Below are 57,004 nucleotides of genomic sequence, written 5' to 3' on the forward strand. Positions count from 1 at the left end.
CGGCGCACCACTTCGTCGCGGGTCTTGCTGTTGCCCACCACGTTGACGCGGCGCACGTAGACGCGGCGGCCCGGGTCGACCATCAGCGTCAGCGCGACTTCACGCTTCTGCTGGTCGATGTTCGGCTGCGGATTGATGGTGGTGAAGGCGTAGCCGTAGGTGCCGAGCAGGTCGGTGATGGCCTTGGTGCTGGCGGTCAGCTTTTCGGACGAGAAGATGTCGCCCTTCTTCAGCTGCAGCAGCTTTTCCATTTCCTCCTGCTTGCCGAGCAGCTCGCCGGCCAGGCGGATGTCGGACACCTTGTACTGCTCGCCTTCCTTGATGTTCAGCGTCAGGTAGATGTCCTTCTTGTCCGGCGTGATCGACACCTGGGTCGATTCGATCGCGAACTCCAGGTAGCCGCGGTTCAGGTAGAACGAGCGCAGCGCTTCCAGGTCGGCGGTCAGCTTCTGCTTCGAGTACAGGTCGTTCTTGGTGTACCACGACAGCCAGTTCGGCGTGGACAGCTGCATCTCGTCGCGCAGCGTGCCTTCCTTGAAGGCCTTGTTGCCGACGATATTGATCTGGCGGATCTTGGCGACCGGCCCCTCTTCGACGTTGAACACCACCGAGACGCGGTTGCGGTCCACCGGCGTGATCGTGGTCTGCACGTCGGCGGCATAGTAGCCGCGCGCGACGTACTGGCGCTTGAGCTCTTGCTCGGCCTTGTCGATCAGTGCCTTGTCGTAGTAACGGGCTTCAGCCACGCCGACCGCGCGCAACGAACGGCGCAGCGTGTCCTTGTCGAATTCCTTGATGCCGACGAACTCGAGCTGCGAGATGGCCGGGCGCTCCTCGACCTGCACCACCAGCACGCCGTCTTCGGCGCGGATCTGCACGTCCTTGAAGAAGCCGGTATTGTAGAGGGCACGGATGGCATCGGCGCCCTTGTCGTCGGTGAAGGTTTCACCGACGCGCACAGGAAGGTAGCCAAACACGGTACCCGGCTCGACGCGTTGCAGGCCCTCAACGCGGATGTCCCTGACGACGAACGGATCGGCAGCCCAGCCCGCCGGGCTCCAGGCTGCAATAACGGCACTCGCCAGCAAGCCCAGCGAAATGCGCTTATGTCTGATCAATGTTGATCCCCTCTTTGATTCCATCCAGGATTGCGCTCCGATGCCTCGTTGGACTGCGCGTGACAATGGCGTCCCCGGCGACGGTGTCCGACGACACGACCGCCCCTCTTGCCGACACACGTTTCTAGCCGTTCGCCAGAAACATTCGGCTGACGTCATTGAACAAAGCGAGCGAAGTCAGGAGCAAGATGCAGGCGATGCCAACCTTCTGCAGCATTGCCTGCCAGTGGTCTGGGACGGGCCGGCCAGTCAAAAATTCCACGCAATAATACAGCAAATGCCCCCCGTCCAGAACCGGAATAGGTAACAAATTCAGTACCCCGAGGCTGACGCTGACCAGCGCCAGGAAGCTGATAAACGCCTGCAGGCCGAGGTTTGCGGCACGTCCCGCGTAATCCGCCACGGTCAGCGGACCGCTCAGGTTCTGCAGCGATGCCTGCCCCACCAGCATCTTGCCGAGCAGCTTCAGCGACAGCGCGCTGGTGTCCCAGACCTGGCCCACCGCGCGCGCCAGCGCCTGGTCCGGCCGGTAGCGCACGGTTTCCATTTCCACCGCCTGGCTGAGCGCCGCGCCGAGCTTGCCCGAGGGCGCGGGCGCATTCTTGCTTGGATCCGCGCTTGCCGTCTTCTCGCCATCGCGCGCCGGGGCGCTGTCCAGCGTCACCGGCACGTCCAGGCGCTTGCCGTCGCGCTCGATGCCCAGCGTCACGGTCTGGCCAGGCTGGCTGCGCACCGCCTTGATCAGCGCGCTGGCCTGCGTCAGCGGAGTGCCCTGCCAGGCCACCACGCGGTCGCCCTTCTTCAGGCCGGCGCGCTCGGCGGCGGAACCGGGCAGCACCTCGGTGATCGTCACCGGCCCGCCCTTCAGGTTCAGGCCGAGCGTGGCAAGCGGGTCCTGCTCGGGATTGCCGCCGGTATTGGGCAGGCGCGCCAGCGTGACGTCGCGCTCGGCGCCGTCGGGGCTGCGCACGCGCAGCACGGCGCGCGCATCGCCGAAGCCCTCGGCAAACACGGCCATGCGCAGGTCATTCCAGGAACGCACTGGTTCGGTATGGCCGTTGGCGGTCAGCGACAGCACCCGGTCGCCCTCACGCACGCCGGCCTGCGCCGCCGTGGTGCCGGCCGCGGGCGCGGCCACGATGGGCGCGGGCTCGCGCATGCCGCCGGCGAACAGCGCAAAGTACAGCACGATCGCCAGCAGGAAATTGGCCAGCGGCCCGGCCGCCACGATGATGAAGCGCTTGCCCACCGGCTGGCGGTTGAAGGCGCGCGGCAGGTCGATCGGATCGATGGGTGAGTCGCGCCCGGGATCGAACTCACGCTCGTCCAGCATCCTGACGTAGCCGCCCAGCGGGATCGCCGCCACCGTCCATTCGGTGCGGTCGCGGCTCTTCGAGATCCAGCGCAGCAGCGGCCGCCCGAAGCCGATGGAAAAGCGCAGCACCTTCACGCCGCAGGCACGGGCGGCGAGGTAGTGCCCCATTTCGTGCACATAGATCAGCACGCACAGGGCGACGATGAAAGCGAGTACGGTTTGCATGGCGTCGGGACGTCAGTAACGAGGGCTGGGCGGGCGCGCCGGGTCCGAGGGGGACCCGTGCCGCCGCACCCGCTATTGTCGCAGATGCGGCAGGCCAGCCCGCCGGATCAGCGGTTGGCAGCCAGCGGCGCCACGGTCGAGCGCGCCGCCTCGCGGGCGAGCCGGTCGGCGTCGAGCACTGCTTCGAGCGTATCTGCAGGGCCTTGAGGTGCAGCCTCAAGCACCTGCCTAACGATGCCCGCAATGTCCGTGAAGCGCACTTTGCCGCCAAGGAATGCCTCGACCGCCACTTCATTGGCAGCATTGAGCACCGCCGGCGCCACCCCGCCGGCACGCAGTGCGTCGAAGGCCAGGCCGAGGCACGGGAAGCGCTGCAGGTCCGGCTTTTCGAAATTCAGCCCTCCCGCCCGGGTCAGATCCAGCGGCGTCACGCCCGCGTCGATGCGCTCGGGATAGGCCAGGCCGTAGGCAATCGGCGTGCGCATGTCCGGGTTGCCGAGCTGCGCCAGCACCGAGCCGTCGTGATAGGCCACCATCGAATGCACGATGCTCTGCGGGTGGATCAGTACCTCGATGCGCTCGGCGGGCGCGCCGAACAGCCAGTGCGCCTCGATTACTTCGAGGCCCTTGTTCATCATGGTGGCGGAGTCGACCGAGATCTTGCGGCCCATGACCCAGTTGGGGTGGGCGCAGGCCTGGTCGGGCGAGATATCGTGCAGCGTGGCCGGGTCGCGCGTGCGGAACGGCCCGCCCGACGCGGTCAGCAGCACCCTGGCCACGCCGCGGCCGTAGCGCGGGTCGTCGGCCGGCAGGCACTGGAAGATGGCGTTGTGCTCGCTGTCGATCGGCAGCAGCGTGGCGCCGTGCTCGCGCACAGCATCCATGAAGATGCGGCCCGACATCACCAGCGCTTCCTTGTTGGCCAGCAGCACGCGCTTGGCAGCGCGCGCGGCGGCAAGCGTCGGGCGCAGGCCGGCGGCGCCGACGATCGCGGCCATCACGGCATCGGTCTGCGCGTCGGCGGCCACCGATTCCAGCTCGGCCTCGCCGTAGCTGACTTCGGTGCCGACACCGGCCTCGCGCAGCAGCACCTGCAGTTCGGCGGCCGCCTCGGCGGTCCCGACCACGGCGCGGGCCGGGCGGAATGCGATGCACTGGTCGGCCAGCTTGCGCACCTGACGGTGGGCGGTCAGCGCATGCACCGTGTAGCGGTCGGGGTGGCGCCTGATCACGTCCAGCGTGCTTTCGCCGATGGAACCGGTGGCGCCCAGGATGGTAATGCGCTGCATATCAGACCGCTTCAGAGAAGGCTTCAAAGAAAAATCAGCATCAGTGCCGCCAGCGGGAACACCGGCAGCAAGGCATCGATCCGGTCCAGCACGCCGCCGTGGCCGGGCAGCAGCCGGCTGCTGTCCTTCTTGCCGACCTGGCGCTTGAGCAGCGACTCAAACAGGTCGCCGACCACGCTCGCCGCGACCAGCAGCGTGGTCAGCACGGCCACATAGACAAGGCCGCCGCGGTCGCCCATCGCCGAGAACCACGTCGGCGCAAAGGCATGCGTGGCGGCCAGCGCCAGCCCGATCAGCAGTGCCAGCAGCCACCCGCCGATGGCGCCCTCCCAGGACTTGCCCGGGCTGATGCCGGGCGCGAGCTTGCGCCGGCCGATGGCCTTGCCGGTGAAATACGCACCGATATCCGCCGCCCACACCAGCACGGCCGCGGTCAGCAGCACGCCGATGCCGGCGCCGCGCAGGATCATGGTGGCATGGGCGAACGCGGGCAGCATCACCAGCCCGAGCACGGCGCCCAGCGCGGTGAAGGCCGGGGTCGCGGTGCGCACGCCGCGCGCCAGCAGAACCACGGCCACGCCCCAGCAGATCACGGCGGCTTCCAGCAGCCAGGTGGTGGCGTGGCGCAGCGGCAGGTCATGCCAGGTGATGGCCGCGATCAGGCAGGCCAGCGCATAGACATAGGGCCACGGCCCGCGCAGCCCGATCAGGCGGCCGAATTCCCAGCCGGCCAGCAGCACGATCAAGCCCACCAGCCCCGCAAGCCCCGCAGGCGGCGCCAGGAACAGGATCGGCAGGATCAGCAGCAACAGGCACAGGGCGGTGATGACGCGGGTGAGGAGCATGCGCTGCGGTCCCGGTGAAAGGTTGGAGTGGGCTCAGGCCGTGCCCGACAATCCCGGGGCGACCAGCTGCGCGCTGGTGCGGCCAAAACGGCGTTCGCGCTGGCGGTACGAGGCAAAGGCCTTGTCCAGTTCCGCGGCGTCGAAATCCGGCCAGTACACGTCGGTGAAATACAGTTCGGAATACGCGAGCTGCCACAACAGGAAGTTGCTGATGCGCTGTTCGCCGCCGGTGCGGATAAACAGGTCCGGCTCCGGCGCATAGGCCATGGCCAGGTGCGGCGCCAGCATGGATTCCTCGATCGCTTCCGGATCGAGCATGGGCGAGCGCGCCAGCATCTTGCGCATGGCCTGCAGCAGGTCCCAGCGCCCGCCATAGTTGGCGGCGATGGTCACGGTCAGGCCGGTATTGCCGGCGGTGCGCGCCTCGGCGTCCTTGATCAGCTGCTGGATGCGGGGGCTGAAGCGGCCCAGGTCGCCCACCACCCGCAGCCGGATGTTGTTGGCGTGCATCTTGACCACTTCGCGCCGCAGCGCCGTCATGAACAACCGCATCAGGAACGAGACTTCGTCCGCGGGGCGGCGCCAGTTCTCGGAGCTGAACGCGAACAGCGTCAGGTACTGCACGCCCCGGGCGGCGCTGGCTTCCACCACCGCGCGCACCGCGTCCAGCCCCCGGGTGTGCCCGGCAACGCGCGGCAGGTGCCGCTGGGTCGCCCAGCGACCGTTGCCGTCCATGATGATGGCAACGTGGCGGGGCACATAGGAGGTATCGGGTACGTCGAGCGTTGAACTGATGTGCTGCATGATGGCAGACGGTCTCTGACTGCCCCGGCAGGTGCCGGGACGGGCGTCAGACCGTCATGATCTCCTTCTCTTTCTCGGCGACCATCTTGTCGATCTCGGCCACGTACTTGTCGGTCAGCTTCTGCACTTCTTCCTGGCCGCGACGCTCGTCGTCCTCGGAAATGGTCTTGTCCTTGACCAGCTTCTTGAACTGCTCGTTGGCATCGCGGCGCAGGTTGCGCACGGCCACCTTGGCGCCTTCGGCCTCGCTCTTGACGACCTTGGTCAGCTCCTTGCGGCGCTCTTCGGTCAGTGCGGGCATCGGCACGCGGATCACTTCGCCCATGGTAGCCGGGTTCAGGCCCAGGTCGCAGTCACGGATGGCCTTCTCGACCGCGCCCACCATCTTCTTTTCCCAGGGCTGCACCGTGATAGTGCGAGCATCGGCCAGGCCGACGCTCGCGACCTGGCTGATCGGCACCATTGAGCCGTAGTAATCAACCTGAACGTGGTCGAGCAGGCCGGTGTGGGCACGGCCGGTGCGGATCTTGGCCAGATCGGCCTTGAAGGCCTCGATCGACCGCTGCATTTTCTGCTCGGCGCTCTTCTTTGTGTCGGCGACGCTCATTTTTACCTCCGGAAATCAAACAACCATGATCCCGCGGCCGGGACCGGAAAATGATTCATTCTACTCTTTGCCCGGCCGCGTACCACCATTGTGACGCGACCCGGCAGGGCTCAGACGTGCACCAGCGTACCTTCGTCCTCGCCCAGGATGATGCGCTTGAGCGCGCCCGGCTTGACGATCGAGAACACCCGGATCGGCAGCTTCTGGTCGCGGCACAGCGCGAAGGCGGTGGCGTCCATCACTTGCAGGTTGCGCGAGATGGCCTCGTCGAAGCTGATGGTGGTGTAGCGCGTGGCGCTCGGGTCCTTCTTGGGGTCGGCGGTGTAGACGCCGTCCACCTTGGTCGCCTTGAGCACGACCTCGGCACCGATTTCCGAGCCGCGCAGCGCGGCGGCGGTGTCGGTGGTGAAGAACGGGTTGCCGGTGCCGGCGGCGAAGATCACTACCTTGCCCTCTTCGAGCTGGCGGATCGCGCGCGGGCGGATATAGGGCTCGACCACCTGGTCCATGCGCAGCGCGGACTGCACGCGGCCTTCGATATTGGCGTGGCGCATCGCGTCCTGCAGCGCCAGCGCGTTCATCATGGTGGCCAGCATGCCCATGTAGTCGGCCGTGGCGCGGTCCATGCCGGCCGCACCGCCCGCGACACCGCGGAAGATGTTGCCGCCGCCGATCACCACCGCGACCTGCACGCCGAGCTTAACGATCTCGGCAATGTCGTTCACCATCGCTTCGATGGTGGAGCGGTTGATGCCGAAGGCATCGTCGCCCATCAGGGCTTCACCGGACAGTTTCAGAAGGACGCGCTTGTAGGCTGGCATGTTCACCTCGGACAGGAGCAAGTCGCTCGGTTGAGACGTTCTTGAGACGTATGTATTTGGCACCGGCGGCGCGGATCGGCGCGCCGCCAGCGGAAGAAAGCCGGTTTTCGAGGTGGCCCGTCCCGATGCAAACCAGGAAGGCAACCGCGAAAACTGACTGCTGCACTGCAACGCAGCCCGCGGGCGACGCTGCACTGCACACTACTTATGCAGAGGGGCACCTTGCGGCGCCCCTGCGGCATTATAGGCGCATGGACCACCCGCACCGGGCAGTCCACGGCGCCCCGGACATCAGCCCTTCTGGGCAGCAGCCACCTGGGCGGCCACTTCGGCAGCGAAGTCGTCCTGCTTCTTCTCGATGCCTTCGCCCACGACGTAGAGGGTAAAGCCCTTCACGGTCGTGTTGGCAGCCTTGAGCATCTGCTCGACGGTCTGCTTGTCGTTCTTCACGAACGGCTGGTTGAACAGCGACACTTCCTTCAGGTACTTCTGCACCGAACCCTCAACCATCTTGGCGACGATTTCGGCCGGCTTGCCCGATTCAGCAGCCTTCTGCTCGGCGATGCTGCGCTCCTTGGCGATCAGGTCGGCGGGGACCTGGTCAGCCGACAGCGATACCGGCTTCATGGCGGCCACGTGCATGGCCACGTCCTTGGCGGCGGCTTCGTCGCCGTCGAACTCGACCATCACGCCGATACGGGTGCCGTGCAGGTACGAAACCAGCTTGCCGCCGTTGGCGTAACGGACAAAGCGGCGGATCGTCAGGTTCTCGCCGATCTTGCCGATCAGGGCCGTGCGGGTGGCTTCAACGCTCACGCCGTCGAGTTCCAGCGCCGACAGGGCAGCCACGTCGGCCGGGTTCTGCTTGGCGATCAGTTCGGCAACCTTGGCCGAGAACGCCAGGAAGTCGTCGTTCTTGGAGACGAAATCGGTCTCGCAGTTCAGTTCGACCAGCACGCCGGTGGTGCCGTCGATGAACGAAGCGACCACGCCTTCGGCGGTCACGCGCGAGGCGGCCTTGCTGGCCTTGTTTCCCAGCTTGACGCGCAGCAGCTCTTCAGCCTTGTTCAGGTCGCCGTCGGCCTCGGTCAGGGCCTTCTTGCACTCCATCATCGGCGCGTCGGTCTTCGCGCGCAGTTCTGCAACCATGCTTGCGGTAATTGCCGCCATTTGTCACTCCTTGAATGGTTCGCGCCGGCTGCCGGCAGTCGCCCGCGGCACCCGGTCGGTGGGTCTACAGCACACCCGCGGCAGATACTGCCTGCGGCGGATGACAACAATTCAAATTTAAAAAAAGGGGGCGCCGGATGTGCCCCCTTCTTCTTGCCCTGCTGCCGGAGTACCCCGGCTTTTCGACCCGCGCGCGGCCCGTCGTTACGGGCGGCAAGCTTTGCTTGTCTGTCTGATGACGATGCGCGCTAGCGGTTCCTTTCCGGCAACGGGGCGGCGGGCAATCAGCCTTCCTGCACTTCGACGAATTCGTCGTCGCCGCGGGCGGCCTCGACCACTTCCTGCACCGCGTTGGCACGGCCTTCCAGGATCGCGTCAGCCACGCCGCGCACGTACAGGGCCACGGCCTTGCTCGAGTCGTCGTTGCCCGGGATCACGTAGTCGATGCCTTCCGGCGAGTGGTTGGTATCAACCACGCCAATCACGGGCACGCCCAGCTTGTTGGCTTCGGTCACGGCAATCTTGTGGTAGCCGACGTCGACCACGAAGATCGCGTCAGGCACGCCGCCCATGTCCTTGATGCCGCCGATCGACTTTTCCAGCTTGAGCATCTCGCGCTCGAACATCAGCGCTTCCTTCTTGCTCATGGTGTCCAGCGCGCCGGCTTCCTTGGCGGCTTCCATGTCCTTCAGGCGCTTGATCGAGATCTTGACCGTCTTGAAGTTGGTCAGCATGCCGCCGAGCCAGCGGGCATCGACGTAAGGCATGCCGGCGCGGCCAGCTTCTTCAGCCAGGATTTCGCGCGACTGGCGCTTGGTGCCCACGAAAAGAATGGTGCCGCGATTGGCTGCCAGCTGACGCACGTACTTCATTGCGTCCTGGAACATCGGCAGCGTCTTTTCGAGGTTGATGATGTGGATCTTGTTGCGATGGCCGAAGATGAAGGGGGCCATCTTCGGGTTCCAGAAGCGGGTCTGGTGGCCGAAGTGGCAACCGGCTTCCAGCATTTCGCGCATGGTAACGGACATGTGATTCTCCAAAGGGTTAGGTCTGAAGCCCGCCCCGACATTCCTGAAAAGGAACACCCCGGATAGGCGGGCCAGCGATTTCAAAACTGCGCAGCACGATGCTGCAAAATACTGACCTGGCGGTTGCAATGCCGCACCGCAACCAGATCAGCCCGCTATTGTAGCAACAAAAACGCACCCTGCTCAAGCCGCCCAAAACTCTGCCGCCTCGTGGCGATGCGCAAAACCTGCGGGAAAGCAGCCCGTTCACAAGCTGCGATCTGGCCCCGATGGTGCGATAATCCCACATTGATCTTTCGATTCCGGCGCGGCCAGTGGCCTCGCCTTCACTTTTTTGGCGACGCAGCATGAGCATTCACCTGAACTCCGCCGAAGACATCGCCCAGATGCGCGTGGCTTGCCGCCTTGCCTCCGAAGTCCTCGATTACATCACGCCCTTCGTCCAGCCGGGCGTCACCACCGGCGAGCTGGACCGCCTGTGCCACGCCTATATGCGTGACGTGCAAGGCACCGTGCCGGCACCGCTGAACTACGCGCCCCCGGGCTACCCGCCCTTCCCCGGCGCGATCTGCACCTCGGTCAACGATGTGATCTGCCACGGCATTCCGGGCGAGCGCGTGCTCAAGGCCGGCGACGCCATCAACCTGGATATCACCGTCATCACCAAGGAAGGCTACTACGGCGACACCAGCCGCATGTTCATCGTCGGCGAGGGTTCGATCCTGGCCAAGCGCCTGGCGCAGGTGACCTACGAGTGCATGTGGAAGGGCATCGCCCAGGTGCGCAATGGCGCACGCCTCGGCGATATCGGCCATGCCATCCAGGTGCACGCCGAAGCCGCCGGCTACAGCGTGGTGCGCGAGTACTGCGGCCACGGCATCGGCAAGAACTTCCATGAAGACCCGCAGATCCTGCACTACGGCCGCCCGGGCACCGGCACCGAGATCAAGGCCGGTATGATCTTCACGGTCGAGCCGATGATCAACGCCGGCAAGCGCGATATCCGCACCATGCCCGACCAGTGGACGGTGAAGACCCGCGACCGCAGCCTGTCGGCGCAGTGGGAGCACACCGTACTGGTGACGGAGACCGGCTACGAGGTGCTGACAGTCTCGGCCGGCACCCCGGCGCCGCCAGCCTTCATCACCGAATCCGTCGCGGCCTGAGGTCGCATCCGAGCCAGGGCGCCTGACGGCGCCCTTCTTTTTCCAGCCGTGCCCACGACCCATCCCGCCATCCCCATGGACACCACGCCGGAACTGCTGCTGGCCACGCGCGTGCGCGACCAGCTCAAAGCCGACAAGCAGGCACTGTTTGCCGACTTCAACCTCACCGCCAACGTCGGCGCGCTGATCACGCGGCTGCGCCGCGCCGTCGACGCCGCGCTGGTGGAGGCGTGGCGCGGGCTGGAGATGCCCGCCGGCGCAGCGCTGGTGGCGGTGGGCGGCTACGGCCGCGGCGAGCTGTTCCCGTACTCGGACGTCGACGTGCTGCTGTTGCTGCCGGGCGAGCCCGACCAGGACACCGCCTGCCGGCTGGAGCGTTTCATCGGCCTGTGCTGGGACCTCGGGCTGGAAATCGGCTCTTCGGTGCGCACGGTGGACGACTGCATCCGCGAATCGCGCCAGGACGTCACCATCCAGACCTCGCTGCTGGAAGCGCGGCTGGTGACCGGCAATCGCAAGCTGTTTGAGTCGCTGCGCACGCGCTACCAGGCCGACCTGGATCCCGCCGCGTTCTTCCAGGCCAAGCTGCTGGAAATGCGCCAGCGCCACGCCAAGTACCAGGACACGCCCTACTCGCTCGAGCCCAACTGCAAGGAAAGCCCCGGCGGCCTGCGCGACCTGCAGGTGATCCTGTGGATGACCAAGGCCGCGGGCCTGGGCGACAGCTGGAAGGAGCTGTTCGAGAGGGACCTGCTAACGCGCCGTGAAGCGCAGGAACTCGCGCGCAACGAGCGGCTGCTCAAGACCATCCGCGCGCGCCTGCACCTGGTGGCGGGCCGGCGCCAGGACGTGCTGGTGTTCGACCTGCAGACTGCGCTGGCGGAATCCTTCGGCTACCGCCAGAACGCCAACAAGCGCGCCAGCGAACAGCTGATGCGCCGCTTTTACTGGGCGGCCAAGGCGGTCACGCAGCTCAACAGCGTACTGCTGCTCAATATCGAAGCGATGCTGTTCCCGAGCGAGTCGCAGGTCACGCGCGTGCTCAACGAACGCTTTGTCGAGCGCCAGGGCATGCTGGAGATCACCAGCGACGACGTCTACGAGCGCGACCCGCACGCGATCCTGGAAACCTTCCTGCTGTATGAGCGCACGCCCGGCGTGAAAGGCCTGTCACCGCGCACGCTGCGTGGGCTGTACAACGCGCGCACCGTAATGACCGCGAGCTGGCGCAGGGATCCGGAGAACCGGCGCCTGTTCCTGGCCATCGTGCAGGAGCCGCAAGGCATCACCCATGCGCTGCGGCTGATGAACCAGACCAGCGTGCTGGGCCGCTACCTGATCAACTTCCGGCGCATCGTCGGCCAGATGCAGCACGACCTGTTCCACGTCTACACCGTGGACCAGCACATCCTGATGGTGGTGCGCAACATGCGCCGCTTCGCCATCGTCGAGCACACGCACGAGTTCCCGTTCTGCAGCCAGCTGATGGCGAGCTTCGACAAGCCGTGGGTGCTGTCGGTGGCGGCGCTGTTCCACGACATCGCAAAGGGCCGCGGCGGCGACCACTCCAAACTCGGCACGCTCGATGCGCGCCGCTTCTGCAAGCAGCACGGCATCGCCCGCGAAGACGCCGACCTGATCAGCTGGCTGGTCGAGCATCACCTGACCATGAGCCACGTGGCACAGAAGCAGGACCTGACCGATCCGGAAGTGGTGCACGCCTTTGCGCGCGTGGTCGGCAGCGAACGCTACCTGACCGCGCTCTACCTGCTGACCGTGGCCGACATCCGAGGCACCAGCCCCAAGGTGTGGAACGCCTGGAAGGGCAAGCTGCTGGAAGACCTGTACCGCATCACGCTGCGCGTGCTGGGCGGCGCCAGGGTCGATTCGCATTCGCTGTGGTCGCAGCGCAAGGAAGAAACCATCTCGGAGCTGCGCCTGAAGGCGTTCGACCCGGAGCTCGGCAAGAAGCTGTGGGCGCAACTCGACGTGGCCTTCTTCCTGCGCCATGATTCGCGCGATATCGCCTGGCTGACGCGCCATCTGTACGACAAGGTCGACAGCCCCACGCCGGTGGTCAAGGCGCGCATCTCCCCGGCCGGCGAAGGCCTGCAGGTGGCGGTCTACGTCAAGGACCAGCCCGACCTGTTCGCGCGCATCTGCGGCTATTTCGAGCGCAAGGCGTTCTCGATCCAGGACGCCAAGATCCACACCACGCGCCACGAGTACGCGCTCGATACCTTCCAGGTCACCGATCCCGGCATGGCCGGCGATGGGGGCAACTACCGCGACATCATCGCGCTGGTCGAGCACGAACTGTGCGAACGACTGCGCCAGCCGGGCCCGCTGCCCGACCCCACGCAGGGACGGCTGTCGCGCCAGTCGCGCAGCTTCCCGATCAAGCCGCGCGTGGACCTGCGCCCGGACGAGCGCGGCCAGTATTACCTGCTGTCGCTGTCCGCCAACGACCGCACCGGCCTGCTGTACGCCATCGCCCGCGTACTGGCACGGCATCGCGTGTCCGTGCATACGGCACGCATCAACACCCTGGGCGAACGCGTCGAAGACGTGTTCCTGGTCGACGGCAGCCGTCTTGCTGCCGACAACCGATTGCAGATTCAGCTTGAACAGGACTTGCTCGCCGCCCTCGCCATCTGAGGCGGGCGGGCAGCATCAACGATATGACCGACAGCAATTCGCCGAAGCGCAAGACGCTAGGCATCAAGGCCGCAGGCGACACCGGCACGGCCGCGCGCAAGAGCGGCACGCGCCCCGTGCGCGTGTCCGACCTGAACCGCAAGCGCGTACAGTCCGTGGCCGAGGGCATCAAGCGCGCCCAGCAGCGCACCGGCGGCAAGTCCAGCGGGCGCCCGGCACAGGGCGAATCGCAGGCCGGTGCCGGCGAGCCGCGCAAGCCGCGCGCGCCGCGCCTTGCTGACGGCGAACGGCAGGCGCGGCCGCGCCGCGCTGGCGATGACGAGAACCGTGCGCGCCGCTATGGCGACGATCGCGGCGAACCCCGCCCGCGCCGCTTCGAAGGTGGTGAATCGCGTCCGCCGCGCCGCTTTGGCGACGACGAGAATCGCCCACGCCGCTACGGCGACGATCGGGGCGAAGCGCGCCCGCGCCGCTTTGAAAGTGGTGAGTCGCGTCCGCCGCGCCGCGTTGAAGGCGGTGAGTCGCGTCCGCCGCGCCGCTTTGAAGGCGGTGAGTCGCGCCCGCCGCGCCGTTTCGGCGACGACGAAAACCGTCCGCGCCGCTACGGCGACGATCGTGGCGAAGCACGACCGCGCCGCTTCGAGGGCGGGGATTCGCGTCCGCCGCGCCGCTTTGGCGACGACGAGAACCGTCCGCGCCGTGCTGGCGACGATCGTGGCGAAGCGCGCCCGCGCCGCTTCGAGGGCGGGGAATCGCGCCCGCCGCGCCGTTTCGGCGACGACGAGAACCGTCCGCGCCGCGCTGGCGACGACCGGGGAGAGGCACGACCGCCGCGCCGCTTCGAAAGTGGCGATGCGCGTCCTCCACGCCGTTTTGAAGGTGGCGACGCGCGTCCTCCGCGCCGCTTTGAAGGTGCCGATTCGCGTCCGCGTCGCTTCGGTGATGACGACAACCGCCCGCGCCGCACTGGCGACGACCGGGGCGAGGCCCGCCCGCCGCGCCGCTTTGAAGGCGGCGATGCGCGCCCGCGCCGCTACGGCGACGACGACAACCGCGCCCGCCGCCCTGCCCCCACCGGCGAGCGCCGCAGCGAAGGCACGGCCCCCGCGCGGCGCTTCAGCGATGCCGCCGACCGCATCCGCACCGCCGGCACGCCTCGCCCGCAGGCCCCGGCACCGCGCGCGGAAAAGCCCGCGACCATCCGCGACGAATCCGTCCACGACGATGGCCTGGTACGCCTGTCCAAGCGCATGTCGGAACTGGGCCTGTGCTCGCGCCGCGAAGCCGACGAATGGATCCCGCGTGGCTGGGTGCTGGTCGACGGCAAGCCGGTGACCGAACTGGGCAGCCGCATCCGTCCAGACGCCGAGATCGAGATCATGCAGGAAGCCCGCTCCGAACAGGGCGAGCGCGTCACGGTACTGCTGAACAAGCCGGTGGGCTATGTCTCCGGCCAGGCCGAGGATGGCTACGAGCCAGCTGCGGTGTTGTTCACCGCCGAGAACCAGTGGGAAGGCGATCCTACGCGCAAACGCTTTGCCCCGTGGCAGCGCAAAAGCCTGGCGCCGGCGGGCCGTCTCGATATCGACTCGACCGGGCTGCTGGTGCTGACGCAGGACGGCCGCGTGGCGCGCGCGCTGATCGGCGAGGATTCGACCGTCGAGAAGGAATACTTGGTGCGGGTGGTGTGGCATTCGCCGCAGGGTGTGGTCGAACGCAATATCAGTGCGGAATTCCCTGCAGACGATCTCGAACTGCTGCGCCACGGGCTGTCGCTGGATGGCGTGCCGCTGAAGCCCGCCAAGGTGAGCTGGCAGAACGAGGAGCAGTTGCGCTTCGTGCTGCGCGAGGGACGCAAGCGCCAGATCCGGCGGATGTGCGAGCAGGTCGGGCTGGAGGTGGTTGGCCTGAAGCGCGTACGGATGGGGCGCGTGGTGCTGGGGGATCTGCCGCCGGGCAAGTGGAGGTTCCTGGGTCAGTTTGAGAAGTTTTGAGGGCTGAAGAAGTCCTCATGCAAAAGGGCGGCCATTGCGGCCGCCCTTTTTTTCGCCCTGCCGGTGTGCTCCCACTCCCGCTTGCGGGAGTGGGAGCACACAAGCGGTTGTATGAGGGCCGTCGGCCCGTCAGTCGTCGCTATTCGGCGGCAGCTCGGGGAACAATATCTCGGTAAACCCAAACCGCGTGAAATCCTTGATCCGCATCGGATAAAGAATCCCCTGCAGGTGATCGCATTCATGCTGCACCACCCGCGCATGGAAGCCGTCAGCCACGCGCTCGAGGCGGTTCCCCATCAGGTCATAGCCACTGTACTTCAGCCGCAAGTGCCGCGGCACCACACCCCGCAGCCCCGGCACCGACAGGCACCCTTCCCACCCGTCTTCCATTTCCTCCGACTGCATTTCCAGCAGCGGATTGATCAGCACCGTCTTGGGCACCGTCGGCGCATCCGGATAGCGCGGATTGCGATCGAAGCCGAAGATCACCACCTGCAGCCCTACACCGATCTGCGGTGCCGCCAGGCCCGCGCCATTCGCGTGGTCCATGGTGTCGAACATATCGTCGATCAGCGTACGCAACTCAGGCGTATTGAAGCGCTCCACCGGCCGCGCCACCTGCAGCAGGCGCGGATCGCCCATCTTGAGAATCTCGCGGATCATGGCAGTTTTCCCCGGTTAATTCTGTTTCGGCGCGGCGCCGACTTCCGCCAGCAAGGCCAGCATGCCGGCCTCGTCCAGCACCGGCACGCCCAGCGCCTCGGCCTTGTCCAGCTTGCTGCCGGCCTCGGCGCCGGCCACCACGTAGTCGGTCTTCTTGGAAACCGAACCCGCGACCTTGGCGCCCGCGGCCTCCAGCATTTCCTTGGCGTCCTCGCGCGACATATTGGGCAGTGTGCCGGTCAGCACGAAGGTCTTGCCTGACAGCGGCGCGGGGGCTTTGGCCACCGGCTCGCTTTCCGGCCAGTGTACGCCTGCGGCGCGCAGCTGTTCGATGACCTCGACGTTGTGCGGTTCGGCAAGGAAGTGCGCGATCGACTGCGCCACCACCGGGCCCACGTCGTTCACTTCCAGCAGCGCCGCCTCGTCGGCCGCCATCAGCGCGTCGAGCTTGCCGAAATGCTTGGCGAGATCCTTGGCCGTGGCCTCGCCCACATGGCGGATGCCAAGCGCGAAGATAAAGCGGTTCATGGTGGTCGCGCGCGACTTGTCGATCGCCGTCACCAGGTTGGCCGCGGACTTGTCGGCCATGCGTTCCAACGCCGCCAGCTTGGCCACGCCCAGCTTGTACAGGTCTGCCGGCGTGCGCACGATGCCCTGGTCGACCAGTTGCTCGACCAGCCTGTCGCCCAGGCCTTCGATATCCATCGCGCGCCGCTGCGCGAAATGCAGCAGCGACTGCTTGCGCTGCGCCGCACAGATCAGCCCGCCGGTGCAGCGGGCAATGGCCTCGTCTTCTAGCCGCTCGATATGCGAGCCGCATACCGGGCACGCGCTCGGCATCACGAAGGCGCGCGCGTCGTCGGGCCGACGCTCGGTCACCACGGCGACCACTTCCGGGATCACGTCGCCGGCGCGGCGCACGATCACGGTGTCGCCGATATGCACGTCCTTGCGGCGGATCTCGTCCTCGTTGTGCAGCGTGGCGTTGGTCACGGTCACGCCGCCGACAAAGACCGGCTGGAGCCGCGCCACCGGCGTGATCGCGCCGGTGCGCCCGACCTGCACCTCGATGTCCTCGACGATGGTGGTCATCTCCTGCGCCGGGAACTTGTGCGCCAGCGCAAAGCGCGGTGCGCGCGAGACAAAGCCCAGGCGTTCCTGCTCGGCCAGCGCATTGACCTTGTAGACCACGCCGTCGATGTCGTATGGCAGGTCGTCGCGGCGCTTGCCGATATCGCGATAGAACTCCAGCAGCCCTTGCGGGCCCTTCACCACCGCGCGCTCCTTGCACACCGGCAGGCCCAGCGCGGCAAAGCCGTCGAGCATGGCGCCATGCGTAAGGGGACGGTTGACGCCTTGCAGCTCGCCCAGCCCGTAGGCGAAGAATGACAGCGGCCGCTTGGCGCTGATGCGCGGATCGAGCTGGCGCAGGCTGCCGGCGGCGGCATTGCGCGGGTTGACGAAGGTCTTCTCGCCCGCTTCGGCCTGGCGCTCGTTGAGCTTGTCGAAGTCGCGGCGGTACATGAAGACCTCGCCGCGCACTTCCAGCACCGCAGGCGCCTGGCCGCGCAGCTTCAGCGGGATCGCCTTGATGGTACGCACGTTGACGGTGACGTCCTCGCCGGTCTCGCCGTCGCCGCGCGTGGCGGCCTGCACCAGCCGGCCGTCCTCGTAGCGCAGCGACATCGCCAGGCCGTCGAACTTCAGTTCGCAGTGGTACTCGACCGCGTCGGCGGCGCTGAACAGGTCCTGCTCGCCGGCCGCGGGCGCGCTGCGGCCCAGGCCTTGCGCGCAGCGGCGGTCGAAGTTCAGCACATCCTCGTCGTCGAAGCCGTTGTTCAGCGACAGCATCGGCACGCGGTGGCGTACCGCATTGAAGGCCGCCAGCGGCTCTCCGCCAACGCGCTGCGTCGGCGAATCGGGCGTCTGCAGCTCGGGATGTTCGAGCTCCAGCGCCTGCAGCTCGCTGAACAGCGCATCGTATTCCGCATCGGGAATGGTCGGCGCGTCCAGCACGTAGTACTGGTGGCTGTGGCGATCGATCTCATCGCGCAGCCAGGCCACGCGTTTGGCGGCGGCCTGGAGCGACAAGCCGCCGCCGGGCGCGGAGGCTTCCGCCTGCGCGCCGCGTTGTTTTGCGGTCATGGCAGGCTCCGGCTAGACGCTGAAAAGGCGCAGCGCCGCCGGGGATCCGGCCGGTATGCCACGCGCTTCCAGCTTGCCGTACAGCGTTTCAAGCTGGCTGAAGATGGCGACGAACGACGCCTCGGTCAGGGGCCGCATATTGTCGTCGACCAGCTGGGCGCCCATGCGCTGGGCCAGCGTGTGGCCGTACTCGCATACCGTCTTGAACGGCTTGGCGCCCTGGTCGGCCAGCGGCACGTCGAGCAGCAGCGTGATCTGGCGGCCGGCCTTGACGGTCAGGTCGTCGCGCAGGAAATTGGTATCGCCGAACTGCAGCGTGAACAGCGGACGCTGCACGCCCTCGGCATTGGCCTGGTAGCGGATAAAGCGGGTGCCGTCGCGCGACAGCACCAGCCCGTCCTGGGTGGCCACGTTCTGCACATAGGCGGCCGACCACGGCGCGCCGTCGGAGATCACGTTGACGCCGAGCTGCACGTCGCAGCCGGCGCCAAAGGCGTCGAGCTCGCGCGCGTTGGCCACGGTCTCGGTCATGTCGGGCAGGTCGGCGGAGGCGTCGAGCGACTCGGCCAGCGATTCGACGGCGGTGATGAACTCCGAGAACTCCAGCGCGTTGAGCGGGCCGCCGCGGTTGGCCAGCTGCACGCCGACCTGCAGGTCTTCATACTGGTGGCCGGCGGTTACCGGCTCCCACGCATTGGCTTCGGCGCGCAGCCCCTCGATATGAACCTGCTTGGTGCCGGCGCGACGCAGCCGGCCGGTCAGCGGCAGGATGCGGTCGCCGGAAGCCTTGCGCTCCAGGTGCAGCGGCACGATGCAGTCGATCAGCGGATCGACCAGGGCCGGCGTGGGCTGGCCGTCGGGCACGGCGGACAACTGTGCGGGAGCGGGAGCCGGTGCAGGCACCGGGGCCGGTGCCACTTCCTGCTTCACTTCCTGCTTCACTTCGGGTTCCGCTTCGTCCGCGGCCGCATTGCGCTGCGGCATGCCGGCGGCGACTGCCACTTCCTCGGCAACAGCTTCGTCGGCATCGGCCGTACCGGCAGCCGCCGCGGCCGCGACGGCGGCCGTGGCCGCGTTGTTGGCATCGCTTGCCCGCGCGGACGAGGTCAGCGTCGGCTCGCGCCGCTCGGCCTGTTCAGCGCTGGCTTCATGCAGGCGCGCCGCGGTCTCGGGCGTGGTGCCCTGGCCGACCACCGGCTCGCGCATTGGCGGCAGGTCGTCTTCCGGGCCGAGTTCGCGCGGACGGCGTGCCTTGCGGATCTGCCACTGGTTGTAGCCGAACAGCAGCGCCAGGAAAACCAGTCCCGCGACGATCAGCGCGGTCTGCAAGTCCATGTTCAGGTTCATGCTGCCTCCGCCATCGAAACCGCCGCGTCCATATCCACGGCCACGATACGCGATACGCCCTGCTCCTGCATGGTCACGCCAATGAGTTGATGAGCCATTTCCATGGCGATCTTGTTATGTGAGATGAAAACGAATTGAGTCTTGTTCGACATGCGCGCCACCATATTGGCGTAGCGCTCGGTGTTGGCGTCGTCCAGCGGCGCGTCCACTTCGTCCAGCAGGCAGAACGGCGCCGGGTTGAGCTGGAACATGGCAAACACCAGCGCGATCGCGGTCAGCGCCTTCTCGCCGCCCGACAGCAGGTGGATGGTCGAGTTCTTCTTGCCCGGGGGCTGCGCCATCACCTGCACGCCGGCGTCGAGGATTTCTTCGCCGGTCATGATCAGGCGCGCCTGGCCGCCACCGAACAGCGACGGGAACAGCTCGCCGAAATGATGGTTGACCTGGTCGAAGGTGCCTTGCAGCAGCGCACGCGTTTCCTGGTCGATCTTGGCGATCGCGTCTTCCAGCGTGCTGATGGCGTCGTTCAGGTCGGCCGACTGCGCATCGAGGAAGGTCTTGCGCTCGCGCGCCGCCGCCAGCTCGTCGAGCGCGGCCATGTTGACCGGGCCGAGCGCGTTGATGGCGTTGTTGATGCGCGTGACCTCGCCCTGCAGGTACGACGGCTTCAGGTCGCCGGTCAGCTTGTCGGCCAGCGCGGCTTCGTCCACCTGGGCCGTGGTCAGTTGCTCGCTGAACTGCTCCTGGTTCAGGCGCGCGGCCTGTTCCTTGAGCTGCATTTCAGTGATGCGGTCGCGCAGCGGCTGCAGGCTGCGCTCGGCGGCCAGCCGTTGCTCGTCGTGCTGGCGCAGCTGTGCCGACAGCGCGTCCAGTTCGGTGCGCGCGATGGTGAGCTTTTCCTCCTTCTCCGCGCGCCGCTCCAGCGCTTCCTGCAGCCCGGTGTGCGCGGTCTGCTCGTTGATGGTCTCCAGCTCGGCGCGGGCGTTTTCCAGCGACTCGGCGATGCGTTCGGCCTGGTCTGCCGCGACCTGGATATTGCGGCGCAACTCGTCGATGCGGCTGGCCAGGTTGCGCTCGGCAAAGAGCGCTTCCTGCGCGGCACGCTCGAGGTCGCGCAGCTGGTGGCGCGCGCCGGACAGCTTGCTGTCCAGCGCCTCGAAGGCCATCTGCTGGTCTTCATGCGTGGCCTGCATCTCGGCCAGCGCGGCGTCATGCTGCTCGAAGCTGGCTTCGGATTCGGCGCGGATGGCGCGCTGTTCTTCGATCTGCGCGTGGATTTCGTCCAGCTCCTCGCGGATCTGGCCGCTGCGGGCGGAGTAGCGCTCCATCGCCTGCGACAGCTTGAGCACGTCCATCTGCAGCGCATGCACGCGGCGCGTGGCCTGCTCGGCGCGCGTGCGCGCCTCGCTCAGCGACTGGCTGGCCTGGGTGTAGGCGGCCTCGGCGCGCACGGCCTGGGTCCTGGCCTCGTCCGACAGCAGCACCTGCGCGCGCGCCTGCTTCTGCAGGTTCTCGATCTCCTGCTCGCGCGCCAGCATGCCGGACTGCTCGGAGTCGGCGGCGTAGATCTGGATGGCATTGCGGCCGACCAGGTGGCCTTCGGCCACGGCGAACGACGCGCCGTCGGGCAGCGTGTTGCGCGCGGCCAGTGCCTGCGCCATGTCGGTGGCGACGTAGATATCGGCCAGCCAGTCCTGCATCACCGCGCGAATGCCCGGCTCGGTGATTTGCACCAGCGACATCAGCGGGCGCAGGCCCGCCGGCGTTTCCAGCGGACGGGCCGCGGGCGGCGGCGAGTAGAATGCCAGCTTGGCGGGCGGCGCGTCGGACAGGAAGGCCTTGACCCAGTCCAGGTTCGACACTTCCAGCGCGTTCAGCTTCTCGCGCAGCACCGATTCGAGCGCGTTCTCCCAGCCCGGCTCGATATGGACCTTCTTCCACAGGCGCGGCAGCTCGGCCAGGCCATGCTTGGCCAGCCACGGCTGCACCTTGCCGTCGGTCTGCACGTTTTCCTGCAGCTGGCGCAGCGCCTGCAGGCGCGCCTCCAGCGAGGCGATCGCGGCGGCTTCGCTGTGCACGCGCGCCTGCGCGGCACGGCGCTCTTCATCGAGGCGCGGCACGCTCTCTTCAGCATCGGCCAGCACGGCCTGCGCTTCCTCGACCAGCGCTTCCTGCTCGGCCAGTTCGGCGCGGGCCTGCTCCAGGCGGGTTTCGTCCGGGCGGTCCAGGCCTTTCTCTTCGGCTGACAGGCGTTCGCGGCGCTGCTCGAGCTGCTGCAGCATCTGGTCGGCGCTTCGCTGCTGCGCGGCCTCCAGCTTCAGCGCCTGCTCGGCCTGCATGATGCCGGCGCGCTGCTCGTTGAGCAGCTGCTGCGCGTCGCGCCACTGCGCTTCCAGCGTCGGCAGCTCGTCGTTCTTATGCGCCACGGCCTCCTGCGCCTCGACCGTGCGGCCTTCGGCCACGGCCAGGTTTTCCTCGGCCTGGGCCAGCTCGTCGGTGGCCTGCTCGGCCTTGCCCTGCCATTGCTCGCGCTGCGCGGTCAGCGCGGCAATCTGGGCCTGCACGCGGTTGCGCGATTCCACCACGTAGCGGATCTCGGCTTCGAGCTTGCTGACCTCGGCATTGGCTTCGTACAGCGCACCCTGCGCCGCGTGCATGCCGTCGGAGGCGGCGTAATGCGCGGCGCGCATGGTTTCGAGCTCGGCCTCGACGTGGCGCAGTTGCGCGGTCTGCGCTTCCAGGTCGATCTGGGCCTGCTCGATGGCGCGCTGGTGGCGTTCCTGCTCGGCCTGCGCCTCGCGCTTGCGCAGCAGCCACAGCAGGTGCTGCTTCTCTTCGCCGTCGGCCTGCAGCGTCTTGAAGCGCTGCGCGACTTCGGCCTGGCCTTCCAGCTTTTCAAGGTTGGAGCCGAGTTCGCGCAGGATGTCCTCCACGCGGGTCAGGTTCTCGCGCGTGTCGGACAGGCGGTTCTCGGTTTCGCGGCGGCGTTCCTTGTACTTGGACACGCCCGCGGCTTCTTCCAGGAAGATCCGCATGTCATCGGGCTTGGCCTCAATGATGCGCGAGATCATGCCCTGCCCGATGATGGCGTAGGCGCGCGGGCCCAGGCCCGTGCCCAGGAAAATGTCCTGGATGTCGCGCCGACGCACCGGCTGGTTGTTGATGTAGTAGGACGAGGTGCCGTCGCGGGTCAGCACGCGCTTGACCGCCACTTCGGCGTACTGGCTCCACTGGCCGGCAGCACGGCCCTCGGCGTTGTCGAAGACCAGTTCCACGCTGGCCCGGCCGGCCTGCTTGCGCGCGGTCGAGCCGTTGAAGATGACGTCCTGCATGGACTCGCCGCGCAATTCCGAGGCGCGTGACTCGCCCAGCACCCAGCGCACTGCGTCGATGATGTTGGATTTGCCGCAGCCGTTGGGACCGACGATGCCGACCAGTTGGCCCGGCACCTGGAAATTGGTGGGATCGACAAATGACTTGAAGCCCGCCAGCTTGATCGAGGATAGTCGCACGGTTTCTCGTGTGGTATCGGCCGCACTCGGTAACGGTATGGGGATCGCAACCGGTATCGGCCTGGTATCGGGGCTATAGCACTGTTCAGAAAGCCGGGCTGCGCGGGAGCCGGCGCGGCGTGACGCCGGCACCTCAAAATACCCCTCGGGCCCGAGAATTGGGGCTAATCATACCATCGCAAATGCCTTCGCCGGCCCGTTTGGCGGTCGCCCCGGCGTCATATCCCCCGGCAGATTTCCTTTGCTTTTCCGCCTCTTACAAGCGTTTCCGCAAGCACTTTGGCAGCCGCTCGCGGTCAGGTCAGCCGCGGCGCGGGCGCGCCTGCTGGGAAACTTATCAGGGTTTCTACCAGTCTCCGAACTGTTCGCGTGATTCCGGATACGCCCCGAGGACCGCGCACCCATGAACGTGCCCCCGAAAGCCCGGCCCACCCGGGAAACCCCAGGAGGAAGCAAGCATGAGTGAACCGTCGGCGGCCACCCGGCCGTGGTCTGTCAGCGACATCAACTACCAGGCAATCGAAGTGGAACGCGTGCGCGGCGACCGCGACCTGTTCTATCTGCTCGTGTCGGCCTCGTTTATCGAAAGCGGCTCGGACACCTATGCCAGCAATCTCGCCACTTACTACGCCCGCGTGCCCGACGCCGCCGGCTGGCTTTCCGAGCACTGGGAAGCCGAGGAACTTCAGCACGGGCTGGCCCTGCGCCGCTATGTCGAGCACGTCTGGCCTGAATTCGACTGGGAGCGCGGCTACGAGCGCTTCTTCGCCGAGTACAGCAAGACCTGCTCGATCGACCAGTTCGAGCCGACCGAAGCGCTGGAGATGGCGGCCCGCTGCGTGGTGGAAACCGGTACCGCCGCTTACTACCGCGCGCTGGAGCAGGCCAGCGACGAGCCGGTGCTGCGCGACCTGACGCGGCGCGTCGCCAACGACGAAGTGCGGCACTACAAGCACTTCTACCAGTTCTTCAACCGCTTCGTGGAAGCCGAGCGGCTGGGCAAGCTGCGTGTATTCGGCGCGCTGGCGCGCCGGCTGCTGGAGATCAAGAACGAGGATGCCGCCATCGCACTGCGCAATGTGCTGCGCATGGAGCGCGGCGTCGAAGAGATCCCCGACCAGGAAGTGAAGGCGCTGAACACCCGCGTCAGCGCAGTGATCCGCAAGAACCTGCCGATCGAGATGACCGTGAAGATGCTGCTGCGCCCGCTACACCTGCACCGCGGCGTGGAGCGCGCGGTGCGCACGCCGCTGGTGGCGGTGGTATCGCGGGTAATGCTGCACTGACCGGATCTCCGGCGGTCAGCCGCCGCGCGCCTGCCGGGCCTCGTAGGCTTTCAGGTGGCTGTATGCGACTTGCAGCAGCGACAGCGGACCGCCCTGCTGCGGCGCCCCGCGCGCGATCAGGTCGCCGAGGATGTGGTCGGCTTCCGTCCGGGAGCGATTTTCGACGTCACGCAGCATCGAGGCGGTCAGCGGTGACGGCGTCAGCAGCATCTGGCCGGCGCGCGCGTCGAAATCCGGCGACATCGCGAAGCCGTTGCACTGCGCCACGGCGCGGCAGTCGGCCAGAAGTCCTTCAATGACGCGCCTGCCGTCCGGTGTGCCAAGGATGTCGCCGATGGCCGCACGCATCAGGCAAGTGCTGCCTGCCAGCGTGGCCAGGAAGACCCACTTCTCCCACATGCGCTGCATGATCTGGATGCTGGTCGAGGCATCGAAGCCGGCACCGCCAAGCGCCTCTGCAATCGCCTGCATGCGCGGCGACAAGCCGCCCTCCAGCTCACCAAAGGCCAGGCCGTGCGTGTCGTTGAGATGGACGATTTCACCTTCGGGATTCAGCGTGGCGGCGATCATGCACAGACCGCCCAGCACCTTGTCGTTGCCGAACCGCTGCTTCAGCACATCGATGTGGCGCATGCCGTTCAGCAGCGGGACGATCGCTGTCGAATGGCCGACGGCAGGCGCCAACGATGCAATGGCCTCATCCAGGCTGTAGGCCTTGCAACTCAGCAGGACCAGGTCGAAGGGTTGCGCAATCGCACTGGTGAGGACAGTCCGGACTTCGTTCAGGACGAGATCGCCGCGGGGACTCCTGATGACCAGCCCCTTGCTCTGCAGCGCCTGCGCACGGTGCGGCCTGACCAGGAACGTCACGTCGCGCCCGGCCGCGGCAAGCCGCCCGCCGAAATAACCGCCTACCGCCCCTGCGCCGACTATCAGAATTCGCATGGTTTCTCCCTCTGCTTGCGTGACACCGCCAGTGCATCCTGCGCACGTCATGGACGGACTCTAGCAAGAATCCTTGCCAGACATTGAACCCCGCCGCCGCCATTTCGCCCGATGCACAACTCATGCACGGTAGTACACATCGTCAACCGGATGCGACTGGCTGCGTCCGCGACATCACGTGCTCCCGCACAAAATGTCCGTTGCGCTTTGCATTGAGCAGCCTGCGTACTATGCTTCAGCGACAACCAATAGTGTCCTGCTGCGCCTTGAATGTCCGGGGGGACGACAAAAAGAGAGAGCGCACCGCACGGCGCTCGGAGGCGGGAAACATCATGTGTTTCTTTCTTCGCAAGGCTTGCTGCACGCAACTGGCAGTGCTCAGCCTGCTCAGCGTTTCCGCCTTTGCCTATGAAGTCGCGCCGGTCAGCGGCGGCGGCAAGATCGAAGGCAAGGTCACCTTCCAGGGCACCGTCCCAATCCGCAAGATCATCCCCACCAAGGACCGCGAAGTCTGCGGCGGCCCGCGCGATGAACCACAGATCCGCGTGGGCGCCGGCAAGGGCGTCCAGGATGCCGTCGTGTACCTGAAGGAAGTGCCCAAAGGCAAGGCCTGGGGTGCGGCCGACAAAGTGCCGGTGCTCGACCAGGAACACTGCATTTTCAAGCCTGCCGTGCAGGTGATCCGGCCCGGCAAGCTTGAAGTGACCAGTTCTGATCCGGTGCTGCACAACACCCACGGCTTCTACGGACAGCGTACGGCATTCAACCTTGCGCTGCCGGACAAAGGGGTCAAGATCACGCGCGAACTGCCGCGGCCCGGACTGGTCCGGGTCGAGTGCGACGCGCACGGCTGGATGCTGGCCCACATCTATGTCGCCGACAGCCCGTACTACGCGCTGACCGGCGAAGACGGCAGCTTCCGCATCGACGACGTTCCACCCGGAAATTACACCGTGGTCGCCACGCAGCACTACACCGGCGACACCGAGACGCCAGTCACGGTAACCGGCGGCCAGACCGCGAAACTCTCGATCGAACTCAAGAAGAAATAGAACGTTCAGTTTTGCCGCTGCATTTTCATCACCCCCCGGGGGCGGAGGACCGCCAGATGAACTCATTTGAACGCGAACGACGCGAGTTGCACCGGACCCTGACCGGTCCGGGCGATCGCCCGGAAGGCGCAGCAGTATGGACGCGCCGCACTTTCCTGCAACAGGCGCTGCTCAAAGGCGTGGCAGGTGCCGCCGCATGCGGGTTCTTCCCGCTGCTGAACACGCTTGACGTGGCCTACGGGCAGACCGGCCAGAGCTTCCGCTTCGCCTGGGTCTCCGACACGCACCTCTACCCCAGGGAGCTCAACTCCCGCTTCGTGGAAAAGACGGTGCGCGCCTTCAAGGAAGTGCAGGCGATGGACCCGCCGGCCGACTTCATGATCTTCGGCGGCGACCTGGCGCAGCTGGGCGACCCCGTCGAACTGCAGCTCGGCGCCGAACTGCTGAAGGAAGTGAAGATCCGCAAGGTCTTCATCCCGGGCGAGCACGACTGGTACCTCGACATGGGCTCGACCTGGAACAAGACCTTCGGCAACACGCCCTGGACCTTCGACCACAAAGGCGTGCGCGTGATCGGCCTGAACACGGTCACCGGTGCGCCGGACTTCTGGACCGCACGCAAGATGACGCCGAAAGAGCGCATGGGCCATATGGCCACGCTCGACGGCACGCTGGGCGGCGCATGGTCGGTGATCGGCGAAAAGCAGTTGCGCTGGCTCAATTCCACGCTGTCTAGCTGGCCGAAGAGCAGCCCCGTCATCCTGTTCACGCATACGCCCCTTTACGAGTACTACCCGCCGTGGAACTTCTGGATCCGCGACTGGCGCGAGGCGCATGAAATCCTCAAGCCCTACGCCAACGTCACCAATGTCCACGGCCATACGCACCAGGTGCTCTACAACGAGATCGGCAAGGTGCGCTCGATCGGCATGCTGGCCACGTCGTGGCCATGGCCCTACGCGCCGGAAGGCGTGCCGCTCCTGACCAAGCCGATGATTCGCGCCGATCCGGGCGATCACTTCGACGGCGTGGGCTGGAGCACGCTGACCATGACCCCGCAGGGACGGGTGGAGAACGAATACAAGATGTGGCGCAAGACGGTCTTCGCCGATCAGCCGGCGGATTCCGGCACCGAGGACAACCGCAACCAGGTCCTCAGCCCGCGCATCGCCGACCGGATCTAGACCGGCCAGCACCCCTGATCCGGCGCAGCAATGCGTGAGGAGCGAATGATGAAGAATGACAAATGGCATGCCCGGGTCCTGACGGCGGGGGTAGCCGTGTTGCTGCTGCTCGGCTACGACAGCGACCAGCCGATGGCACACAAGGAACCCCACACGGCGGACCAGCTGAAAGCGTTTGAAGAGGTGTTCATGGAACAGGTGAAGGTCGGCGACCAGCTGTTCCACGGCGATCCCGGTGCGCAGAAGCAACTGAACGTCAAGCTGTCGAACACTGGCGTGGCCTGCGCCATGTGCCACCCGTATGCGTCCGACACCCATCCGCATGAGTTCCCCAAGTTCCAGGAACAGATGAACGAGTTCGCCACGCTGCGCGACATGATCAACTGGTGCATCGAGAAGCCCAATGAAGGCGAGAAGATCGACCCCAACGGGCCGGCCATGAAAGCGCTCGAGGCCTACATCTACTACTCGAATCGCAACAGCAAGCTCGATCCTGGCAGGCACTGAGCGTTTGGCCGGCTGTAAAAACGAAGGGAGCTAAAAGCATATGACTGCCGCCCGCGCGACATCGGACCCATCCGAAGCATTTCCCGACCTGGATTCGCTGATCGACCGCGGGCTTATTCTCAAGTGGCTCTACTGGGGATTGTTCTGGCTGATGTTCACGCCCAGCATCGGCGTGACCATCTCCAGCCTGTTCAACTTCCCCGACTACCTGGGGACCTCGCAATACCTGACCTTCGGCCGCTTGCGGCCGATGCATGTCAACGGCGTGATCTTCGGCGCCTTCTCCACGCTGTTCATCGGCCTGTGCTACTACCTGCTGCCACGCCTGTGCGGCGTGCCGGTCTGGAAAGGCCGGTGGGGACACTGGCTGGTATGGGTGTGGAACCTGGGCCTGGTTGCAGGCATGGCGTCGCTGATGCTCGGCTACAACCAGGGCCTGGAAGCCGGCGAATTCCCACTGCCGATCGACGCCATCATCTTCTTCGTGGTGACGGTCACCACCGTGCAGTTCCTGATGACCATCGCGCACCGACGCGAGCCGCAGCTCTATGTGGCGGTGTGGTACCTGATCGGCGCCTTTGTCTGGACCGTGATGAACCTGGTGCTGGGCAGCTTTATCCTGCCCTACACCATCACCGGCATCAACAGCGCCGCCTTCCACGGCCTGTTCATCCACTACATCGTGGGGCTGTGGATCACGCCTGCCGGCTACGTGCTGATCTACTACTTCCTGCCGGCGAGCGTGCAGAACCCGGTCTACAGCCACAAGCTGTCGCTGGTGGGGTTCTGGTCGCTGGCGCTCTTCTATCCCTTCGTCGGCATCCACCACTATCTGTACAGCCCCATCGCCGACTGGGCCGAGACGCTGGCGATCATCACCTCGATGCTGCTGATCGTGCCGGTCTGGACGGTATTGCAGAATTTCTTCGGCACCATGATGGGCCGCTGGCACACCTTCACCCAGAACCTGACCGCTAAATTCCTGATCATGGGTTCGCTGATGTACCTGGCGGGGTGCTTCCAGGGCTCGACCGAGGCCCTGCGCGCGATCCAGCAGCCAACGCATTTCAGCGATTTCGTCATCTCGCACTCGCACCTGACGGTGTTTGGCACCTTTGTGGTGTGGGCCATCGGCGGCACGGTCTATGTGATACCCAGGCTGGTGGCGCGGCCGCTGTGGTCCCCGCGGCTCGGCAACTGGTCGTTCTGGCTGATCACCTTTGGCATCAGCCTGATGGGACTGGACCTGACCATGGCCGGCCTGCAGCAGGGCTACATGCTGATGGCGGGCGTGGAATGGGTGGACTCGCTGGTGGCGATCCGGCCCTACTGGCTGGTGCGCACGACAGCCGGCATCTCGATGGACATCGGCATGTCGCTGCTGGTCTACAACCTGATGCGCACCGTGATGTCGGCCGAGCCCGCCACGGCACCGAGCGCCACGGGCGTCGTACGCGGAGCGTCCACATGACACCGCGCCGCCCCGATGGCCGCTATGGCCTGCGTTTCTATGCGCTGATCGCTGGGTTCGGCTGCATCTCGCTGGCCGCCTTCGTGCAGGGCGTGCTGCCGATGCTGGAGCCGCAGTCGCGCACCGACAAGGTCACCCAGGTGGTACGCACCGACCTGGGCGAACTCAAGTGGATGGAAGCGCGCGCCACCGACTACACGCCGCTGCAGCTGCGGGGCCGCGAGGTCTATACGCGCGAAGGCTGCTGGTACTGCCACTCGCAGTTCGTGCGCCCGGTCACCGGCGAGACCCGGCGCTGGGGCCCGGTCGCCCAGGCCGGCGAATACGCGTTCGACCTGCCGCACCTGTTCTCGACGCGGCGCATCGGCCCGGATCTCTCGCGCGTCGGCCTGAAGTTCAGCGATGCCTGGCACCTGGCACATTTCTGGGATCCGCGCATGTTGTCGCCCGACTCGATCATGCCGCGCTTCTCCGCGCTGTTTTCCGAGCCGCGCACCGCAAGGCTGGTGACCGACCAGCAAGGCCGCCGCACCATCGAGAACACGCCCGAGACCCGGCAGCTGTTCGATTTCGGCAGCAGCCAGACCATCACGCTGACGCCCAACCAGGCCGGCCTGCTCTACGTCCCGGAGCGCGGGAAGTACCCCGTGATCCTGACCCCCAACAAGGAATTCACCGGCGAGACCGTGATCCTGATCGCCGACACGGAAGACCTGCGCGCGCTGGTGGCCTACCTGCAGAAGCTCGGCACCAATCGCGGCAAGTGGCGCGACCGCTTCGAACCGCAGCAGATGGAGGCCTCGCAGACGAGCGTGCCGCGTTCGGAGGAATGGATCGCGCACGGCAAGAACGTGTATGAACGTCGCTGCCTTGGCTGCCATGGGGTCAAGGGCGACGGCAACGGGCCGGCCGCCGCGTTCATGCAGAAGGACCGCCCACGCAACTTCACACTGGGTGTGTTCAAGTTCCGGCTCACGCCGTCGGGCTCCATGCCGGACGACGGCGACCTGCTGCGCACCATTACCCGCGGCGTGCGCGGCACGGCGATGCCGAGCTGGCACGAACTGCCGGAAAAAGACCGGCTGGCCGTGATCCAGTACATCAAGTACGTGCTGGCGGCCGACCGCAGCAATCCCGACAAGCCCTATTTCTACTTCGTTGAAGAACCGCCGCTCGCGCCGATCTTCATCGGCGTGCCGCCCAAGCCCTCGGCCGAGCTCATCCAGCGCGGCAAGCGGGCCTGGGACAGCGCCAAATGCTGGGAATGCCACGGGCGCACCGGCAAGGGCGACGGCGAAAAAGCGGCCGGGCTCGAGGACGATTTCGGTTTCCCGATCCCGCCGGCCAACCTGACCACCGGGCAGTTCAAGTCCGGGGCATCGGTGAAGGACATCTTCCGCACCGTGAGCACGGGACTGTCCGGCACGCCGATGCCGTCATTCAGCGACACGGTATCCGAGGACGACCGCTGGGCGCTGGCCTACTTCGTCCTGTCCCTGTCTGCCTACACCGATCCGCTGACCGGCCAGCCGCTGCCGATTCCGCCCGAGCAGAAAGCCGCGCTGAACGACCCCGACCTGCGCGCCGAGGAATCGCGCCAGGCCTATCGTCCCCCGGGGGCCGACCAGCCGGGCCAGCCCGGCCAGCCAAGCACCTATGCCGGCGAGGCGTGGGCCAGGCGGCACGGCTTTGCATTTGCTGACGAGCGCTAGCCGGAGAGGGATCGATCATGGCTGAACTCACCTTCCTGCAATTCGTGGTGGCCTTCTTCATGAGCCTGGGCGCGGTCTGCGTGTTTATCTGGGCCGTGCTGTCGGGCCTGTTCGAAGACGTCGAGGCCATCAAGTACAAGGCCTACCGGGCCGAAGTCAACGATGAAGACGCGGAGGCATCCGGCCATGACTGACGAACGCGACAGCGCCCCCGCCGGGCACGAGCCTCCCCACCACCAGCAGACCGAAGACTACGGCGGCGGCCATATCAAGGCGCGCCATGGCCGCATCAACGCCTGGCTGCTGGTGGTCTACCTGGTGCTGTTCGTGTGGGCGCTGTATTACGGCTACGCCTACTGGGGCGGGCTCGGGCCGGGTCTGGACCTGACGCGCTAACCCAAGAGTCCGCTACACCGACCGGAGCTCACCATGGTACCGAGACTGCTGCTGGCGCTGGCCCTGCTGAACCTGGCCTTCCTGTTCGGCGAACTTGCGCTGAACGTGCTCGGCTTGCAACTGTTATAAGCGGAGCCCGTCATGACCCTTGCCGAATCGATCGCCTTCTGGATCTTCGTCATCATGACGGTTGGCTTCTTTGCCTGGGTGGCCTATCTGGCAGCGCGCAAATAGCGGAGGCGCGATGAGCGATCTGTGGCTGGTGTTCCTGGCAGGCACCGCCGGCAGCATGCACTGCGTCGGCATGTGCGGTGGCTTTGCCTGTGGCCTGGGCCCCGCGCCCGGCGGACGCCTTGCCTCCTTGCTGCGGCACCTGAGCTATAACCTCGGCCGGATCGGCAGCTATGCCTTCCTCGGCACGCTGGCTGGCTATCTCGGCATGCTGCTGGTCGGTCATGCGGGTGAAGGCAGCGCGGCCAGCATGGTGCAGCGCGGACTGGCCATCCTGTCCGGGCTGCTGATGCTGCTGATCGGGCTGAACCTGGCCGGGCTCCTCGGCCGTGGCGGCCATGCGCTGGGCGGCGCGGGCGCGCAGTGGCTGGCGCAATCGCTGCGCACCTTGTTGCGCCAGCCCGGACCTGGCGCGCCGCTGGCATTCGGCGTGCTGAACGGCTTCCTCCCCTGCCCGCTGGTCTATGCCTTCGCCGCGCAGGCGGCAGCCAGCGGCACCGCGCTGGGCGGCCTGCAGATCATGGTCGCATTCGGGCTCGGCACCTTGCCGACCATGCTGGCGATGGGCGGCCTCGGGCTCTGGTGGCGCGGGCGGCGACGGCCTCCCGGCATCCCGGTGCAGCCCGTCTTGGCCAGCTTCCTGCCTGCGCCAGCGGCGCGCCCGGGCTGGCGCATGCAGGGCGTGCGCGCCGCCGGCGCGTTCATCGTCCTGCTCGGACTGATCACGCTCGCGCGCGGCGTGGTGCCGATGAGCGCCCACCTGCATTAGCCAGGCCTCCTATGTCCACCGAAACCACGCACGCCTGCAGTCACTGCCAGTTGCCGGTCGGACGGCTGGGCCAGCAGCGCGAACTCGACGGCGCAACGCACTGGTTCTGCTGCTATGGCTGCTGCCTGGCCTATCAGGTGCACCATGGCGAGCACGAGGAACCGCAGGCTGCCGCCGCGCTGATCCGGCTCGGCGTCGGCGGGTTTCTCGCGATGAACGTCATGTTGTTCAGCTGGCTGCTCTACGCCGATGCATTTACCGGCGACGAAGCGTGGCTGCGTGGCCCGGTTCACTGGTTGCTGTGGGCGCTGGCGACGCCGCTGGTGCTGCTGCTCGGGCGGCCATTTGCCGAGGGTGCGTGGCAGGCCGCGCGGCAGGGACGGCTGTCCACCGACACCCTGGTCTGCATCGGCGTGCTCGCCGCCTACTGCTATTCGGGCTGGCAGGTGCTGCGCGGCTCGGACCTGGTCTATTTCGACACCGCCGCAATGGTGCTGCTGTTGTTTACGCTGGGCCGCCTGCTGGAAGCCCGGGTACGCGTGCGCACCGCACGCCGCCTCGCGCCGATGCTGGCGGCCGAGCGCGCAGAGGCGCGCGTGGTCGATGGCGGCACTGAAAACTGGCGCGCCGTCGTCGACATCCGGCCGGGCGAACTGGTGCGGATACTTCCCGGCGAACGCGTGCCAGTCGACGGCATCGTCGTGGATGGCCGCTCGGAGTGCGACGAAGCCGTCCTGACCGGGCAGAGCGAGCCGCAGTTCAAGCCGCCGGGCGCGCTGGTGCACGCCGGCAGCATCAACGGCAGCCGCCCGCTGCTGGTCCGTGCCACGGTGGCCGGCTCGCAGACCCGGTGGCAGCAGATCGGCCGGCAGGTGCGTGAAGCGCTGGCGCGCAAATCGCTGGCGGGCGACTCCGTCGACCGCATCATTGCCGTGTTCATCCCCGGCGTGCTGGCGCTGGCCGCGGCCAGCGCATGGTTCTGGGGCAGCCGGGCAGTCGCTCCGGCGCAGGCGGCGGATGCCGCGATGCTGGCCGGACTGGCCGTGCTGGTGGTGGCGTGCCCGTGCTCGCTGGGCCTGGCAGCACCGCTCACGCATGCATTGGCGATCGGACTGGCGGCACAACGCGGCATTCTCGTGCGCGGCGGCGACGTGCTGGAAAGGCTGGCACGGCTCAAGGGCATTGCCTTCGACAAGACCGGCACGCTGACGGCGGACACGCCACACCCCGTCGGCATGCAGACCGAAGGCGCCAGCCACGCTGAAGTCTTGCGCGTGGCGGCTGCACTGGCGCAGGCTTCGGACCATCCGGTAGCTCGCTCGATTGCCGCCATGGCGCGCGCTGCTGCAGCGTCCCCCTCAGCCTCCAACGAAGTCGAGGCCAATGCCGGCGAGGGCCTGTCCGGTCGATTCGACGGCATGGATTGCTCGCTGGGATCGCCCGCCTTTCTCGGCACGCTCGGGTGGCACGTGCCACCCGCCCTGCTCGCTACGGCGCCACTGGGATGCACGCTGGTACTGGTCGGCTGGGAGGGCCAGGCGCACGGACTGATCGCGCTGCGCACGCTGCCGATGCCGCATGTTGGCGACGTGATCGCCGAGATGCAGCGCCAGGGCCTGCGCACGCTGCTGCTGAGCGGCGACAATCCGCACGCGGTGGCGGCAATGGCCGGCGCGTTGAATATTGCTGCGTGGCAGGCCAGGCTGCTGCCGCAGGACAAGGTGCGTGCCCTGCGCGACTGGGCCGCCGGCACAGGGCCGGTCGCCATGGTCGGCGATGGCCTCAACGACGGCCCGGTGCTGGCGGCTGCCTCGGTCGGCATCGCGGTGGGCAATGCCTCCGACCTGGCGCGCGAAAGCGCGGACGTCGTGCTGCCGCACTCGGGCCTGGCCAGCCTCCCGTGGCTGTTGCAGCAAGCCCGCCAGGTGCGCCGTACGGTCCGGAGCAATCTGGCCTGGGCCTTCGGCTACAACGCGATCGCGCTGGCGCTGGCCGCCAGCGGGCTGCTGCAACCAGTGCTTGCTGCGGTGCTGATGGCTGGTTCCAGTGTGCTCGTGGCGATGCGCTCGTGGCGCGCCAGCGCAACTGCCGATGCGAATGCAGAAACCGCCGAGAGCGCAGGCGCCACGGCACCGGGCCATCCTGCTGCACTGCGATCAGGCCAGGGAGTTTCACCATGAGCCGATGGTTGGCCAGGCTGGCCGCCTGCCTCTTCGCCGTCTCGCTGCCGGGCCTTGCGCCGGCCACGCACAACGAGACCCAGCACACCGACCTGTCGTCGCGCGGCTGGCCGGTGAGCGATTTCAGCCTCACCGATCAGAATGGCCGCGCCTTCACCCAGGCGCAGCTGCAAGGCCGCTGGACCCTCGTGCTGTTGGGCGACACCCATTGCGGAGCGCCATGCGGCGCGGCGCTGACGGCCCTGACGGGGCTGTACCAGCGCATCAGCACCACGCAGAAGCTTGCCACCACGCAGGTGCTGTTCGTCTCGCTGGACCCGCAGCGCGATACCCCGGACGCACTACGGCGCTACCTTGCGCCGTACGACGCCCGCTTCATGGGTGCCACCGGCAGCCCGGAGACGCTGGCGCGAATGATCGATGATCTCGGCGCCAGACCGGGCGTGCCACCCGCCCCCAACGCGGCCTATCCCGGCTCGCTGATCCTGGTCGGGCCGGATGCCACGGTGCGCGGGCAGTTCCTGCCGCCGTTCGACGTGCCGTTGCTGACCGCCGCCTATCTGAAAGCACGCGTGCGCAAGTGACTCGAACGCCGTGCGCGGGAAGCCCTAGGCGGCCAGTTCGGCTTCAGGCACTGCCGAAGCTTGCGCCGGCCGGCTCCGGTGCACCAGCCCCGACAAGGCCCCCGCCGCCACGATGCACAGCCCGCCGGCCGCTTCCTTCCAGCTCAGCACCTCGGTCGCCAGCCACCACGCCGATACCGCCGCGATCACGATCTCGAACAGCATCAGCAGCGACACGCGGTTGGCCGGCAGCCGCTGCAGCCCGTACTGCACCACCGAGTTGCTGACCACCAGCACCGCCGCGAGGCCCAGCACCAGCATGACGGTGCTGACCTGCGCGCCCGCGGCGATCGTGACCGACGGGCCGTCCAGCAGCAGCGCGGCGGGCACACCCACCACCGTGCAGCCGAGGTAGACCACCACCGTGCGCACGCGGGCATCCATGTCAGGAAAGCGCTGGCCCGCGCGGCGCGACAGCACGTTGTTGACAGCAAAGCCCATGCCGCCGACCAGCCCGGACCACTCCGCAGCGGTACCCGGCAGCGGCACGCCGACCTCCGGCGTCCACAGCATCAGCCCCGCGCCAAACAAGGCCAGCGCCACCAGCGCCAGCCCCGCCGCCGACAGCCGCTCGCCCAGGAACAGCCGGGCGAACAGCGCGGTCCAGACCGGCGTCAGGTAGAACAGCAGCAGCACCCGCATCACATGGCCATTGACGCTGCCCCAGACGAAGCCGGCATTGGTCACGCCCGCGGCCAGTCCGATCGCGACGAACAGCCAGTGCGGGCGCAGGCCGGCCAGTTGCCGGCGGAACGCCAGCAGCGACACGATCGCCGCCACCGAACTCACCAGCGCCGCGGCGTGCATGCCACCCAGGCCCCAGCCCGCCAGCACGCGGTACGGGAACCAGGCGATGCCCCAGACCGAGGCGCCCAGCAGGATAGAAAGAGAAGCCTTGACCGCATGGCGGTCGGACGACGCATGCTGCGCCGCAACAGTATTTGTGCTCATGAGGGAATCTGTGGAGGCTAGCCGGGACGCCTGCCGTTCCTGCACAGGCTCGCCCCGGACGGCAACGGCGGCATCACCATGGCGTGATGCCCGCCATCCGTGCCCCCGCCGGCCGCGCGGGCCGGTCCGGCGCACGGAATCCCGCGCCGTTCCTCTATAATGCGTCGTTTTAACCGGCCCCGACCTTACAACGTGAATCCGCGCCTCGACCTGCTCCAGCCCTACCCGTTCGAGAAACTGCGGGTGCTCTTCGCGCAGGTGAAGCCTGCCGACAAGCCGGCCATCAGCTTTGGCATCGGCGAACCCAAGCATCCGACGCCCGAATTCATCAAGCAAGCGCTGGCCGAGTCACTGGCGGGGCTGGCGAATTATCCCACAACGGCCGGTTCCGACGCACTGCGACAGTGCATCGCCAGCTGGCTGGAACGCCGCTACGGCCTGCCCAAGGTCAGCCCCGCGACCGAAGTGCTCCCGGTGACCGGCTCGCGCGAAGCGCTGTTTGCATTTGCGCAGACCGTGGTCGACGGCACCAGGCCCGGCGCGCTGGTGATGTGCCCGAACCCGTTCTACCAGATCTACGAAGGCGGCGCGCTGCTGGCTGGCGCCACGCCCGTGTTCGCCAACAGCGACCCCGCGCGCAACTTTGCCCCGGCCTTCGACCGCATCGGCGACGAAGTCTGGCAAGAAGTGCAGCTGCTGTTCGTGTGCACCCCGGGCAACCCGACCGGCGCGGTGCTGTCGCTGGAAGACTGGAAGCAGCTGTTTGCGCTGTCCGACCGCTACGGCTTCGTGATCGCCTCGGACGAGTGCTACTCCGAGATCTATTTCGACGAAGGCCGCGCGCCGCTGGGTGCCCTGGAAGCCGCCCACAAGCTGGGCCGCGGCTTCGAACGGCTGGTGATGTTCTCCAGCCTGTCCAAGCGTTCCAACGTGCCGGGCCTGCGCTCGGGCTTTGTCGCCGGCGACGCCGCGCTGCTGAAGAAATTCCTGCTATACCGTACCTACCATGGCGGTGCGATGAACCCGGCGGTGCAGAGCGCCAGCATCGCCGCGTGGAACGATGAAAGCCATGTGCGCGAGAATCGCGCCGCCTACGTACGCAAGTTCAGCGAAGTGACGCCGATGCTGGCCGAAGTGCTGGACGTGGCGCTGCCCGACGCCGGCTTCTACCTGTGGGCCGATGTCTCGCGCACGGGCCTGAGCGATACCGAGTTCGCCGCGCGGCTGCTGGCCGAGCAGAACGTGACCGTGCTGCCCGGCAGCTACCTGGCGCGCGAGGCCGACGGCATCAACCCCGGCGCCAACCGCGTGCGCATGGCGCTGGTGGCCACGCCCGGGGAATGCCTGGAAGGCGCGCGCCGGATCGTGGAATTCTGCAAATCGCTGGGCTGACCCGCACTTTCCCGGGAGGGTATTTCGCCTTCTCCCGCCATCCAATCAACCACTGAAAATACGAACATGACGCAAGCACTGCAAGCCCTGATCGACCAGGCCTGGGAAGACCGCACCAGCCTGTCGCCCAAGTCCGCCCCCAACGATATCCGCGAGGCTGTCGCCAACGTCATCAGCCAGCTGGATGCCGGCACGCTGCGCGTGGCCGAGAAGCAAGGCAAGGACTGGATCGTCAACCAGTGGGTCAAGAAGGCCGTGCTGCTGTCGTTCCGCCTGGAAGACAACGCACCGATGAGCGCCGGCGGCTTTGCCCAGTTCTACGACAAGGTGCCGACCAAGTTCGCCAACTGGAGCGCCGACGACTTCGCCAAGGCTGGCTTCCGCGTGGTGCCGCCCGCCGTGGCCCGCCGCGGTTCGTTCATCGCCAAGAACGCCGTGCTGATGCCGTCGTACGTCAACATCGGCGCCTACGTCGATGAAGGCACCATGGTCGACACCTGGGCCACCGTCGGTTCGTGCGCGCAGATCGGCAAGAACGTCCACCTGTCGGGTGGCGTGGGCATCGGCGGCGTGCTGGAGCCGCTGCAGGCCAACCCGGTCATCATCGAAGACAACTGCTTTATCGGTGCGCGCTCGGAAGTGGTCGAAGGCGTGATCGTGGAAGAGAACTCGGTGATCTCGATGGGCGTGTACCTGGGCCAGTCGACCAAGATCTACGACCGCGAAACCGGCGAGATCCACTATGGCCGCGTGCCGGCCGGTTCGGTGGTGGTGGCGGGCAACCTGCCGTCCAAGGATGGCAAGTACAGCCTGTACTGCGCCGTGATCGTGAAGAAGGTCGACGCGCAGACCCGCGCCAAGACCAGCCTGAACGACCTGCTGCGCGGCGACTGATCGCACGCAAGGCGCAAGCCCTGCGGGCTGCGCCACCCGTCCCGGGGCCGTGCCCCGGGACTGCATTTCCCGTCGTCACCCCGCCTGGCCAGGCTGAACATGCCTTCCCTCCGCAAGCGACTCATGGCCCTGGATCCCACCACCGTCAGTACCGTGCTCTCCCTGTTGCCCACCATTCTCGAGCAGGCTAACAAGACCATCGAGAAGCTCAAGAAAAGCAAGCGCAAGGACGGCACGCCCGAAGGCGCGGTGGCCGACACGCGCGATCCCGCCGCCCGCATTGCCGAGCTGGAAGCGGCCGCCGTGCAGCAGGCCGAAGCCGTCAAGCTGCTGGCCGAGCAGCACGCCATCACCATCGAGGCACTGCGCAAGGAAGCCGCGCGGCTGGACCGCCGCCTGCGCCTGATGACCGCGGTGGCCATGGGCGGCGTGGCGCTTGGGTTGGGCGGCCTGGTGATTGCACTGAACCTGCTGTTCCGCTGATCCTGCCGCGAGGCAACACACCTGCATTCCATCAAGACTAGCCATGACCGTCCTGCTCTACGGCATTCCCAACTGCGATACCGTCAAGAAAGCCCGCACCTGGCTGGATGCCAACGGCGTGGCCTACAGCTTCCACGACTTCAAGAAGCAAGGGGTGGATGAAGCCATGCTGCGCGGCTGGCTCAAGCACGTGCCGCTGGCCACGCTGCTCAACCGCAAGGGCACCACCTGGCGCGCGCTGTCGGACGCCGACAAGGCCCGCGCCGAGCAGGAAGCCGGCGCGATCGCGCTGATGCAGCAAAGCCCGTCGCTGATCAAGCGCCCGGTGCTGGCCCACGATGGCAAGGTGATGGTCGGCTTCTCCGACGACCAGTACGCCAGCCAGTTCTGATTTCCCGATTTCCGCTGTCCCATGACTGCCACCCTTGCCCTGACCGAAGACCTGATCCGCCGCCGCTCCGTCACACCCGCCGACGAAGGCTGCCAGGCCATCCTGGAAACCCGCCTGAAGGCGCTCGGCTTCGACTGCGAAGCCCTCGTCAGCGGCCCTGACGATTTCCGCGTGACCAACCTGTGGGCGGTGAAGCGCGGCACGCAGGGCAAGGACGGCAAGCTGCTGGTGTTCGCCGGCCATACCGACGTGGTGCCGACCGGCCCGCTGGAGCAATGGCACTCGGATCCGTTCGAGCCGACCCACCGTGACGGCAAGCTGTATGGCCGGGGCGCCGCCGACATGAAGACCTCGATCGCCGGCTTCGTGGTGGCGGTGGAGGAATTCGTCAAGGCGCATCCCGCGCATGCCGGTTCGATCGGCTTCCTGATCACCAGCGACGAGGAAGGCCCGGCGCACGACGGCACCATCAAGGTGGTGGAAGCGCTGACCGCACGCGGCGAGCGCCTGGACTACTGCGTGATCGGCGAGCCGACCTCGGTCAACGCGCTCGGCGACATGGTCAAGAACGGCCGTCGCGGCTCGCTGTCGGGCAAGCTCACGGTCAAGGGCATTCAGTGCCATATCGCGTACCCGCACCTGGGCCGCAACCCGATCCATGAAGCCGCCCCGGCGCTGGCAGAGCTGGCCGCCGAGCTATGGGACCAGGGCAACGAATACTTTCCGCCCACCAGCTGGCAGATGTCGAACATCCACGGCGGCACTGGCGCCACCAACGTGATCCCGGGCCACGTCACCATCGACTTCAATTTCCGCTTCTCGACCGCCAGCACGCCGGAAGGCCTGAAGGCGCGCGTGCATGCGATCCTGGACCGCCACAGCCTCGAATACACGCTGGACTGGACCCTGGGCGGCGAGCCCTTCCTGACCCCGCGTGGCGAGTTGTCCGAGGCGCTGGCGTCCGCCATCCAGGCCGAGACCGGCTTCCAGACCGAGCTGTCGACCACCGGCGGCACCTCCGACGGCCGCTTTATCGCCAGGATCTGCCCGCAGGTGATCGAGTTCGGCCCGCCCAACGCCAGCATCCACAAGATCGACGAGCACGTCGAAGTGCGCTTTATCGAGCCACTGAAGAACGTCTACCGCGGCGTGCTGGAACGCCTGGTCGCCTGATTTTTTCGCCGAAAGACACCCTACATGGCAACGCCCTCCCCCCTGCGCACCGTGCGCGACCTGCTGCGTCTCGCAGTCTCGCGCTTTACCGCCGCGCGCCTGTCCTTCGGCCACGGCAGCGCCAATGCCTATGACGAAGCCGCCTACCTGGTGCTGCATACGCTGAACCTGCCGCTCGACACGCTCGATCCGTTCCTGGACGCGCGCCTGCTGCCGGAAGAAGTTGATGCCGTGCTGAAGGTCATTGACCGCCGCGTCAGCGAGCGCGTGCCGGCCGCCTACATCACGCACGAAGCCTTTATGCACGGCCTGCGCTTCTACGTGGACTCGCGCGTGATCGTGCCGCGCAGCTTTATCGGCGAACTGCTGCAGGACGGGCTGGAGCCGTGGGTGGGCGAGACCGAGCAGATCGGCCCCGTGCTGGAGCTGTGCACCGGCTCGGGCTGCCTGCCGATCGTCGCCGTGCATGTGTGGCCCAACGCCAGCATCGACGCCGTCGACATCTCGCCCGATGCACTCGCGGTGGCGCGGCGCAACGTGGCCGACTACAAGATGGACGACCGCATCCGGCTGTACCAGGGCGACCTGTACGCGCCGCTGCCGCATGGCGCGACCTACGATGTGATCCTGACCAACCCGCCGTATGTCAACGAAGCGTCGATGCAGGCGCTGCCGCCCGAGTACCTGGCCGAGCCGCGCATCGCGCTGGCTGGGGGTGACGATGGGATGGATGTGGTGCGGCGGATCATCGCCGGAGCCAAGGCGCACCTGAATCCGGGTGGTGTGCTGGTGGTGGAGATTGGGAATGAGCATGCCAATGTGGAAGCCGCCTTCCCTGAACTGGAGATCATCTGGCTGCCGGTCAGCGCGGGCGATGAGCAGGTGTTCTTGCTGACGTACGACGCATTGCCGGGGTAATCGGCATAGCGAACCGACTGTGTGCTCCCCTCTCCCGCGAGCGGGAGAGGGGAGCACACATCAGGATCTCAAGCGTCAGTGGACCTGTTCATCCCACGCGCAATGTGGGCGAACACCGGCCACCCCACGGCCATTAATCTCACGCAAGCTCTACACTCGCTGCAGATACCGTCGTCGGCCCGTGACTGCCCCGCCGGGCGTTCTCCTCCGACAACAACAGCGTCTTCGCCTCCGCACCCAGTGCCGTGGCAAACCCTGAAGCCGTGACCGCCAGCAACACCCCTCTCCCCGGTTCACCCGACGCCCTGCCCGCCCGGGCCGCGGCCACGCATGCCGTGCGCGGCATCGCCATGCTGACCTTCGCCTTCGCGCTCAGCCAGTTCTTCCGCTCCTGCCTGGCGGTCATGGCGCCCGAACTGCAGCATGACTTCGGCCTGTCGCCGGCGGGGTTCGGCGCGCTGTCGTCTTCGTTCTTCCTGGCCTTCGCCGTGGCGCAGATCCCGGTGGGCATCGCCTTCGACCGCTACGGCGTGGGCCGGCCCACCGCGCTGCTGCTGGCCGTGGGCGCGCTGTCGTCGATCGTATTCGTGCTGGCGCCCAACGGTACCGCCGCCACGCTGGCCCAGGTCGGCCTGGGGCTGGCCTGCGCGCCGGTGTTCATGGGGCTGCTACACTTCGCCTCCGAGCAGTTGTCCGAGCGCGATTACACCCGCGTGGTCAGCCGCTCCAACGCCATGGGCATGATCGGCGCGTTGTGCGCCACCGCACCGCTGGGCTGGGCGATCTCGCTGATCGGCTGGCGCCCGTCGATGGCGGTGTCGGCGCTTGGGATGGTGGCGGCCTGCTATGGCGTCTGGCGCTTCGTGCGCGACCAGGGCCATGCGGAGGCGCGCAGCGCATCGTGGCCGGCGATGCTGTCAGAGAGCGTGCAGCTCTTGCGGCTGGCGCCGCTGTGGACGCTGATCCCCCTGTGCGTGGCGATGGCCGCCGGCACCGCCTTCCGCAACGCCTGGAGCGGGCCCTATCTCGCCGACGTCTTCGGCCTGGGCTCGGCGCCGCGCGGCGTGGCGCTGACGTTGCTGAGCCTGGCCGGCTTCATGACCGCCTTCCTGTTGCCGGTGCTGGTCCGCCGCAGCACGCTCAAGTCCACCATCGTTGGCTGGTCGTGCTTTGCCATGTCGGGCGCGATCCTGCTGGCGCTGTGGCCCGCCACCGGCATCGGTTACGGCGTGGCGATGATGGCGCTGCTGTCGACCATCGGCATGCTGCATCCGCTGGTGATGGCGCAGGGCCGCGGCCTGATCCCGCCGTCGCGCCGCGGGCGCGGGCTGGGGCTGCTCAATACCTTCGTGTTCCTCGGGTCGGCGCTGACATCGTGGGCGTTCGGGCTGATCGCCAATGCGGGCCATGTGCGCGAGTGGCCGGTGGCGTCCACCTATTCGGCGATCTTCGTGTCGGCCGCTCTGCTGATCGCCGCGGCGCTGGTGCCATACCTTTTCAGTCCGCCGCATCCGACCAACTAGACCTGCGGATCAACCGGGCGACAGCACCCGCACCATGTCGGCAATGATGGTGAAGCGGATCACGCGCAGGCACGCCAGTTCGCCGGCAAACCCGCTGGTCAGCGTCGGGCGCTCGTGCGCCATGGCGGCATTCCGCTGCTCCGCCTGCTCGTAGAGTGCTTGCGCCGCTGGCCCGATGCCGCGCAGCATCGCATCCAGCCGCCGCTCGGCGGTCACCGTCGTCAGCCCCAGCGCGCGCCCCGCCTCCAGCACCAGCGCGCGCGAAAAATCGCCATAGAACTCGACACCCAGGACCGGCCACGCAAACCGGTGCACCTCGGGCCAGCCGGTCTTGCCATAGGTGCGGGTGGCGTAGGCCGCCTCGCTCAGCAGGTCGTAGAACGGCGCCAGCGCAATGCCCGCAGCGGACACCAGGAAGCTCAGGTTCTTAAGGTGCGCGTCCGAGTTGCCCACCAGGATATTGAACACCAGCCAGTCGAACAACCGCGCCCGCGCCACCGCCGGCGCGCGGCACAGCGCGGCCAGTTCCGTCAGCCGCTCGACGCTGCCCTGGTCGTACTTGAAGGTGCGCGGCAGGTTCAGCAGCTGGCACGCGTCGATCGCATGCAGCCGCTCCCACTGCCCCGTGGGCGCCAGGCGCCGGTCGAAGCGGTCGATCAGGTAGACCGGCGCCGGCACATAGCGCCGGTGCACCGGCGGCACGTCCAGCTTCAGCCGGGCCGCCAGCGACATCACGAACCATTCGTTGGCGACCGAATGCGGATAGAACTCCTGCATCTGGTGCGTCGGCTTCAGGATATGCGTCGACGGGGTATCCGCGCCGGGCTCGAACAACGCGCCGTCGCGCAGCACCACCGCCAGCTTGTGCTGGGCGCCCGCCAGCGACATGCGCTTGACCGCGCCATGCGTCAGTGGAACGCTGGGCAGGCTGTGGATGCGCGCATCGAGCGCCGCGTCGGTCAGGGGCCGCAGGTTCGGCACGGCGGCGGGCGTGCGCCCCGGCGGCAGCAGCGTCAGCGAGCCCGCCGACTCCGCGCCATAGTGCGCCAGCAGCGCAAAGGCGTCGGCCTCGTTGCGGATGCTGGCGTCGCGCGCCAGCAGTGCGCGCTGGCCATCCTCGGGCAGCAGGTTGTCGAAGTACCACTGCACCGGGCGCAGCGTGCTGCCATCGGCCAGCGGTGTGGCCTGCAGCGGCAAGGTGGGGCTCAGCGCGAAGGCGTGCGGGCTGCCGAGCCAGGCCGGGTCATAGCGGAACGACCAGACATCGTTGGCATCGCGCAGCTCACCGACCGGCGTGCCGTTGATGCTGGCGACCAGTACGCGCTCAGCCATGCTGGCCGGTCCCGCGTGCTGCCGCGCGGCGCTTGTTGCTGCGCGCCTGGCGCTGCCTGAGCTTGTCCCGCTCGGCGTCGACCAGCGGCGCCGCTGCGTCCGGCACATCGACCGTCACGCGCAGGCCCAGCCCTTCCAGTACCTGAAACAGCTTGCCCCACTGGATGCCCTCCGCGCCGTTCTCGACGCGGACCATGAAGTTTTCGCTGACGCCGATGGCGCCGGCGGCATCGTCCTGCCGCAGGCCCTGGGCCTTGCGGGCGGCGCGCACGAAGGCGCCGATATCGCTGGGGTCGTTGAGTGACAGTTGCACAAAAAATCTCCCTGATCGCAAAGACTTTAGTGCGTCCAATCCAGAAAATCAAGAAATCTCCTCGATCGCAAAGATTTTACCTTGCAACCGCAGCCCCAACGCTAAAATCTCCTCGTTTGCAAGGATTTTTGAGAAGGCCAGCTCTTCGGCAGAGCCGACGGGCACAACAATTCGGCCCGGCGCCGGTGTACCGCTTCACCTGCAAAAAGCCAGACTTATCGATTTAAGAATTCCGCCAGCGCGCTTACGCCTTTACCGTCTGTGTGACACCAGCGTCCCAGCCTATATCCGACAACAGGGGACCACGGCCGCACCGCGCGGCCGCATAACGAGGAGACAAGTTCATGGCATCCACCCTGCGCCCCGCCTGGGGCCGTCGCGCATGGCTGGCCGGCTTGCTGGCCACGGCCGCAGTCGCCGCCGTACCGTTTGGCGCGAAGGCCGAGACGTGGCCGTCACGCCCGATCCAGCTGCTGATCCCGTACCCCCCGGGCGGCAGTGCCGACCTGCTGGCGCGCCCGGTCGCGGCAAAGCTGCAGGAGCGGCTCGGCCAGCCGGTGGTGCTCGATTACCGTCCCGGTGCCGGCGGCACCATTGCCAGCCAGGCACTGGCACGAGCCAAGCCAGACGGCTACACGCTGATCATGGTGCTGGCCGCGCATGCCATCAATGCCAGCCTGTACCCCAAGCTGCCCTATGACACGCGCAAGGATTTCGCCCCGGTATCGCTGGTAGCCAACCTGCCGATGATCCTGGCGGGCAGCCCGTCGCTGCAGGCCACCAATGTGGCGGAGCTGATCGCGCAGGCCAAGGCCGCGCCCGGCAAGCTGACCTTCGCCTCGGCCGGCAACGGCAATACCGGCCACCTGGCGGGCGAGCTGTTCGATTCCGTGGCGGGCATCAAGATGACCCATGTCCCTTACAAGGGCAGCGCGCAGGTGGTGACGGCGATGCTGTCGGGCGAGGTCCAGCTGACTTTCGACAGCATCTCGACCACGCTGCCGCATGTGAAGAGCGGCAAGCTGCGCGCGCTGGCGGTCACCGGCAGCCAGCGCGCCGCGGTCGCGCCCGACGTGCCGACGCTGGCCGAAGCCGGCGTGCCGGGCATCAACATCACCGGCTGGTATGCCGTGCTGGCGCCGGCCGGCACGCCACAGCCCGTGATCGACCGCCTCAGCACCGAGATCGCCACGGTGCTGCGCCAGCCCGACCTGAAGGCCACGCTGGCGACCAACGGCTACGAGCCGGTGGGCTCCACGCCGGCAGCACTGCGCAGCCATATCGATGCCGAGATCAGCCGCTGGAGCAAGGTGGTCAAGGAGTCCGGCGCGCAAATCCAGTAAGTCCCCCGATTCGTCATTGCTCATCGGGCGCCGCCTGGCTGGCGCCCGCATTCTCTTGCTGAATATGACCCAACCTACCCCGCTCCAACGCCCCTTCACCACCATGTCCGCGCTTGTGCGCGAGCACGCCACGCAACGCCCCGCGCAGCGCGCGCTGATGCACGGCGAGCGCGTCATGGACTACGCTGGCCTAGACGCCGCGATGGACCGCATCGCCGCAGCGTTGGCACGCGACGGCGTGCGTCCCGGCGAGGCCATCGCGATCTGCGCGTCATCCTCGATCGAATATGCGGCGGTCTACCTGGGCGCGGTACGCGCTGGCGTGGTGGTGGCGCCGCTGGCCCCGTCGTCCACGGCGGAAAGCCTGGCCGGAATGGTCGCCGATTCAGGCGCGTGCATCCTGTTCACCGATGCCGCAGTGGCAGAAGCCCTGCAGCCCGTGCGCGACAAGCTGGCCGGCACGCCCGTGGTCACGCTCGACGGCAGCGATGCCGGGCAACCCTACGAGTCTTGGCTCGCCCCCGCCGGCACGCCAGTGACGGAGCCCGAGATCCGCCCGGAGATGCCGCTGAACATCATCTACTCGTCCGGCACTACCGGCCTGCCCAAGGGCATCGTGCAGTCGCACGGCATGCGCTGGGCGCACGTGTCGCGCGGCGCGGCCACCGGCTATGGCACGCACGCCGTGACGCTGCTGTCCACGCCGCTCTATTCGAACACCACGCTGGCCAGCTTCTTCCCAACCATCGGCCTGGGCGGCACGGCGATCCTGATGGCCAAGTTCGATGCCGGCCAGTACCTGGCACTGGCGCAACAGCATCGCGTCACGCATACCATGCTGGTGCCGGTGCAGTACCAGCGCCTGCTGGCGCATCCGGAGTTCGATCGCCACGACCTGTCGTCCTTCCAGCAGAAATTCTGTACCAGCGCGCCGTGCAGCCCGGCGCTGAAGGCCGATGTGCTGCGGCGCTGGCCGGGCGGGCTGACCGAGCTGTACGGCATGACCGAAGGCGGCGGCAGCTGCCTGCTGCATGCTCACCAGTTCCCGGACAAGCTGCACACTGTCGGCCGCCCCGCGCCTGGCGCCGACATCCGCATCATCGACGACGAGGGCAGCGAACTGCCGCCCGGCAGCGTCGGCGAAGTGGTCGGCCGCTCGGCAGCGATGATGAACGGCTACCACAACCAGCCCGAGAAGACCGCCGAGACCGAATGGCATGACGCGCAGGGCCAGCGCTTTATCCGCACCGGCGATATCGGCCGCTTCGACGACGACGGCTTCCTGGTGCTGCTCGATCGGAAGAAGGACATGATCATCACGGGCGGCTTCAACGTCTACCCGAGCGATCTCGAGGCCGTGGTGCGCGAGCATCCGGCGGTCGCGGAGGTATCGGTGGTGGGCGTGCCGTCGGAGCGCTGGGGCGAGACGCCGGTGGCCTTCGTCGCGTTGCGTGCGGGCGGCGGCGCCACCGCGCAAGACGTGCTGGCATGGGCCAACGAGCGCCTGGGCAAGACCCAGCGGCTGTCCGAACTGCACGAGGTCGACAGCCTGCCGCGCAGTGCGATCGGCAAGGTGCTCAAGCGCGAACTGCGTGACCGGCTGGTGCAGGCCTGAGCGCGCAGGAGTGACCGGACGAGACGCGCTTGGCAAAGCACAATCGAAGAAAGTTCGCGAGGGTGCTTGCGAAATTGCAAAGGCGTCTCTATAATTCGCGCCTTCGCTAGGCTCGTAGCTCAGCTGGTTAGAGCACCACCTTGACATGGTGGGGGTCGTTGGTTCGAGTCCAATCGAGCCTACCAACGCATAAAGGAAACGGACGGTACGCATCGCGCACCGTCCGTTTTTCTTTTGGCGCTCGCCTGTCAGGCGCCGATGCCGAACTCTGCCAGCACCGCTTCCGTGTGCTGCCCCAGCGCGGGCGCCTCGCCTGTCGGCGCCACAGCGCCAGCCATGCCCGGCAGGTTGGCCCACGGCACCGCGCCGATCCCCGCCAGCGGCAGCCGGCCGAATACCCCCGCCTTTGCGCATTGCGCGCTCTCCAGCAGGTCACGCGCATGGCCCACGCGCCCGAACAGCACGTCATGCTCGGTCAGCAGCGCCTCCCAATGCGCCAGCGGCTGCGCGGCCAGGGCCTGTGCGACGCGCTTGTTCAACTCCGCCGCGCGCGGCAAGCGGCCTGCACTGGTGCGCAGCTCCGCATCGTCGAGCCAGTCGCCGAAGCCCAGCAGCTTCGCCAGGCGCGCGAACATCGCATCATTGAGCATGCTCACATAGAGCCGGCCATCGGCCGCCTCGAACAGCCCGGTAGGCGCATTGGCAGCGGCCAGTTCCGCGTCGGGGAACATCGCATCGTCCACCATCAGGTAAGACTGCAGCGCCGCGCTGGTTTCCAGCAGCGACAGCCGCACATGCCGGCCCTTGCCGCTGCGTGCGGCCTTGAACAGCGCCGCCGCCGCATGCTGGGCCGCATAGAGACCGGTGCTCAGGTCGACCAGGTAGAAAGCGATGCGGCGCGGCTGGCCCGCGGCGTCGCGGTTCAGGTGCATCAGGCCACTGAAGGCCTGCATGGTGGTGTCGACCGCCGGCATCGATGCCATCGGACCGGCGTGGCCGTAGCCGGAGATCGAGACATAGACCAGCGCCGGGTTGCGCGCGGCCAGCGCTTCATAGCCCACGCCCATGCGCTCGGCCACGCCGGGCCGGAAGTTCTGGATCACCACGTCGGCCCGCTCCGCCAGCCTGGCGATGGCGGCGCGGCCGCTTTCGGTGCGCGCATCCAGCAGCACGCTTTCCTTGCCCGCATTGCAGGCCACCGCAATCGCGGTCTGCCCGGCGCGGATGCGCCCCATCTGCCGCGACCAGTCACCGCCCGGCGGCTCCACCTTGATCACGCGCGCGCCCTGCTGGCGCAGGATCAGCCCGCAATACGGGCCGGCTATGCCCTGGCTCAGGTCGAGCACGGTCAGGCCGTCCAGCATGGCGTCGTCGTTGTTGCCGGGTATCGCTTGTGCGTGCTGCATGTCGTCCTCCGCGTTTCAGATATCCAGCATGACCTTGCCGATGGCACGGCGCGACATCGTGGTGTCCACCGCCTCGAGCCAATCGCGCAGCGGGAAGTGCTGCAGCACCGGTGGTGCCAGTTCGCCGCTGGCCACCGTCTGCATGATCTGCGCGACCACCTGCTGCACCTGCGGCGCAAAGCGCTTGCGCTCGTCGGTCAGGCCCCAGCCGATGTAGTAGCCGTAGTTGAAGCCGATCAGCCACAGGTTCTTGACCAGCAGCAGGTTGGTCGGCACCTCCGGGATGCGCCCGCTGGCAAACCCGATCGACAGCAAACGCGCGCCCGGTGCCGTGCAGCGCAGCGAGGCATCGAACAGGTCGCCGCCCACCGGATCGAACACCACGTCCGCCCCGCCCGCCGGGCACAGCGCCTTGACCGATGCCACCAGCGTGGCCGCGTCGGACGGCAGCGCATGTGCCGCACCGTTGCGCAGCGCCGCCTCGCGCTTGGCCTCGGTGCTCGCGGTGGCGATCACGCGCGCGCCCATCAGGCGGCCCACCTGCACCGCCGCCGTGCCCAGCGCACCGCTGGCGCCGTGTACCAGCATGGTCTCGCCCGGCTGCAGCGCTGCGCGCCACGCCAGCGCGGCCCACACCGTGCCGTAGGTGACGGGCAGCGCAGCGGCGTGCGCCAGCTCCAGCCCATCAGGAACGGGATAGACCGTGTCGGCCGTGGTCACCACTTCCTCGGCAAAGCCGCCCCAGTCCAGCGCCGCGGCCACGCGCATGCCCGGACGCAGGCGCGTGACGTCGGGCGCCACTTCGATGATCTCGCCCGCCGCCTCGGTGCCGGGGGTGAACGGCAGCGGCGGCTTGCGCTGGTACTTGCCGGAGACGAACAGGCTCAGCGCAAAGCCCACGCCTGCATGCCGCACGCGGATGCGCACCTGCCCGGGAGCGAGCGGGCGGCGCGGGATGCGCTGCAGATCCAGTTCGCTCCAGTGGCACCAGCGGGAGCAGACCAGCCCCAGGTAATCGTCCTCTTGCATCGGTAATCCTGTCATTCCAGCGTGATGCCGACATCGCGGATGATGCGGCTCCATTTGTCGCGGTCGCCCTTCATTACCGCCGCGAAGCCCTCCGGCGTGCCGCCTACGGGCACCAGGTTGAGGTCCTGCATTTTCTTCGCGACTTCCGGCAGGCGCACGATGCGCGCGACCTCGCGCGACAGCGCCTCCACCCGCGCCCTCGGTACGCCGGCCGGGAACAGCAGCCCCATCCACGCATCCGGTTCGAAGCCCTGGTAGCCCGCCTCGCGGAAGGTCGGCACCTTGGGCAGCAGCGCCGAGCGCTCGGTGCCGGCGATCGCCACCGGCACCAGCTTGCCGCCCTGCAGCAGCGGCATCGCCGTACCGACCGCAATGAAGCCGATCTTCACGTGCCCGGCCGCCAGGTCGGTGGCCAGCGGCGCGCCGCCCTTGTAGGCGACGTGCTCCATCTGCAGGCCCGCCTCGCGCTTGAGCAGCTCGCCCAGGATATGGCCGGTGGTGCCGGCACCGTAGGAGCCATACGGATACTTGCCGGGGTTGGCCTTGAGCAGCGCCACCAGCTCCGGCAGCGTGCGCGCCGGAAAGTCCGGCGATACCGCCAGGATGGTCGACGAGATCGCCACCTCGCTGACCGGCGTGAAGTCGGCGATCGGATCGTAGCCGATGCGCGGGTACAGCGACGGGTTCTGCACGTGCGCGGTGAAGGTCAGCAGCGCGGTATAGCCGTCGCGCGCGGCGCGGGCCACGTACTTGGTGCCGGTAGTGGTCCCTGCGCCCGGCTTGTTGTCGACGATGACCGGCTGGCCCCAGCTCTTGGTCAGCTCCTGCCCGATCAGCCGCGCCACCGCATCGTTCACATTGCCGGCCACCGAGGGCACGACGATGGTCAGCGGGCGCGATGGATAGGGTTCGCTGTCATTGCCGGTGGACGTATCGGTGGCGGCGAAGCTGATGGTCGCGGTGGCGGCCAGCACTACGCTGAGCATGGCGGCGCGCAGCCGCTGCAGGCAAGGGGTCAACATTGGTTCGTCTCCGATTTGGCTCCCTTCTTTGATGACTGCCTGTGGTCGGCAGTACGCGAGGGATGCCAGCGCAGTCTAGGCCACCCACACGCCGCCGGCGATTCCCGCGCGGCGCGAGCCAAGTCCTCGCGGGCATGGCGCAGCGCCGCATCGGCGCCTGGCCTGAACGCCATGGCGCTGGCGCTACAATGGCCCGCTCCACTTCCGCGCCCGGTACGCCCATGCGATTCGAGGATCTTGCAGCCTTCCTGGTAGTCAGCGAGCACGGCAACCTGCACCGCGCCGCCGATACCCTCGGCATGACGCAGTCCGGCCTGTCCAAGACGCTGGCGCGGCTGGAGGGCGAGGCCGGCATGCCGCTGTTCGAGCGCACCCCGCGCGGGCTGGTGCTGACCAGCGTGGGCAAGACCCTGCTCGCGCATGCCCGCAAGATCTCGCTGGCGGCCACCGACTTGCGCAACGAGCTGGCCGAACAACGCCTGGCGCGCGCTGGCACGGTGCGGCTGGGGGCGATTCCCTACCTGGTGCCTTCGCTGCTGTCGCCGCTGCTGGCGCAGTTCTTCGTCAGCCGCCCGCTGGCGGTGTTCTCGATCGAGACTCACCTGAGTGCGCGTCTGATGGCGGTGCTGCAGAACGGCGATGCGGACCTGATCCTGGCCGCCCGCCCGGCAAGCGTGCCGGAGGACATCGACTGGCTGCCGCTGGGGCCACTGACCATGCAGATCGTCTGCCGCAGCGGCCATCCGCGCCAGGACCGCTTTCGCACGCTGGCCGACCTGACGGAGGAGCGCTGGGCGGTGCCGGCCAGTTCGCTCTACCTGCGGCAGTGGCTGGAAGAACGGTTCACTTCGGTCGGCCTGCCGCCGCCGCGCGTGGCGGTGGAAAGCACGGCCTCGCCGGTGGCCTTCGGCGAACTGCTGCGGCACTCGGACCTGCTCGGCATCATGCCGCCGCGCATCCTGAAGCAGGCCGAAGGCCAGGGCCTGCGGGCCATCAGCGGCCCGGGGATGTCGTGGCAGCACGAGCTGGCGGTGCTGTGGCGCGCCGGTGGCTACCTGTCGCCGATCTGCCAGGATTTCCGCGATGCGGTGGTGAAGTGGTGCGAAGAGACGGAGATCTGAGCGCGGCAAGGGCTCAGGGCACCCACCAGTAGCGGGTGATATGAAAGAACACCGGTGCGGCGAACACGACCGAGTCGAGCCGGTCGAGCATGCCGCCGTGGCCCTGGATCATGTGACCCCAGTCCTTGATGCCGCGGTCGCGCTTGATCGCCGACATCACCAGCCCGCCCAGGAAACCCATCAGCGCGATGACCAGCGCGATCGCCCCGGCCTGCCACGGCGAGAACGGCGTGATCCACCACAGCGCCGCACCCAGCGCGGTGGCGCTGGCCACGCCGCCGACAAACCCTTCGACTGTCTTGGACGGTGACAGCAGCGGCGCGATCTTGCGCTTGCCGCACAGCTTGCCCCACACGTACTGCAGCACGTCGCTGCCCTGCACCACGATCACCAGGAAGGCGATCAGCAGCAGATTGCGGCCCTCGAAGCCGGGGATCGGCAGCGTCAGCAGCGCCGGCACGTGCGAGATGCAGAACACGCAGATCATCACCGCCCACTGCACCCCGGCGCAGCGTTCCAGGAAGCGCGTGGTCTCGGACGACAGCGCCGCCAGGATCGGCAGGATCAGGAAGGCGTAGACCGGGATCAGGATCGAGAACATGCCGTACCAGCCGATATAGACCAGCACGTACTGCAGCGGCAGGAACACGAAGAACGCAGCGACAATGGCGCGATGGTCGCCGCGCCGCGTGGTGATGATGGTGACGAACTCGCGCAGTGCGAAGAACGACAGCAGGTAGAACAGCACGATCACCGCGGTGCGCCCGAGCGCGAAGGCCACGCCCATGACGCCGATCATCCACCACCAGGCGCCGACGCGCTGCGCCAGGTTGTCGATCACCGCGTGCTGGCCGCCGCCGGCCACGCGCCAGCGCAGCAGCGCGGTCACGGTCGAGGCCAGCATCAGCACGCCGAACAGGCCGCCGAACAGCAGCCAGGTTTCGTGGCTCCAATGGAGAGTCGGCATGGTCATCATTCCAGTTCCGGGGCGAGCGACAGCAGGCCATCGCGGCAGCGGGCAAGGAAGTCTTCCTTGGCCTCGCCGTCGGCCACCAGCACGGGCTGGCCGAAGGTCACGGTGCACAGTAGCGGCACCGGCACGACCTCGCCTTTGGGCATCACGCGGTTGAGATTGTCGATCCAGACCGGCACGAACTCCACCGCCGGGCAGGCGCGCGCCAGGTGGTAGATGCCGCTCTTGAACGGCAGCAGGCGCGCATCGGTGGTATTGCGCGTGCCTTCGGGAAACAGGATCAGCGAATCGCCACCTTCCAGCGCGCCCCGCATCAGCGCCACCGGGTCACTGCCAGGATCGCTATGGGTGCGGTCGATCAGCAGCGCGCGGAACACGTCGCGGCCGATAAAGCGCCGCAGCGGCGAGCAGTCCCAGTAGTCGGCGCCGGCCACCGGGCGTGTGCCCGTGCGCAGGTCAGGCGGCAGGCAGCCCCAGATCAGCACGAAGTCGCCGTGGCTGCTGTGGTTGGCAAAGTAGACGCGCTGCACCGCGGCCGGGATGCAGCCTTGCCAGTTGGCGCGCATGCCGGTCAGCAGTCGCGCAAAGACGATGATGGCGCGCGCGGTGGCGCGGGCAAGCCACATGGTGTTACCTCAGCATCAATATGAGCAAGGTGAGCGCGAGCTGGGCTGCGGCCAGCACGGCGCTGGCGCGCACCAGCCGCATGGCGCCGCGGGCGCGTTCGGGCAGCGGGCGGCCGGCGCGCTGCGTGGTGAGCCAGCCCAGCTCGATCAACGCGGTATCGAGCGCGGCCAGGTCGGGCGACCCGTAACGGCTGGCGGCCGCCACCAGCGCGTCGAAAAGGCGCCGGTCGATCGCCACGCGCAGCAGCAGCCATAATTGCGCCAGCGCCAGCAGCAACGGCGCGGCGGCCAGCGCGCGCGGCGCCTGTGCGGTCACCGCCAGCCAGGCCGTGGCCATGGCAAAAGCAAGCCCCGCCAGGCCGATCCACATCGCGCCTGACAATGCGCCGGCCACGGCATGGGCGATCCACGCGTCGGTATTGTCGCGGCGGATACTGTCGATGGGATCAGCGCGCATCGCCGGCCTCCGGCACAGGGGGATGGTCGAGCCAGCGCTGCAGCGCCTCGGCATGCTCGCGCCCGAGCACCACCGCCGGGCGGTGCGCGCGCAGCGCGGCCAATGCCGCGTCGGCATCGCGCAGCCCCTGCCGGCGCGCCAGCCATGCGGCCGCCACCAGCGCGCTGCGCGAGTAGCCGAGCGCGCAGCTCACCAGCACGCGACGGCCCTGTGCCTGCCAGGCTTCGAGCTGGGCCACGGCCTGCTCCAATTGCCCTGGCGTAGGCACGGTCAGGTCCAGCACCGGCACGCAGCGATAGGCCAGCGCGGCGTTGGTGGCTGCGCGCGGCAGTTCGGCGCTCAGGTCGAGCACGGCATCGGCGCCAAGCGTGCGCAGCTCGGCATCGGTCGGGAAGCGGCCGACCCAGACGCCATCGGCGATCGGGCTGGCCTGCGGCGCGCGCCGCGTCCACCAGCGGGAATTGAGGAAGGCGCCGAGCAGGTAAGGCGCAAGCACCCAGCACGCGGCGGGCGCCATCGCGCCATCGCCGGCCTTCTGGAACCAGCCCGGCGCTGCCAGCGCGTAGGCCCGCGCGACGCAGGCCAGCGCCAACACGCCCCACAGCAGCAGGAACGCCAGCGTCACGGATGTGCCCAGTGCCACCAGCGCGCACAGCAACGCCACCACCGCCCCGAGCGCGTAGCGGCGCGCCATCCGGCGCGTGCGCGCATCAGGCCCGCCCGCTGCGACCGCCGGCAGCTGCAGCGGGAACAGGTAGACGCACAGCCAGCCGACCAGCGCCCCGGTAGGCACGTCGATCAGGTGGTGCTGCCAGGTCGTCAGCACCGAAATGCCGATCAGCGCGAACCAGCCGTGCAGCAGCCAGCGCCAGCCGCCGCGCAGGACTGTCGCGAAGGCGACCCACAGGATCACCAGCAGGCTGATATGCAGCGACGGCGCCTGGTTGAACGGCAGGTCGAAGCCGCCCAGCAGCGTGAAGAGTTCGCCGGGCAGCCCGTCTGCGGGCGGCCGGGCAAAGGCAAAGCGCAGCGGGAAGGCGATAAAGCACGCCACCGAGACCAACTGCGCCATCAGCAGCCGCTTGACATGCGTCACCAGCGCCGCCCGCGTACGCCACAGGAAGAAGGAGATGCCGTACAGCAGGTCGATCGACCAGTACGGCACGATGGTCCACGGCAGGAACGGGATGTCCCCCTCCCATTCGAAGTAGACCGAAGGCACGTGCGCGCGCTGGCTCGCCAGCCAGTTGGCAAAGCCGTAGCTGGAGAAGAACAGCGCGCCGGCACCGGCCAGCAGCAGGCAGGCCAGCGCCCAGGGACGCTCGCCCGCGGACGAATCCGTCGCGGCGTCGGCGGGCAGCGTGCTCATGCGCCGCGCCTGCGCGCCAGGCTGACGGTGAAGATGCCCCACGGGTCGATGCGCTGGGTCACCTTGTCGAAGCCTGCCGCGCGCACCAGTTCGTCCATCTCGGCCTGCGAACGGCGGCGCATCACCCAGGCGGCGCCGGCTCGGTGGCTGGTCAGCGCGCGCGCGATGAACTCCAGCTGTGGGTGCCAGGGCTGGCCGGTGTAGACCAGGTAGCCGCCTGGCGGCACCGCACGCGCCAGGCCGTCGAGCGATCGGCGCACCGGCGCGTTCTCGGGGAACAGCTCGTACAGGCCGGAGACCACGGCCAGTGTCGGGGGCGGCGTCAGCTCGGCCAGGCTGTCGCCGTCGAAGGCGTCGCCCTGCTCGAAGCGGGCAATGCCGCCCAGGCCCTTGGCGGCAATCAACGCCCTGCCCCGCTCGACGTTCAGCGCGCTGTAGTCGCGCAACAGGATCGACTCGACTGCGGCTGCGCCGCCATCAAGCCCTGCCAGCGCCTCAAGTACGTAGCGCCCATGCCCGGCGGCGATATCGACCATCCGCACCGGCATGCCGGCCGCCTGCAAGCGCCGCACGGCGTCGGCGATCAGCGCCTCGGCGTGGACCTTGCGCTGGCGGATGCCGCGCCAGCCGATCGCATCCAGATATTGCCGATCCGCCAGCCGGCCCGGCTTGCCGCGGCCCGATGGCGTGTTGCGGTAAACATAATCGAGCGTCGAGCCCGAGTCGAAGCCGGTTTCATGGCCCAGCCGCACGCCGTCTGACAGCAGCCCGCCGAGCTTCAGGTTGGCCCGCGCCGCGCGCCAGTACCACGCGGCCAGCCCGGACGGCGCCGAGGCCAGCCGGTCCGACTCCTCGCGGAACGGGCCGATCTGGTCTGCATCGAGCATCGAGCGCGGTGCCGACGGCGTCTCGAACTCGCGCACGATAAAGCGCCGTGCGGCATCGACCGCCAGCTTGCGGTCACGCTCGCCCAGCGTGTCGTGGTAGAAGCCGTCGAGCACGATCCGTTCCTTGGTGCGCGAACCCAGCCGCTCGTAGAAACGGTCCTGCGGCCCGCGGTGCACGACCCAGTCGGCGCCCGAGATCAGCAGTTGCGTCGGCACCGTGATCGCTGCGGCATCGGCCACGATGCGTTCCGCGGTCTCATACAGGTCCAGTAGGATATTGACGGCGATCGGGCGCGTGATCAGCGGATCGCTGTCGTAGCTGGCGATGCGCTCCGGATCGTGCGTCAGGAATCTGGCCTTGACGTAGCTGTTGACGAAGAACTTGCCGCGCACGCGCTGCATCAGCTTCAGCCCGGGCCGTGCAAACGGCACGTAGAGCTTGACCTTGAACGCCGGCGAGGCCAGCACCAGCGCGCGGATCGGCGGCGCGTAGTCGTGCACCCAGGTGGACGCCAACACGGCGCCCACGCTCTGCGCGACCACGGCCATCCGTTCCAGCGGGATGCCATGGACCTCGGCGATATGCCCGGTGAAGGTCTGGATATCGCGCACCGAATCCGCCAGGCTGGGGCTGTAGCCGCGCTCGCCGGGCGAGCGCCCGTGGCCGCGCGCATCCCACGCGAAGATGTCGTAGCCCGGCAGGTTCAGCTCGTCGGCCAGGTG

At 67.5% G+C, this 57,004-nt stretch carries 49 protein-coding genes and 1 tRNA gene (2 of these 50 only partly in view); 25 read left to right on the forward strand and 25 right to left on the reverse strand.

What is annotated here, in order from left to right; all coding sequences use genetic code 11:
* The 9 genes from bamA to rpsB form a co-directional block, all read right to left on the reverse strand.
* A protein-coding gene (bamA, locus tag ABNX08_RS11310; RefSeq protein ID WP_022535328.1) for an outer membrane protein assembly factor BamA crosses the window boundary here: on the reverse strand, positions 1-1,142 show its beginning. Its footprint begins 1,192 nt before the window's first position; 1,142 of the gene's 2,334 nt are visible here — the first part of the coding sequence; its start codon is at positions 1,140-1,142; the stop codon falls past the left edge of the window.
* 100 nt (positions 1,143-1,242) lie between these two features.
* Entirely contained in the window at positions 1,243-2,658 is a 1,416-nt protein-coding gene (gene rseP / locus ABNX08_RS11315; protein ID WP_022535329.1) for an RIP metalloprotease RseP, read from the reverse strand.
* Positions 2,659-2,765: 107 nt separating this feature from the next.
* Positions 2,766-3,947, reverse strand: a complete 1,182-nt coding sequence (ispC, locus tag ABNX08_RS11320) for a 1-deoxy-D-xylulose-5-phosphate reductoisomerase (RefSeq protein ID WP_349607335.1) — start codon at positions 3,945-3,947, stop codon at positions 2,766-2,768.
* Positions 3,948-3,970: 23 nt separating this feature from the next.
* Positions 3,971-4,792, reverse strand: coding sequence for a phosphatidate cytidylyltransferase (locus tag ABNX08_RS11325; protein WP_022535331.1), 822 nt, complete (start codon positions 4,790-4,792; stop codon positions 3,971-3,973).
* 33 nt (positions 4,793-4,825) lie between these two features.
* The gene (locus ABNX08_RS11330; protein WP_022535332.1) at positions 4,826-5,596 is read right to left on the reverse strand and encodes an isoprenyl transferase; all 771 of its coding nucleotides are present in this window, start codon (positions 5,594-5,596) and stop codon (positions 4,826-4,828) included.
* A 46-nt stretch (positions 5,597-5,642) separates the two neighbouring features.
* Complete coding sequence (frr, locus tag ABNX08_RS11335; protein WP_022535333.1) at positions 5,643-6,203, reverse strand: ribosome recycling factor; 561 nt, start codon at positions 6,201-6,203, stop codon at positions 5,643-5,645.
* Between the two features lie 110 nt (positions 6,204-6,313).
* On the reverse strand, positions 6,314-7,024 hold the full coding sequence (gene pyrH, locus ABNX08_RS11340) for a UMP kinase (RefSeq protein ID WP_010809599.1): 711 nt from the start codon (positions 7,022-7,024) through the stop codon (positions 6,314-6,316).
* A 291-nt stretch (positions 7,025-7,315) separates the two neighbouring features.
* Positions 7,316-8,194: a translation elongation factor Ts gene (tsf, locus tag ABNX08_RS11345; RefSeq protein ID WP_349607334.1), complete on the reverse strand. Its 879-nt coding sequence runs from the start codon at positions 8,192-8,194 to the stop codon at positions 7,316-7,318.
* A gap of 284 nt (positions 8,195-8,478) precedes the next feature.
* Entirely contained in the window at positions 8,479-9,222 is a 744-nt protein-coding gene (gene rpsB, locus ABNX08_RS11350; protein WP_022535335.1) for a 30S ribosomal protein S2, read from the reverse strand.
* Positions 9,223-9,569: 347 nt separating this feature from the next.
* Here rpsB and map point away from each other — a divergent pair, with 347 nt between their 5' ends.
* From map to ABNX08_RS11365, 3 genes are all read left to right on the forward strand, one after another.
* On the forward strand, positions 9,570-10,388 hold the full coding sequence (gene map / locus ABNX08_RS11355) for a type I methionyl aminopeptidase (protein WP_022535336.1): 819 nt from the start codon (positions 9,570-9,572) through the stop codon (positions 10,386-10,388).
* A gap of 75 nt (positions 10,389-10,463) precedes the next feature.
* Positions 10,464-13,046, forward strand: a complete 2,583-nt coding sequence (locus ABNX08_RS11360; RefSeq protein WP_349607333.1) for a [protein-PII] uridylyltransferase — start codon at positions 10,464-10,466, stop codon at positions 13,044-13,046.
* 23 nt (positions 13,047-13,069) lie between these two features.
* Positions 13,070-15,040 (forward strand): pseudouridine synthase, encoded by a 1,971-nt coding sequence (locus ABNX08_RS11365; protein ID WP_022535338.1) that lies wholly within the window; start codon positions 13,070-13,072, stop codon positions 15,038-15,040.
* Positions 15,041-15,169: 129 nt separating this feature from the next.
* On the opposite strand, the gene def is transcribed toward ABNX08_RS11365, so the two are convergent.
* From def to smc, 4 genes are read right to left on the reverse strand one after another with little or no spacing between them, the layout of a single operon-like run.
* Positions 15,170-15,703, reverse strand: a complete 534-nt coding sequence (gene def, locus ABNX08_RS11370; protein WP_022535339.1) for a peptide deformylase — start codon at positions 15,701-15,703, stop codon at positions 15,170-15,172.
* Between the two features lie 15 nt (positions 15,704-15,718).
* The gene (gene ligA, locus ABNX08_RS11375; protein ID WP_349607332.1) at positions 15,719-17,848 is read right to left on the reverse strand and encodes an NAD-dependent DNA ligase LigA; all 2,130 of its coding nucleotides are present in this window, start codon (positions 17,846-17,848) and stop codon (positions 15,719-15,721) included.
* A 12-nt stretch (positions 17,849-17,860) separates the two neighbouring features.
* Complete coding sequence (locus ABNX08_RS11380) at positions 17,861-19,195, reverse strand: cell division protein ZipA C-terminal FtsZ-binding domain-containing protein (protein WP_349607331.1); 1,335 nt, start codon at positions 19,193-19,195, stop codon at positions 17,861-17,863.
* Positions 19,192-22,707, reverse strand: coding sequence for a chromosome segregation protein SMC (gene smc, locus ABNX08_RS11385; RefSeq protein WP_349607330.1), 3,516 nt, complete (start codon positions 22,705-22,707; stop codon positions 19,192-19,194). Before smc ends, ABNX08_RS11380 begins: the two co-directional genes overlap by 4 nt.
* A gap of 458 nt (positions 22,708-23,165) precedes the next feature.
* Here smc and ABNX08_RS11390 point away from each other — a divergent pair, with 458 nt between their 5' ends.
* Positions 23,166-23,993 carry a ferritin-like domain-containing protein gene (locus ABNX08_RS11390; RefSeq protein ID WP_349607329.1) on the forward strand — a complete coding sequence of 276 codons (828 nt, stop codon included), beginning with the start codon at positions 23,166-23,168 and terminating at the stop codon, positions 23,991-23,993.
* Between the two features lie 15 nt (positions 23,994-24,008).
* On the opposite strand, the gene panE is transcribed toward ABNX08_RS11390, so the two are convergent.
* Positions 24,009-24,938: a 2-dehydropantoate 2-reductase gene (panE, locus tag ABNX08_RS11395; RefSeq protein ID WP_349607328.1), complete on the reverse strand. Its 930-nt coding sequence runs from the start codon at positions 24,936-24,938 to the stop codon at positions 24,009-24,011.
* A 332-nt stretch (positions 24,939-25,270) separates the two neighbouring features.
* On the opposite strand from panE, the gene ABNX08_RS11400 reads away from it, so the two are divergent.
* The 10 genes from ABNX08_RS11400 (at position 25,271) to ABNX08_RS11445 (ending at position 35,024) form a co-directional block, all read left to right on the forward strand.
* Positions 25,271-25,990 (forward strand): carboxypeptidase regulatory-like domain-containing protein, encoded by a 720-nt coding sequence (locus ABNX08_RS11400; protein WP_349607327.1) that lies wholly within the window; start codon positions 25,271-25,273, stop codon positions 25,988-25,990.
* Positions 25,991-26,046: 56 nt separating this feature from the next.
* Positions 26,047-27,174, forward strand: coding sequence for a metallophosphoesterase (locus ABNX08_RS11405; RefSeq protein ID WP_349607326.1), 1,128 nt, complete (start codon positions 26,047-26,049; stop codon positions 27,172-27,174).
* A gap of 48 nt (positions 27,175-27,222) precedes the next feature.
* Positions 27,223-27,681: a hypothetical protein gene (locus ABNX08_RS11410; protein WP_349607325.1), complete on the forward strand. Its 459-nt coding sequence runs from the start codon at positions 27,223-27,225 to the stop codon at positions 27,679-27,681.
* 40 nt (positions 27,682-27,721) lie between these two features.
* Positions 27,722-29,152, forward strand: a complete 1,431-nt coding sequence (locus tag ABNX08_RS11415; RefSeq protein WP_349607324.1) for a cbb3-type cytochrome c oxidase subunit I — start codon at positions 27,722-27,724, stop codon at positions 29,150-29,152.
* Positions 29,149-30,864 carry a cbb3-type cytochrome c oxidase subunit II gene (locus ABNX08_RS11420; protein WP_349607323.1) on the forward strand — a complete coding sequence of 572 codons (1,716 nt, stop codon included), beginning with the start codon at positions 29,149-29,151 and terminating at the stop codon, positions 30,862-30,864. Before ABNX08_RS11415 ends, ABNX08_RS11420 begins: the two co-directional genes overlap by 4 nt.
* 17 nt (positions 30,865-30,881) lie before the next feature.
* Entirely contained in the window at positions 30,882-31,058 is a 177-nt protein-coding gene (gene ccoS, locus ABNX08_RS11425; protein ID WP_022535350.1) for a cbb3-type cytochrome oxidase assembly protein CcoS, read from the forward strand.
* Positions 31,051-31,260 carry a hypothetical protein gene (locus tag ABNX08_RS11430; protein ID WP_349607322.1) on the forward strand — a complete coding sequence of 70 codons (210 nt, stop codon included), beginning with the start codon at positions 31,051-31,053 and terminating at the stop codon, positions 31,258-31,260. Before ccoS ends, ABNX08_RS11430 begins: the two co-directional genes overlap by 8 nt.
* 244 nt (positions 31,261-31,504) lie before the next feature.
* Positions 31,505-32,260: a sulfite exporter TauE/SafE family protein gene (locus ABNX08_RS11435; RefSeq protein WP_349607321.1), complete on the forward strand. Its 756-nt coding sequence runs from the start codon at positions 31,505-31,507 to the stop codon at positions 32,258-32,260.
* A gap of 11 nt (positions 32,261-32,271) precedes the next feature.
* A complete protein-coding gene (locus tag ABNX08_RS11440; RefSeq protein WP_022535355.1) occupies positions 32,272-34,440 on the forward strand; it encodes a heavy metal translocating P-type ATPase in 2,169 nt (722 codons plus the stop codon).
* Positions 34,437-35,024, forward strand: coding sequence for an SCO family protein (locus tag ABNX08_RS11445; protein WP_022535356.1), 588 nt, complete (start codon positions 34,437-34,439; stop codon positions 35,022-35,024). Before ABNX08_RS11440 ends, ABNX08_RS11445 begins: the two co-directional genes overlap by 4 nt.
* A 24-nt stretch (positions 35,025-35,048) precedes the next feature.
* Here ABNX08_RS11445 and ABNX08_RS11450 read toward each other — a convergent pair whose 3' ends face one another.
* Positions 35,049-36,014 (reverse strand): DMT family transporter, encoded by a 966-nt coding sequence (locus ABNX08_RS11450; protein ID WP_022535357.1) that lies wholly within the window; start codon positions 36,012-36,014, stop codon positions 35,049-35,051.
* A gap of 192 nt (positions 36,015-36,206) precedes the next feature.
* Between ABNX08_RS11450 and dapC the strand changes: the two genes are divergently transcribed.
* The 7 genes from dapC (at position 36,207) to ABNX08_RS11485 (ending at position 42,788) form a co-directional block, all read left to right on the forward strand.
* Positions 36,207-37,406 (forward strand): succinyldiaminopimelate transaminase, encoded by a 1,200-nt coding sequence (gene dapC, locus ABNX08_RS11455; protein WP_022535358.1) that lies wholly within the window; start codon positions 36,207-36,209, stop codon positions 37,404-37,406.
* 66 nt (positions 37,407-37,472) lie between these two features.
* Complete coding sequence (gene dapD / locus ABNX08_RS11460) at positions 37,473-38,300, forward strand: 2,3,4,5-tetrahydropyridine-2,6-dicarboxylate N-succinyltransferase (protein ID WP_022535359.1); 828 nt, start codon at positions 37,473-37,475, stop codon at positions 38,298-38,300.
* Between the two features lie 99 nt (positions 38,301-38,399).
* Positions 38,400-38,783: a hypothetical protein gene (locus tag ABNX08_RS11465; RefSeq protein WP_022535360.1), complete on the forward strand. Its 384-nt coding sequence runs from the start codon at positions 38,400-38,402 to the stop codon at positions 38,781-38,783.
* Positions 38,784-38,826: 43 nt separating this feature from the next.
* Entirely contained in the window at positions 38,827-39,174 is a 348-nt protein-coding gene (locus ABNX08_RS11470) for an ArsC family reductase (protein WP_022535361.1), read from the forward strand.
* Positions 39,175-39,195: 21 nt separating this feature from the next.
* Positions 39,196-40,347, forward strand: coding sequence for a succinyl-diaminopimelate desuccinylase (gene dapE / locus ABNX08_RS11475; protein ID WP_022535362.1), 1,152 nt, complete (start codon positions 39,196-39,198; stop codon positions 40,345-40,347).
* A 24-nt stretch (positions 40,348-40,371) separates the two neighbouring features.
* On the forward strand, positions 40,372-41,265 hold the full coding sequence (prmB, locus tag ABNX08_RS11480) for a 50S ribosomal protein L3 N(5)-glutamine methyltransferase (RefSeq protein ID WP_022535363.1): 894 nt from the start codon (positions 40,372-40,374) through the stop codon (positions 41,263-41,265).
* Positions 41,266-41,528: 263 nt separating this feature from the next.
* Positions 41,529-42,788, forward strand: coding sequence for an MFS transporter (locus ABNX08_RS11485; protein ID WP_022535365.1), 1,260 nt, complete (start codon positions 41,529-41,531; stop codon positions 42,786-42,788).
* A gap of 9 nt (positions 42,789-42,797) precedes the next feature.
* Here ABNX08_RS11485 and ABNX08_RS11490 read toward each other — a convergent pair whose 3' ends face one another.
* On the reverse strand, positions 42,798-44,120 hold the full coding sequence (locus ABNX08_RS11490) for a HipA domain-containing protein (protein WP_022535366.1): 1,323 nt from the start codon (positions 44,118-44,120) through the stop codon (positions 42,798-42,800).
* Positions 44,113-44,433, reverse strand: coding sequence for a helix-turn-helix domain-containing protein (locus ABNX08_RS11495; protein WP_022535367.1), 321 nt, complete (start codon positions 44,431-44,433; stop codon positions 44,113-44,115). Before ABNX08_RS11495 ends, ABNX08_RS11490 begins: the two co-directional genes overlap by 8 nt.
* 344 nt (positions 44,434-44,777) lie before the next feature.
* Here ABNX08_RS11495 and ABNX08_RS11500 point away from each other — a divergent pair, with 344 nt between their 5' ends.
* From ABNX08_RS11500 to ABNX08_RS11510, 3 genes are all read left to right on the forward strand, one after another.
* Positions 44,778-45,776 carry a tripartite tricarboxylate transporter substrate binding protein gene (locus tag ABNX08_RS11500; protein ID WP_022535368.1) on the forward strand — a complete coding sequence of 333 codons (999 nt, stop codon included), beginning with the start codon at positions 44,778-44,780 and terminating at the stop codon, positions 45,774-45,776.
* A gap of 64 nt (positions 45,777-45,840) precedes the next feature.
* Positions 45,841-47,391 (forward strand): class I adenylate-forming enzyme family protein, encoded by a 1,551-nt coding sequence (locus tag ABNX08_RS11505; RefSeq protein ID WP_022535369.1) that lies wholly within the window; start codon positions 45,841-45,843, stop codon positions 47,389-47,391.
* A gap of 108 nt (positions 47,392-47,499) precedes the next feature.
* A tRNA-Val gene (locus ABNX08_RS11510) sits at positions 47,500-47,576 on the forward strand.
* A 63-nt stretch (positions 47,577-47,639) separates the two neighbouring features.
* On the opposite strand, the gene ABNX08_RS11515 is transcribed toward ABNX08_RS11510, so the two are convergent.
* The 3 genes from ABNX08_RS11515 to ABNX08_RS11525 are packed head-to-tail and all read right to left on the reverse strand — an operon-like array spanning position 47,640 to position 50,848.
* The gene (locus ABNX08_RS11515) at positions 47,640-48,797 is read right to left on the reverse strand and encodes a CaiB/BaiF CoA-transferase family protein (protein ID WP_022535370.1); all 1,158 of its coding nucleotides are present in this window, start codon (positions 48,795-48,797) and stop codon (positions 47,640-47,642) included.
* 15 nt (positions 48,798-48,812) lie between these two features.
* Complete coding sequence (locus tag ABNX08_RS11520; RefSeq protein WP_022535371.1) at positions 48,813-49,826, reverse strand: NADPH:quinone oxidoreductase family protein; 1,014 nt, start codon at positions 49,824-49,826, stop codon at positions 48,813-48,815.
* 11 nt (positions 49,827-49,837) lie between these two features.
* Positions 49,838-50,848 (reverse strand): tripartite tricarboxylate transporter substrate binding protein, encoded by a 1,011-nt coding sequence (locus tag ABNX08_RS11525; protein ID WP_349607319.1) that lies wholly within the window; start codon positions 50,846-50,848, stop codon positions 49,838-49,840.
* 221 nt (positions 50,849-51,069) lie between these two features.
* Between ABNX08_RS11525 and ABNX08_RS11530 the strand changes: the two genes are divergently transcribed.
* Positions 51,070-51,969 carry a LysR family transcriptional regulator gene (locus tag ABNX08_RS11530; protein WP_022535373.1) on the forward strand — a complete coding sequence of 300 codons (900 nt, stop codon included), beginning with the start codon at positions 51,070-51,072 and terminating at the stop codon, positions 51,967-51,969.
* A 13-nt stretch (positions 51,970-51,982) separates the two neighbouring features.
* On the opposite strand, the gene ABNX08_RS11535 is transcribed toward ABNX08_RS11530, so the two are convergent.
* The 5 genes in view from ABNX08_RS11535 to ABNX08_RS11555 are tightly spaced (at most 4 nt apart) and all read right to left on the reverse strand, a layout consistent with a single transcriptional unit that may run on beyond the window.
* Positions 51,983-52,945: a phosphatidate cytidylyltransferase gene (locus ABNX08_RS11535; protein ID WP_022535374.1), complete on the reverse strand. Its 963-nt coding sequence runs from the start codon at positions 52,943-52,945 to the stop codon at positions 51,983-51,985.
* Entirely contained in the window at positions 52,942-53,568 is a 627-nt protein-coding gene (locus ABNX08_RS11540) for a 1-acyl-sn-glycerol-3-phosphate acyltransferase (RefSeq protein WP_022535375.1), read from the reverse strand. Before ABNX08_RS11540 ends, ABNX08_RS11535 begins: the two co-directional genes overlap by 4 nt.
* 4 nt (positions 53,569-53,572) lie before the next feature.
* Positions 53,573-54,025, reverse strand: coding sequence for a hypothetical protein (locus tag ABNX08_RS11545; protein ID WP_022535376.1), 453 nt, complete (start codon positions 54,023-54,025; stop codon positions 53,573-53,575).
* Positions 54,015-55,394: a phosphatase PAP2/dual specificity phosphatase family protein gene (locus tag ABNX08_RS11550; RefSeq protein WP_022535377.1), complete on the reverse strand. Its 1,380-nt coding sequence runs from the start codon at positions 55,392-55,394 to the stop codon at positions 54,015-54,017. Before ABNX08_RS11550 ends, ABNX08_RS11545 begins: the two co-directional genes overlap by 11 nt.
* Positions 55,391-57,004 carry the 3' portion of a bifunctional alpha/beta hydrolase/class I SAM-dependent methyltransferase gene (locus tag ABNX08_RS11555; RefSeq protein WP_022535378.1) on the reverse strand. 156 nt of this gene lie beyond the right edge of the window, so 1,614 of the gene's 1,770 nt are visible here — the last part of the coding sequence; its start codon lies off the right edge, out of view — the gene reads right to left on this strand; its stop codon occupies positions 55,391-55,393. Before ABNX08_RS11555 ends, ABNX08_RS11550 begins: the two co-directional genes overlap by 4 nt.

This window comes from Cupriavidus sp. DF5525 (genome assembly GCF_040149425.2).
GTDB lineage: Bacteria > Pseudomonadota > Gammaproteobacteria > Burkholderiales > Burkholderiaceae > Cupriavidus > Cupriavidus pickettii_A.

Excerpts from the sequence above, each read along its gene's own strand:
- rseP (WP_022535329.1), bottom strand. The coding sequence starts at position 2,658 with ATGCAAACCGTACTCGCTTTCATCGTCGCCCTGTGCGTGCTGATCTAT.
- ispC (WP_349607335.1), bottom strand. The coding sequence starts at position 3,947 with ATGCAGCGCATTACCATCCTGGGCGCCACCGGTTCCATCGGCGAAAGC.
- ABNX08_RS11325 (WP_022535331.1), bottom strand. The coding sequence starts at position 4,792 with ATGCTCCTCACCCGCGTCATCACCGCCCTGTGCCTGTTGCTGCTGATC.
- ABNX08_RS11330 (WP_022535332.1), bottom strand. The coding sequence starts at position 5,596 with ATGCAGCACATCAGTTCAACGCTCGACGTACCCGATACCTCCTATGTG.
- frr (WP_022535333.1), bottom strand. The coding sequence starts at position 6,203 with ATGAGCGTCGCCGACACAAAGAAGAGCGCCGAGCAGAAAATGCAGCGG.
- pyrH (WP_010809599.1), bottom strand. The coding sequence starts at position 7,024 with ATGCCAGCCTACAAGCGCGTCCTTCTGAAACTGTCCGGTGAAGCCCTG.
- tsf (WP_349607334.1), bottom strand. The coding sequence starts at position 8,194 with ATGGCGGCAATTACCGCAAGCATGGTTGCAGAACTGCGCGCGAAGACC.
- rpsB (WP_022535335.1), bottom strand. The coding sequence starts at position 9,222 with ATGTCCGTTACCATGCGCGAAATGCTGGAAGCCGGTTGCCACTTCGGC.
- map (WP_022535336.1), top strand. The coding sequence starts at position 9,570 with ATGAGCATTCACCTGAACTCCGCCGAAGACATCGCCCAGATGCGCGTG.
- ABNX08_RS11360 (WP_349607333.1), top strand. The coding sequence starts at position 10,464 with ATGGACACCACGCCGGAACTGCTGCTGGCCACGCGCGTGCGCGACCAG.
- ABNX08_RS11365 (WP_022535338.1), top strand. The coding sequence starts at position 13,070 with ATGACCGACAGCAATTCGCCGAAGCGCAAGACGCTAGGCATCAAGGCC.
- def (WP_022535339.1), bottom strand. The coding sequence starts at position 15,703 with ATGATCCGCGAGATTCTCAAGATGGGCGATCCGCGCCTGCTGCAGGTG.
- ligA (WP_349607332.1), bottom strand. The coding sequence starts at position 17,848 with ATGACCGCAAAACAACGCGGCGCGCAGGCGGAAGCCTCCGCGCCCGGC.
- ABNX08_RS11380 (WP_349607331.1), bottom strand. The coding sequence starts at position 19,195 with ATGAACCTGAACATGGACTTGCAGACCGCGCTGATCGTCGCGGGACTG.
- ABNX08_RS11390 (WP_349607329.1), top strand. The coding sequence starts at position 23,166 with ATGAGTGAACCGTCGGCGGCCACCCGGCCGTGGTCTGTCAGCGACATC.
- panE (WP_349607328.1), bottom strand. The coding sequence starts at position 24,938 with ATGCGAATTCTGATAGTCGGCGCAGGGGCGGTAGGCGGTTATTTCGGC.
- ABNX08_RS11400 (WP_349607327.1), top strand. The coding sequence starts at position 25,271 with ATGTGTTTCTTTCTTCGCAAGGCTTGCTGCACGCAACTGGCAGTGCTC.
- ABNX08_RS11405 (WP_349607326.1), top strand. The coding sequence starts at position 26,047 with ATGAACTCATTTGAACGCGAACGACGCGAGTTGCACCGGACCCTGACC.
- ABNX08_RS11410 (WP_349607325.1), top strand. The coding sequence starts at position 27,223 with ATGAAGAATGACAAATGGCATGCCCGGGTCCTGACGGCGGGGGTAGCC.
- ABNX08_RS11415 (WP_349607324.1), top strand. The coding sequence starts at position 27,722 with ATGACTGCCGCCCGCGCGACATCGGACCCATCCGAAGCATTTCCCGAC.
- ABNX08_RS11420 (WP_349607323.1), top strand. The coding sequence starts at position 29,149 with ATGACACCGCGCCGCCCCGATGGCCGCTATGGCCTGCGTTTCTATGCG.
- ccoS (WP_022535350.1), top strand. The coding sequence starts at position 30,882 with ATGGCTGAACTCACCTTCCTGCAATTCGTGGTGGCCTTCTTCATGAGC.
- ABNX08_RS11430 (WP_349607322.1), top strand. The coding sequence starts at position 31,051 with ATGACTGACGAACGCGACAGCGCCCCCGCCGGGCACGAGCCTCCCCAC.
- ABNX08_RS11435 (WP_349607321.1), top strand. The coding sequence starts at position 31,505 with ATGAGCGATCTGTGGCTGGTGTTCCTGGCAGGCACCGCCGGCAGCATG.
- ABNX08_RS11440 (WP_022535355.1), top strand. The coding sequence starts at position 32,272 with ATGTCCACCGAAACCACGCACGCCTGCAGTCACTGCCAGTTGCCGGTC.
- ABNX08_RS11445 (WP_022535356.1), top strand. The coding sequence starts at position 34,437 with ATGAGCCGATGGTTGGCCAGGCTGGCCGCCTGCCTCTTCGCCGTCTCG.
- ABNX08_RS11450 (WP_022535357.1), bottom strand. The coding sequence starts at position 36,014 with ATGAGCACAAATACTGTTGCGGCGCAGCATGCGTCGTCCGACCGCCAT.
- dapD (WP_022535359.1), top strand. The coding sequence starts at position 37,473 with ATGACGCAAGCACTGCAAGCCCTGATCGACCAGGCCTGGGAAGACCGC.
- ABNX08_RS11465 (WP_022535360.1), top strand. The coding sequence starts at position 38,400 with ATGCCTTCCCTCCGCAAGCGACTCATGGCCCTGGATCCCACCACCGTC.
- ABNX08_RS11470 (WP_022535361.1), top strand. The coding sequence starts at position 38,827 with ATGACCGTCCTGCTCTACGGCATTCCCAACTGCGATACCGTCAAGAAA.
- dapE (WP_022535362.1), top strand. The coding sequence starts at position 39,196 with ATGACTGCCACCCTTGCCCTGACCGAAGACCTGATCCGCCGCCGCTCC.
- prmB (WP_022535363.1), top strand. The coding sequence starts at position 40,372 with ATGGCAACGCCCTCCCCCCTGCGCACCGTGCGCGACCTGCTGCGTCTC.
- ABNX08_RS11490 (WP_022535366.1), bottom strand. The coding sequence starts at position 44,120 with ATGGCTGAGCGCGTACTGGTCGCCAGCATCAACGGCACGCCGGTCGGT.
- ABNX08_RS11500 (WP_022535368.1), top strand. The coding sequence starts at position 44,778 with ATGGCATCCACCCTGCGCCCCGCCTGGGGCCGTCGCGCATGGCTGGCC.
- ABNX08_RS11505 (WP_022535369.1), top strand. The coding sequence starts at position 45,841 with ATGACCCAACCTACCCCGCTCCAACGCCCCTTCACCACCATGTCCGCG.
- ABNX08_RS11515 (WP_022535370.1), bottom strand. The coding sequence starts at position 48,797 with ATGCAGCACGCACAAGCGATACCCGGCAACAACGACGACGCCATGCTG.
- ABNX08_RS11520 (WP_022535371.1), bottom strand. The coding sequence starts at position 49,826 with ATGCAAGAGGACGATTACCTGGGGCTGGTCTGCTCCCGCTGGTGCCAC.
- ABNX08_RS11525 (WP_349607319.1), bottom strand. The coding sequence starts at position 50,848 with ATGTTGACCCCTTGCCTGCAGCGGCTGCGCGCCGCCATGCTCAGCGTA.
- ABNX08_RS11530 (WP_022535373.1), top strand. The coding sequence starts at position 51,070 with ATGCGATTCGAGGATCTTGCAGCCTTCCTGGTAGTCAGCGAGCACGGC.
- ABNX08_RS11535 (WP_022535374.1), bottom strand. The coding sequence starts at position 52,945 with ATGATGACCATGCCGACTCTCCATTGGAGCCACGAAACCTGGCTGCTG.
- ABNX08_RS11540 (WP_022535375.1), bottom strand. The coding sequence starts at position 53,568 with ATGTGGCTTGCCCGCGCCACCGCGCGCGCCATCATCGTCTTTGCGCGA.
- ABNX08_RS11545 (WP_022535376.1), bottom strand. The coding sequence starts at position 54,025 with ATGCGCGCTGATCCCATCGACAGTATCCGCCGCGACAATACCGACGCG.
- ABNX08_RS11550 (WP_022535377.1), bottom strand. The coding sequence starts at position 55,394 with ATGAGCACGCTGCCCGCCGACGCCGCGACGGATTCGTCCGCGGGCGAG.